Genomic DNA, 54,567 nt, shown 5'->3' on the forward strand with positions numbered 1-54,567 from the left:
TCGGGTCGTGCTTCGACAACGCCGTCGCCGAGGCCACCTTCTCCACCATCAAGGTCGAGTACGTACACCGCCGCCACTTCCGCACCCGCACAGAAGCCCGGATCAAGATCGCCACCTGGATCACCGACTTCTACAACCAGCGCCGCCGGCACTCCGTCTGCGACTGGCGCTCACCCGCCGACTACGAACGACCAGAGACCCGCGCCCTGGAGGCCCAGGCCGCATAACGGAGCCCTCCACGATTCCAGGGGATTGACACCATGAGGTTGGCGGTGGCCAAACGGGCACCGAGCGCCGTCAACTTCATGATCGACGCCCTCGAGGGCGGGGCGGATCGCGGGCCGGGGGTCGGGTGCTGCGGGGGCCAATCGGCGATCTTGCAGTTTGAGCCCTTTTGGGTGCCCCATTCGCACGCTATGCGGGGTACCGAAGTGCAAGATCGCGGGTGATCCGGGGGTGGTAGCGGGTTCGGCGCGGGGCCGTCTCCGGCGGCCGGGCGACGGTGACGATCCCGGCCAACGACGCGGCGAGGATCCGCTGCGGTCTGGGGTGAGTTCGTCGATCTTGGAGTTGTGGCATCTCGCGAAACCGCACCAAAAGGGCAATTCGGGGTGCCACAACTCCAAGATCGACGGCAGTGGGCGGGGCGCGAGGACTCGCGGCGGTGGGGCGCGGTCGGGAGCGGGGCAGGGTGGGCGACACGGGGGACGGCGGTGGGCGAGCGACGGGGGGAGCCGGGTTCTGCCGTTGGCAGATCCGCTGACCGTGAACAGGGCACGTCATACCGGCCGCCCGGCGGCAGGCTGGGACGCATGCGACTCCTGATGCTCGGTGGTACGGGCTTTGTCGGTGGTGCGGTGGTGGCTGAGGCGGTGCGCCGCGACTGGCGGGTGACCGTGTTCAACCGTGGTGTGCACGGGCGGGTGCCGGACGGCGTACACCGGTTGCGGGGTGACCGGACCGCGCCGGACGGCCTGGCCGCGCTCACCGGCGGCGAGTGGGATCTGGTGGTGGACACCTGGGACGGCGCCCCACGGGCGGTGCGGGACGCGGCGCTGGCGCTCGTCGACGCGGTGCCGCACTACGTCTACGTGTCCAGCGGGTCGGTGTACGCGCCACCCGTCGCGCCGGGCAGCGGCGAGGAGGCACCCACTGTGGCGGCCGACCCGGACGCCGACGACGGGGACTACCCGGCGAACAAGGCCGGCGGGGAACTCGCCGCGACGCGGGTGTTCGGTGACCGGGCGCTGCTCGCGCGTGCCGGGCTGATCCTGGGGCCGGGGGAGGACATCGGGCGGCTGCCGTGGTGGCTGAATCGGATCGCCCGGGGCGGTGACGTGCTGGCACCGGGGCCGCGTGACCTGCCGATCCAGTACGTGGACGTCCGGGACCTGGCGACCTGGCTGCTGGACCGGGGCGCCGAGGGCGTCGGCGGGGCGTACAACGTGGTGGGCCGCACCGGGCACGCGACGATGGGTGACCTGCTCGACGCGGCCGTGGCGGTGACCGGGTCGGACGCGACGTTGCGGTGGACCGCGCCGGAGCCGATCCTGGCCGCGGGGGTCGAGCCGTGGAACGACCTGCCGGTATGGATCCCGCGCGGGCACGAGTACCGGTGGTTGCAGGAGCGGGACGTCGAGCGCGCGTACGCGGCGGGGCTGGTCTGCCGGCCGGTGACCGACACGGTCGCGGACACCTGGCGGTGGCTGCGCGAGGTGGGGCGGGTGCCGGCCCGCGCGGGGCGTCCGGCCCGCGCCCCGGTCGGCCTGGCACCGGAGCGGGAGGCCGCCCTGCTGGCCGCGTGGCCGGCCTGACCTGCGGAGGAGTACGGGTCAGGCCGACACGACAGGCAGGTCGAGCACCTCCTCGACCGGGCGGCGCGGGGTGGCGCGGCCGGGCTGGCCGTACCCGATCCGCATCACCATCTGCGGGGTGCCGAACCGGCCCAGCGACATCCGCAGCGCCTCGCGCGCGGCCGGGACCTCGATCGGCTGGGACAGCATCGACACGCTCAGCCCGGCGTCGGTGGCGGTGAGCAGCACCCGCTGCAGCGCCTGCCCGGCCAGGATCTGGTCGGCCGAGGTGTTGCCGGCCGAGCCGAGCACCGCGACCAGCGGCTCTGGCTCGAAGTCGCGGCCGGGGGCGCGGTTGCGGCCGCCGAAGCCGCGCTGGGGCAGCAGGTCCTGCGGCTCGCTCTGCGGTCCGCCGGCGACCGTCGGCACGCCGTCCGGGGCCGGCTCGGAGCGGATCCACTCGGCCCGTTCGGCCACGTACGCGGGGTCGCGTTCCAGCACGCGGTGGGCGCTGCGGGCGACCTCGGCGACGGCGTTGACGGCGCTGGTGCCGATCACCAGCTCCAGCCAGCCCTGCTCGGCGCGGGCCGCCTCGCCGAGCCGCCAGCGGGCCTCGGCGGGCACCGGGTCGGGCCAGAACGGCGCGCGGTTGCTGAACCGGTGCGGAATCGCCCCGTACAGGCTCTGCTCGACCGGGGTGGGACGGCGCGGCACGTCCGGCACGAGCCGGGCCACGACGTCCGGATCGGCCGGGTACGGGCGCAGCCGGACAGTGGCCGGGGTGCCCGCGACGGCGAGCGCCAGCCGCAGGTTGAACACTGCCGCTCCGGCGGCGATCCGGGCGCCCCAGCCGGTCGGGTCGGTGGCGGGCAGGCCGCGCAGCGGGTCGACGGACACCTCGATGCCGCCGTCGACCAGCCGGAACCGCCACGGCTGGGTGTTGTGCAGCGACGGCGCCCGGACCGCGTCGGCGACCGCGGCCCGCAGCTGCTCGCCGGTGTATTCGGTCGTCATGGTGGTGCTCCCTCTCGTGCGGCGCCGGCTCCCCCGGCCGGGTACACCACTACGGTGCGTCAGCGCGCGGCGCGGTGAGCAGGGCCGGAGGTCCCCACCTGGGCCCGGCCGTCGGTCCCGGGCGGTGCGGGCAGGACGGGACTTTCGACCCGTGCTACGAGGGCGGGAAAGCGGGTAGAAAGGACTGATGATCCGGGTGTTCCTGCTCGACGACCACGAGGTCGTCCGTCGTGGCCTTGCCGATCTGCTGGAGAGCAGCGGCGACATCGAGGTGGTCGGCGAGTCCGGCCTGGCCCAGGAGGCGGCCCGCCGCATCCCGGCGCTGCGCCCCGACGTGGCGATCCTCGACGCCCGGCTGCCCGACGGCAACGGCATCGACGTGTGCCGCGACGTCCGCGCCGTGGACTCCTCGATCAAGGGCTTGATCCTCACCTCGTACGAGGACGACGAGGCGCTGTTCGCGGCGATCATGGCGGGCGCCGCCGGGTACGTGCTCAAGCAGATCCGCGGCACCGACCTGGTGGACGCGGTCCGCCGGGTGGCAGCCGGGCAGTCGCTGCTCGACCCGGCGATCACCACGCGCGTGCTGGAGCGCATCCGCAGCGGCGTGGAGCAGCCCCGGGAGCTGAAGTCGCTCACCGAGCAGGAGCGGCGGATCCTGGAGTACGTGGCGGAGGGGCTCACCAACCGGGAGATCGCCGGGAAGATGTTCCTGGCCGAGAAGACGGTGAAGAACTACGTCTCCAGCGTGCTGGCCAAGCTCGGCCTGGAGCGGCGTACCCAGGCGGCGGTGCTGGCCACCCGGCTGCTCGGCAAGAACACCTGACCGGCGGTCAGTCGAGCGGGACGCTCCAGCGCACCTCGGTGCCGCGCGGCTCGGCCCGGCGCAGCGAGAACTCGCCGCCGAGCCGCTCGGCCCGCTCCCGCAGGTTGACCAGGCCGCTGCGGGCCGCCTCCGGGTCGCAGCCGACGCCGTCGTCGGTGACGGTGATCTCGACCCGGCCGGAGTCGACGCGCACCCGCACCGACACCCGGTCGGCCCGCGCGTGGCGTACCGCGTTCGACAGCGCCTCGCGCAGCACGGCGGTGAGTTCGGGGCGCAGGTCGTCCGGGACGGCGCTGTCGATCGGGCCGATCAGTTCCAGCTCGGGGCGGTAGCCGAGCGACTCGGCGGCCACCTCGATGGCCTCGCGGATCTCGGTGCGCAGCGCCGCGCTCATCGGGGTACGCAGCTCGAAGATGGTGCGGCGGATGTCGCGGATGGTGGCGTCCAGGTCGTCGACGGCCTGGTTGATCCGCTTGGCCGCCTCGGGGCGGGCGTTCATCGCGCCGCTCTGCAGTTGCAGGCCGGTGGCGAACAGCCGCTGGATCACCACGTCGTGCAGGTCACGGGCGATGCGTTCGCGGTCCTCCAGGACCACAAGCAGTTCCCGTTCCTCCTGCCCGCGGGCCCGCTCCATGGCCAGCGCGGCCTGCCCGGCGAAGCTGGCCAGCAGGGCGAGGTCGTCGTCGGCGGCGGGACCGTGGTCGGACCGGTAGCCGATCACCAGGACGCCGTGCAGCGTGTCGGCGGCGGCGAGCGGGGAGACCACCGCCGGCCCGGCGACCACGGGCCGGGGCCAGGGCGCCGCGGCGGCGAGGTTGTCGACCTGGTCGTGCCGGCCCGACGTGGCGGACGCGGCGAAGCTGGTCTCGGCGGCGGGCAGCACCGCGCCGACCAGTTCCCGGGTGACCGGGTCGGCGCCGTCGACCACCTCGACGGTGAACTGCGCCTCGTCCTCGTCGTAGAGCAGCACCAGGGCCAGCTCGGCCTCGGCGACCTCGCGGGCGCGGCGGGCCACCAGGGTCAGCGCGTCGGTACGGCGCACCTCACCGAGCAGCACCGAGGTGATCTCGGCGGCGGCGGCGAGCCAGCGTTCGCGCCGGTGCGCCAGCGCGTAGAGGCGGGCGTTCTCGATCGCCGCGCCGGCCGCGGCGGCCAGCGCCACCACGATCTCCTCGTCGTCCTCGGTGAACTCGGTCGCGCCCTGCTTCTCGGCCAGGTAGAGGTTGCCCCAGACGTGGTCGCGGATGCGTACCGGCACGCCGAGGAAGCTGTGCATCGGCGGGTGGTTCGGCGGGAAGCCGTACGAGTTGGGGTGCTTGGTGATGTCCGGCATGCGTACCGGCTTCGGCTGGTCGATGAGCAGGCCGAGCACGCCGCGGCCGTGCGGCAGCTCGCCGATCTTCGCGTGCTGCTCGGGGCTGATGCCGTGGACGATGAAGTCGTGGAGCATGCGGTCCGGGCCGATCACGCCGAGCGCGCCGTAGCGGGCGCCGGCCAGCTCGCACGCCGACTGCACGATCCGTTCCAGCGTGCTGCGCAGATCCAGGTCGGAACCGATGCCGACGACGGCGTCGAGCAGTGCCCGTAGCCGCTCGCGGCTGGTCATCACCTCGCCGACGCGGTCGAGCATCTCCTGGAGCAGTTCGTCCAGGCGGACGCGGGACAGCGGGGTCAGCCCGAGCGACGGTGCGACGTGCTCGTGCGAGGGCTGGGGTGCGGCGGCCACCGGGCGATGGTATCGCCCGGCGGCCGCCCTGATCGAGACCGGTCAGGTGAGGCGCTCGCGGACCGCCGAGGTGTCGACTGTCTGGGTGACGTCCAGCCGGGGGGTGTGCGGCGGTCCGGCGTGCGTCGGGTCGGCCACGCCGAGCCGCATGCTGAGGTACGGGAACCCGAGGCCGGAGAGAATCTGCCGCAGCACCTCACGGGTGCCCTCGACCTCCACCACGCCGGACAGTGGCACCAGCGACACGCCGTGCCGGGTGGCGGTGAGCCAGGCGGCGGAGAGCGCCTCCCCGGCGCGCAGCCAGCTCATCGTCTCGTCGTCGGAGCCCCAGAGGATCCCGTAGACGGCGGTCTTGTCGTGGCCGGGCCCGACCGGCAGCGACCCGGCGCGGCCGAAGTCACGGGCCGGAACGGTCGTCTGGGGCGCCTGCTCGGGCAGCACCTCCGGCGGCAGCCCGGTGCCGGTGCCGGCCCGGTTGGTCCAGTACGCCAGCTCCTCGCGCAGCTCCGGGCTGTCCGCCTCGACGGCGGCGGCCTGCTGGGCGGCGGCGGCGAGCTGGATCTTCTGGGTGTCGTCGAGCAGTTGCAGGTTCACCCCCTCCAGCGTGGCGGCCCGGTCGATGTCGTTCAGCGCGGCGGTCGGGATCTGCTCGTCGCTGACCGGCCGCCGGTCGGTGTGCCGCACCTGCATGCACTGCACGACGCGCATGGCGTCGGGGTCGGCGCCGGTGTGCTTCAGGCTGGTGATCCGGGCCAGCAGGTCGGGTTCCTTGGGGTCGGGCAGCCGTTCCACCACCGGGGTCCAGCCTTCGGCGGCCAGCGCCACCCGGGCGTGGTGCAGCGCGGCGCCGCAGCTCACCACCAGCAGGTGACCCTCCGGGTCCATGGCGCTGAGGTGCCGTTCGCGGACCACCCGCAGCTCCAGCGCGTCGGGCAGGACCGTCCAGTGCCACGGCTGCGTGTTGTGCACCGAGGGGGCGTGGCCGGCCATTCCGGCGGCCTCCGCGAGCGCGGTGGTCAACGGGCGATCGCCGGCCGGCGTCTCGTGGCTCATCGTCACGACCTTTCCTGTTTTCCCCATCGTGCCCCACGCCCGGGAAGCCCGGGTGGGGATGCGGCTCCATCCTCGGCCATGCCAGGGCGCCCCGCAGGGGTCCTTCGCCCTGCGGATTACCCGGGTCGCCCTGCCCGGCGCGCGTCCGGGCTGAGACGATCCCCACGTGGGAACCGAACCGGGCGAGTGCGTACCCGAGCAGCCGGCCCGCGCCCGGCGATGGGCCTGGACCGAGTGGGCACCGTTGGTGCTGCTCACAGTGGCCGTGCTGGCCGGCGCGGCGCTGTGGCTCGCCGGCGCGCACGACGCCGCCCGGCTGGTCTGGGCGGCGGTCACACTGGTCGCGCTGATCCCGGCCGCCTGGACGACGTTGCGTCAGCTCTGGCTGCGGCAGTTCGGCGTGGACGTCATCGCGGTGCTGGCGCTGCTCGGCGCGCTGCTGGTGCGGGAGTACCTGGCCGGCGCCGTCATCGCGGTGATGGTCGCCACCGGGCGGGCGCTGGAGGAGTACGCCCAGCGCCGCGCCACCCGTGACCTGCGGGCGCTGCTCGAACGCGCGCCCCGGCAGGCGCGGCGGCGCACCCCGGACGGCGGCATCGAGGTGGTGCCGCTGGACCGCGTCGAGGTGGGGGACCGCCTCGTGGTGGGGCCGGGCGACGTGGTGCCCGTGGACGGCGTGGCCGAGGAGGCGGCGACGCTCGACGAGTCGGTGGTCACCGGCGAGTCGCAGCTGGTGACCCGCGCGGCCGGGGAGCAGGTCGCCAGCGGCGTCGTGAACGCGGGCGCCGGCTTCGGGCTGCGGGCCAGCCGCAACGCGGCGGAGAGCACCTACGCGGGCATCGTCCGCCTGGCCGGCGAGGCCACCGCCCGCAAGGCGCCGATGGTACGGCTGGCCGACCGTTACGCCGCCGCGTTCGTGCCGTTCACGCTGGTGCTGGCCGGGCTGGCGTGGCTGCTGTCCGGCGACTTCACCCGGGCGGTGGCGGTGCTCGTGGTGGCCACCCCGTGCCCGCTGCTGCTGGCCACCCCGATCGCCGTGGTCTCCGGCCTGTCCCGGGTGGCCCGGCGCGGTGTGCTGGTCCGCGACGGCGGGTCGCTGGAACAGCTCGGCCGCGCCCGTACCCTGCTGCTGGACAAGACCGGCACGCTCACCGCGGGCCGGCCCCGGGCGGCCGAGGTGGTGGTGGCGCCGGGCGGTGACCGGGACGAGGTGCTGCGGCTGGCCGCGTCGGTCGAGCAGCTCTCCCCGCATGTGCTGGCCGCCGCGCTGGTCCGGCAGGCCCGCGAGCGAGGGCTGCCGCTGGCCGAGCCGACGCAGGTCACCGAGGAGCCGGGGCACGGGGTGAGCGGACGCGTCGACGGGCGGATGGTGCACGTCGGGCAGCTCGGCGGCGAGCCGCCGGAGTGGGCGGGCCGCCTCGGTGAGCGTGCCGAACGGGCCGGGCGCTCCGCGGTGTGGGTCAGCGACGACAGCGGGCCGCTGGGCGCGATCCTGCTGGAGGACCCGGTCCGCCCGGACGCCCGGCGCACGGTGCGCCGGCTGCGTGAGGCGGGCCTCACCCGGCTGGTCATGGTCACCGGCGACCGACCGGGCACGGCCCGGCAGGTGGCGCAGATCGTGGGCGTCGACGACGTGATCGCGCGCTGCTCGCCGCAGGAGAAGGCCGAGCGGGTACGCGAGGAGTCGGCGCACGCGGTGACGGTGATGGTCGGCGACGGTGTGAACGACGCGCCCGCGCTGGCCGAGGCGCACGTCGGCGTCGCGATGGGCGCGACCGGGGCGACCGCCTCGGCGGACGTGGCCGACGCGGTGCTCACTGTGGACCGGCTGGACCGGCTCGCCGACGCGGTCGAGATCGCCCGGTACGCCCGCCGCATCGCGGTGCAGAGCGCCACCGTCGGGATGGGCCTGGCGGTGCTGGCGATGCTGGTGGCCGCCGCGGGCCGGCTGCCCCCGGTGGCCGGCGCGTTCCTCCAGGAGGGCATCGACGTCCTGGTGATCCTCAACGCGCTGCGCGCGCTCGGCGGCGGCCTGCGGCGGCGCGACCTGCCCGCGCACACGGTGGAGCTGATCGACAGGTACGCCGGCGAGCACGGCGGCGTCCGCGACGTGCTGGCCCGGCTGCGCGACACCGCCGACATGGTGGCGACGCGCCCGGACGACCCGGCGTGCCTGCCGGCGCTGCGTGAGGTGCACCGGCGCCTGGTCGACGAGGTGCTGCCGCACGAGGCGGCCGAGGACCGGCAGCTCTACCCGGCGCTGGCCGGCCCGCTGGGCAGCGACGAGGCGACCTCCACGATGAGCCGCGCGCACGTGGAGATCGTGCGGCTGGTGGAGCGGATCGGCGGGCACCTCACGGCGCAGCCGGACGGCCGGCTGCGCCGTGACGAGATTCCCGATCTGCTCGCCGCGCTCTACGGCCTGGACGCGGTGCTGCGCCTGCACCTGGCCCAGGAGGAGGAGGACTACTTCTCGCTGAACCCGGAGGAGGGCTCCACCACGCCCGGCCGCTGAGTCAGCGCTCGCGTACCACGGCGACCGGGCAGTGCGAGTGCTGGATGAGCTGCTGGCTGACCGAGCCGAGCAGCATGCCGCGCAGCCCGCCCCGGCCCCGGCTGCCGACCACCACCAGCTGTGCCGACCGGCTGGCCTCCACCAGCAGCGCCGACGCGCTGCCGGGCACCGCGTCGATCTCGACCGGCACGTCGGGGAAGCTCTCCCGCCAGGTGGCCAGCTCCGCCTCGGCGGCGGCCCGCTCGCTCGCGGCGACCCGCTCCGGGTCGAAGTCCGGCGGCACCCACCTGTCGCCCGGCGGCTCCCAGGCCCGCAGCACCCGCAGCGGCACGTCCCGCTGCGCGGCCCGCTCGACGGCGAAGCCGAGCGCCCGCAGCGCCGACTCCGAGCCGTCCGAGCCGACCACCACCGGCCCGGACGTGGCGGCCTGGCCGTCGCGGACCACCACCACCGGGCAGTGGGCGTGCGCGGTGACCGAGACCGCTGTGGAGCCGGCGAGCAGCCCGCCGAAGCCGCCGTGGCCCCGGCTGCCGAGCACCAGCATCCCCGCCTCGGCGGACCGTTCCTGGAGCACGAGCGCGGGCGGTCCGTCGAACACCTCACCGCGCACGGTCAGGCCCGGCCGCTCGGCGGCGGCGTCCGCAGCCGCCTTGCGTACCAGCTCCTCGACCTGCTGCCGGGCGGCTTCGTCCGGCCACACCCCCGGCGCCACGGCGGGTCCGACCCAGCCGGTCACCGTCAACCACTCGAAGACGTACGCCAGGCGTACCGGCCGCCCCGAGCGGCCCGCCTCGTCCAGCGCCCAGTTCAGGGCGACCGCCGCGTCGGCGGAGCCGTCGTAGCCGACCAGGATCTCGTCGTCGCTCATTCGCCACTCCTCACGGCCGGGTCGTTCTCGCGGATCCAGCGCCACTCGGCGACCCGGGGATCGTCCTCACCATAGCGGCGGGTGTGGTCGCGGCAGGACTGGCGGGCGTCCACCATGTCCTGGCGCAGGTGCGCGGCGCGCGAGCGCAGCCCCGGCACCCGGTCGATCACGTCGATGACGAGGTGGAAGCGGTCCAGGTCGTTGAGCATCACCATGTCGAACGGTGTCGTGGTGGTGCCCTCCTCCTTGTAGCCGCGTACGTGCAGGTTCTCGTGGTTGGTACGGCGATAGGTGAGCCGGTGGATCAGCCACGGGTAGCCGTGGTAGGCGAAGATCACCGGCTTGTCGCGGGTGAAGATGGTGTCGAACTCGTTGTCCGGCAGGCCGTGCGGGTGCTCCGACGGCGGTTGCAGGCGCATCAGGTCGACCACGTTCACCAGCCGCACCCTCAGGGCCGGCAGGTGCCGGCGCAGCAGGTCGACGGCGGCCAGCGTCTCCAGCGTCGGCACGTCACCGGCGCAGGCGAGCACCACGTCCGGCTCGGTGCCCTCGTCGCTGCTGGCCCAGTCCCAGATGCCCAGGCCGCGGCGGCAGTGCTGGATCGCCTCGTCCATGGTCAGCCAGTTCGGCGCGGGCTGCTTGCCGGCCACCACCACGTTTATGTACTGCCGGCTGCGCAGGCAGTGGTCCATTGTGGAGAGCAGCGTGTTGCCGTCCGGCGGCAGGTAGACGCGGACCACCTCGGCCTTCTTGTTCATCACGTGGTCGATGAAGCCCGGGTCCTGGTGGGAGAAGCCGTTGTGGTCCTGGCGCCACACGTGGCTGGACAGCAGGTAGTTGAGCGACGCCACCGGCTCCCGCCAGGGGATGCCCCGGGTCACCTTCAGCCACTTGGCGTGCTGGTTGACCATCGAGTCGACGATGTGGATGAACGCCTCGTAGCTGGTGAAGAGGCCGTGCCGGCCGGTCAGCAGGTAGCCCTCCAGCCAGCCCTGGCACAGGTGCTCGGAGAGCACCTCCATCACCCGGCCGCCGGGGGAGAGGTGGTCGTCGCCGGGCGTCTCCGTGCCGACGAAGGCGCGGTCGGTGACCTCGAACGCCGCGCCGAGCCGGTTCGAGGCGACCTCGTCCGGGCCGAACAGGCGGAACGTCCGCGGGTTGCGGGCGATCACGTCGCGGATCCAGGGGCCGAGCACACCCGTCGCGCCGGCCATCGGCTCACCGGGCGTCGGTACGTCTACCGCGTAGTCGCGGAAGTCCGGCAGCTCCAGGTCGCGCAGCAGCCTGCCGCCGTTGGCGACCGGGTTGGCGCTCATCCGGCGGTCACCGGTGGGCGGCAGCTCGGTCACCTCGGCGACCGGACCGCCGGTGGCGTCGAACAGCTCCTCCGGCCGGTAGCTACGCAGCCAGCGCTCCAGCTCGGCCAGGTGCTCCGGGTTGTCCCGGACACCGGAGATCGGCACCTGGTGGGCGCGGAACGTGCCCTCGACCTGCTTGCCGTCGACCCGGGCGGGCCCGGTCCAGCCCTTCGGCGTCCGCAGGACGATCATCGGCCAGCGGGGGCGCTCGACGCGCCCGCCGGAGCGGGCCCGGCGCTGGATCGCGGTGATCTCGTCGACCGCCCGGTCGAGCGTGCCGGCCAGCAACCGGTGCACGGCCGCCGGGTCGTCGCCCTCGACCACGTACGGCTCGTAGCCGAAGCCGCGCATCATGTCCCGCAGGTCCTCGCGGGGGATCCGGTCCAGCACGGTCGGGTTGGCGATCTTGTAGCCGTTGAGGTGCAGGATCGGCAGCACCGCGCCGTCGCGGGCCGGGTTGAGGAACACGTTCGACAGCCAACTCCCGGCCAGCGGGCCGGTCTCCGCCTCGCCGTCGCCGATCACGCAGGCCACCAGCAGGTCCGGGTTGTCGAACGCGGCGCCGTACGCGTGGCTCAGCGCGTACCCCAGTTCGCCGCCCTCGTGGATCGAACCCGGCACCTCCGGCGCCACGTGGCTCGGGATGCCGCCCGGGAAGGAGAACTGGCGGAACAGGCGCCGCATGCCGGTCCCGTCCCGGGGGATGTGGTGGTGAAGTTCGCTGTAGGTGCCCTCCAGCCAGGTGTTCGCCACCAGCGCGGGGCCGCCGTGGCCGGGTCCGGTGACGAAGATGGCGGACAGGTCCCGTTCGACGATGACCCGGTTCAGGTGCGTGTAGAGCAGGTTGAGCCCGGGGCTGGTGCCCCAGTGGCCCAGCAGGCGCGGCTTGACGTGCTCGGGCTTGAGCGGTTCCCGCAGCAGCGGGTTGTCGAGCAGGTAGATCTGGCCGACGGTGAGGTAGTTCGCCGCGCGCCAGTACGCGTCCAGCCGGCGCACCTCGTCTTCGGTCAGGACCATGTCTTCCTCCTCGGCACGTCCGCCCCGCGCGGGCGTCACGACCCGTCCCCGGCGTCCGCGGGGAGTCCCCGTACGACGATCAGCGGGGCGGGCGAGTGGTAGAGCAGCGACTGGCTGACCGCGCCCAGAGTGGACCCGACCGGCCCGTCGCCCCGGGCGGCCACCACCGCGAGCTGCGCCGCGTGGGACCGGTCGAGCAGGACGGGTCCCGGCTCACCGTGGACGGTCTCGCAGTCGGCGGTGACCCGCGGGTGCCGCCGGGCCTCCCGTGTGACCGCCTCCTCCAGCCGCCCGTCGTCGCGGTCGCCGGAGTCCGGCTCGATCACCCGGACGGCGAGCAGGCGCGCGCCGCGGTGTTGCGCGCAGTCGAAGGCGTATCCGAGGGCGGCCCGCGAGCTGGCCGAGCCGTCGAAGCCGACGAGCAGCGGCCCGGGCGGGGCCGGCTCGGTGCGGCCGACCAGCACCGGGCAGGTGGCCCGGGCGGCCACGTCCACGGCCGGGGTGTCGGCCGGTACGCGGTTCGGGTGGGCCGACATGCCTCCGTCACCGAGAGCGATCAGGAAGGCGGTGTCGGCGACCCGCAGCAGCGCCTCGACCGGGGAGCCCTCGACGATGCGGCCGCTGACCGGCACCTGCGGCGCGCATTCGGCGGCCACCCGCCGGGCGTTCTCCAGCACGTTCTCCGCGTCGGTGCGGGTGCCGCCGGCCGGGGCGGGGCCGGGCGTCGCCGCCCAGTTGAACGCGTGCAGCAGGTGCAGCGGACGGTCGTGGGCGGCGGCCTCGGCGGCGGCCGTGCGGACCACGGTCAGGTCGGCCTCGGAGCGGCTGACGCCGACCACCACCGCGCCGTGGCTGGGTGCGGCCACCCGGCTCACCTCCCGACCCCTGCTTTTCACCCACCGTAGTCGTGGGACCGGGTGCGCCGGAGCGGGTCGGCGGAAACCGGCGGTCAGCGCGGGGCGGGCAACGCCGGGTGTACGCGCAGCACGACGGCTGTGGCGTTGTCCTCGCCGCCCTCGTCGAGGCTGGCGGCGAGCAGGGCCTCGGTGGTCCGCGCCGGCTCGCGCCGGGTGGCGAGCAGGTCGCGCAGCCGGTGGTAGCCGAGCTGGTCGCTGATGCCGTCGGTGCACAGCAGCCAGGTGTCGCCCCGGCGCAGCGGCACGGCGAGCAGGTCCGGCTCGGGCCGGTCCGGGTGGCCGACGTAGCGCAGCAGCTGGTAGCGCGCCCGCGCCGCCTCCGGCGAGTCCGCCGGCCACCAGCCGTGCAGCAGGCCGAGCCAGGCCATGGTGTGGTCGACGGTGACCAGTTCCAGCAGACCGTCGCGCAGCCGGTACGCCCGCGAGTCGCCGAGCTGGACCAGCCAGCCCTGTTCGCCGTCGGGCTGGACCACGAGCGCGGTGAGCGTGCACCCGGCCAGGCCGGACAGCGTCGCGCCGGCCTGGCGTACCCGCCGTTGGGTCTCGGCCACGGCGGCCCGCAGCCCGGCGGGGCCGACGGCGGGCCAGTCGGCGCGGACCCGCGCCACGAACGTCTCGGCCGCGGTCGTGCCGGCGATCCGGCTGCCCTCGCCGTCGCCCATGCCGTCGCAGACCACCGCCATCGGCAGCTCCGGGTCGACGTGCAGCACGTCGTAGTTCTCCGGGTAGCGGTGCCCGACCACGCTGCCCCCGGTGATCTCCAGGGTGAGGCGGCCGGCGGTGAGCCGGCGCGCGGGCTCGACCGGCCGGTCCAGCGGACGGCGGCGGAACACCAGCGGACCGTAACACCGGGACGGGCCGGGGTGTGGAATCTTCAGGGTGACTTTCTGGCAGTGGAGGTGGCCTGGCTGTCCCCGTGAGCGGTCTGCGGGTCAGGGCCGGCGCAGTGGCGCGAGCGCGTCGGCCCAGGCGGCCACCTCGGCGAAGAGCTGGCGGAGCATAGCGTCGTGGCGGTCGCCGGGAGTGAACGTGGTGAATGCCGCGAAGTCGGTGGCGAGTGACAGGCTGACCTGGGTGCGTACGCCTGCCAGCTGAAGACCTGCCGTGATGAGGCGTAGGTGCTCTACCGCACGTGCGCCGCCGACACTGCTGCCGTAGGAGACGAATCCGGCCGCTTTGTTGTTCCACTCGCCGTAGAGGTAGTCAATGGCGTTTTTCAGCGCGGAGGGGATCGATCGGTTGTATTCCGGGGTGACGAAGACGTATCCGTCGAACTCGGCGATCTTCTTGCTCCAGCGCCACGTGTGGGGGTGGGTGTAGGCGCCGAGTAGCGGTGACTGTGGCTCGTCGAAGACCGGCAGGTCATAGTCCTTGATGTCCACCACCTCGACGTCGATGCCGTCGTGCTGGCTGCCGTGCTTCGCTACCCACTCGGCCACCTGGTGGCCGACCCGGCCGGGGCGGGTGCTGCCGAGGATGATCCCGATGTTCGTCATGAGTGATCCGTTCTGGTCGATTCGAAGGTTGCCGACGGTCCGAAACGCGGTGTCACGCGGATTGCTGAGGCGAGGATCCGGATTGCAGAGCGGCGTCCAGTCCGTTCAGCCGCAGCACGCTGGCGCCGCGCAGGTGCGCGAGGTCGGAACTGCCGTCCCCCGCGTATCTGAGGAAGGTCACCTGTTCGGTCCATTCCAGGCAGGTTCCGTCGGGCTCGGTGTCGAGCCGGACGGTGACCAGCGAGGTCCATCGCAGTTCGTCGTCGACGACGGCCTCGTAGCCGTAGACGATCCGGTGTGCGTCCGCGATGTCGATGTACCGCGACCGGTATTCCAGCCGCTCGGGTGCCGTGTCCAGCGTGGTGAAGGTGCTGCGTGCCGTCTCACCACCGCCCACCCGGAAGTCGTGCTCGTACACCGCTCCGCTGCCGGGAAGCCAGAACCATCGGCGCCTGATCGTGGTGTCGGCGAACGCGGTGAAGACCTCGCCCGGCGGCCCGTCGAGGTGCCGCGTGATCGTGAATGTGTCGTGCCGGACCATGCTGTCCTCCCGCTGTGACGGTCACGAATGGGTGACCGCATGTCAGTTACGATTAGTAAGAAACGTGCGTCCAACGGATTTAGTCCGGCTGCCCGATACGCACTTTGAAGTCAGCTACTGACGCGCGAGGAACGGAAGAGCATGACGAGCCTCCTTGGTGCCGAACTGGCGCAGCGCGGGGTCGCGCCGGACTGCATCCAGACGATCGAGCTCGTCCGGGAGGTGCTGGCGCGGGTGGGCGACAAGTGGACGCTGCTGACCATCACGGCCCTGACGTCCGGCCCGCTGCGCTTCACCGCGTTGCACGAGCAGGTCGCTGGCGTCTCCCAACGGATGCTCGGCCAGACGCTGCGCGCCCTTCACCGCGACGGGCTGGTGACCAGGACCGCGTACCCGGAGGTGCCCCCGAGGGTCGTGTATGCCTTGACACCGCTCGGCCGCTCACTGAGTGAGGCCGTGGGTGGACTCGTGCACTGGGTTCGTGATCACCAGAGCGATCTCGTCCGTAACCGCGACGAGTTCGACCGGACGTCCACCGCGAACAACGCCACTCCGCGCCGTGCATAGTCGCGCTCCGGGGCGGCAGACCGGGGTGCGCGTCAACCAGAGTTGACACAGTGCGCGTGTCAACCTACATTGACAGCATGAGTCAGGCGACGGAACTCGCGGCGGCGGCCGGCAGCACCGACCCCAAGATCGGCCTGCGTGCCGTGCTCGCCCTGCGCCGGCTGCTGGAGCGGCTCGAGGTGATCCAGGTCGACAACGCCCGGCGGCAGGGCTGGTCGTGGCAGGAGATCGCCGACGCCCTCGAGGTCAGCCGGCAGGCGGTCCACAAGAAGCACGCCGGACGACCGGCGGTGCGCGAGAGCTGGGAGGCGTGATGTTCGAACGATTCACCGACAGGGCCCGTGCCGTGGTGCACCACGCGCTCGACGAGGCCCGCGCCGAGGGACGGCGGCCGGTCGGCACCGAGCACCTGCTGCTGGGGGTGCTCGCCGACCCCGACGGCCTGGCCGTACGGCTGCTCGCGGCCGGCGGCGTCGACGCCGACGCGCTGCGCGCCGCGGTGGCCCGCCACGCCGAGCGGGGCGTGGACGGGCTCGGCGCGGCGGACGCGGCGGCGCTGCGCGAGATCGGCATCGACCTCGCCGCGATAGTGGCCCGAATCGAGGAGTCCTTCGGCCCGGACGCGCTGCGCGAGGCGACCCCGCGCCCGCGCCGGTGGTGGCGTCGCGGGCCGCACCACGGCACGTTCTCGCCCCGCGCCAGGAAGGTGCTGGAGCTGTCGCTGCGCGAGGCGCTGCGGCTGCGCCACCGGCACATCGGCACCGAACACATCCTGCTCGGCCTGCTGCGCGAGGGCGACGGCCTGGCCGCCGTGGTGCTCACCGAGGCCGGGGTGGACCTCGACGACCTGCGGCGGCGCGTCGACGCGGCGCTGCGCGAGGCGGCCTGACCCGCACCCGGGTTTCAAACCTGTTTGCGGTCCTCGCTACGTCCCGCTGCGCCGGGTCGCCGTCACGCCCTGTGTCCTGCACACTGACGCCGTGGACGGTGCAGACGACAAGCGCCCGGTGAACGCGGAGAACCGCACCCCGCGCTCGGCAGTGGTGGTCAACCCGGTGAAGGTGGCCGACCTGGACGAGTTCCGCCGCATCGTGGACGGCGCGCTCGACGCCGCCGGGTGGCCGGCCCCGACCTGGTACGAGACGACAGTCGAGGACCCGGGCCGAGGGCAGGCGGAACAGGCCGTCAAGGCGGGCGCCGAGGTCGTCTTCGCCTGCGGCGGCGACGGCACGGTGATGGCCTGCGTGACCGCGCTGGCCGGCACCGACGTGGCGCTGGCGGTGCTGCCCCAGGGCACCGGCAACCTGCTGGCCGCCAACCTCGGCCTGTCGAACGACCTGGCCGCCGGGCTCCAGGTCGCCGTCGAACGCGGAATGCGCCGCCTCGACGTCGGCGTGGTCGGCGACAAGTGCTTCGCGGTGATGGCCGGGATGGGCTTCGACGCCCAGATGCTCGACTCCACCTCGGAGACCACGAAGAAGCGGATCGGCTGGCCGGCGTACGTGATGGGCGCCGCCCGCCACCTGCGCGACCGGCCCATGCGGGTCTCGGTGCGCATCGACGGCAAGCCGCCGCTGCGCCGCCGGGCCCGCTCGGTCCTGGTGGCGAACGTCGGGCGCCTGCAGGGCGGGGTACGCCTGCTCACCGAGGCCGAACCGGACGACGGCTGGCTCGACGTGGCGGTGCTGACGCCGCGCAGGCTGCGCCACTGGCTCGCGATGGGCTGGGCGGTGCTGCGCCGCCGCGACAGCGTGCCCCGGATGGAGGTGTTCCGGGCCCGCTCGGTCGAGATCACCAGCACCCGGGCGCAGCCCCGGCAGCTCGACGGCGACCTGATCGAGCCGGGCCGGTCGCTGAAGGCGACCATCCGGCCCGAGTCGCTCTGGCTCTGCGTACCGCGCCCGGAGGAGGACCCCGACCTGGCGGTGGACGCCGACGCGGTCGGCGAGCGCGGTGAGCACCTGGTCGAGGAGGCCCGCCGTGAGTAGCACCAAGCTGGTCCCGGAGACCCGGTTGATGGCGGAGGAGCAGCTCTCCGCCGACGACGCCTGGCACACGCTGCGCCGGCACGGTGGATGGTGCCTGCTGCGGGATGCCTTCGTCCGGTTCCGCTACGGCGACGGCTTCAGCCACTCCCGGGCGCTGGGCTTCCAGCTCTGCCTGGCGGTGGTGCCGTTCCTGATCGCGCTCACCGGCCTGATCACCGACCTGGGCGCGGACGAGGGCGGCAAGGTCGTCGCCGACACGGTGCTGGCCATCACCCCCGGTCAGAGCGAAGCCGTGGTGCAGGACCTGCTGACCGACAGCGAGCGCACCGAGGACGCCGGTGAGCTGGCGCTGACGCTCGGTCTGCTCACCGGGCTGGTCGCGCTGACCACCACGATGGCGCAGATCGAGCGGGGCGCCAACCGGATCTACGGCGTCGAGCGGGACCGCCCGGCGCTGGCGAAGTACCTGCGCGCCTCCATCCTCGCCGTGCTCGCCGGCGTACCCGCGCTGGCCGGCTTCCTGATCCTGGTCGGCGGCCGGGCGGTGGGCGAGTCGGTACGGCGGCACTACGAGTGGGGCGACGTCGCCATGGCGGGATGGAACGTCATCCGCTGGCCGCTGAGTCTCGGCCTGACCGTGCTCGCCGTCGCGATGCTGTTCCGGCACGCCCCGCGACGCCGCCAGCCCGGCCTGTCCTGGCTGTTCTTCGGCGCGTCCATCGCCATCGCGCTGTGGTGGCTGGCCAGCCTCCTGCTCGCCGCCTACGTGAAGTACAGCGGCGGATTCGGCCAGACCTACGGCGCGCTGACCGGCATGATGGCCCTGTTGCTCTGGGCCAACCTGACCGGGATCGCGCTGTTCGGCGGGCTGGCCTTCGCCGCGCAGCTCGAAGCGATGCGCATCGGCGTGGAGCAGCCCGCCCAGCCGGATCTCTGGCAGCCGGAGGCGCAACGCGAGGACCTGTTCGACACCGGTGAGATGACCTCGCTCTGACGCCACGCCGGTCCAGCGTGTACGGGACACGCCGATCGGGTACAGCGCGCCTCGCAGAGGAACGAGGGAGGTGCGGTGTGACCGCGGTCAAGGAAGCCGGGAGCCGGCCGCTCGGCCATTTCGCCGAGCGGAGCCTCGCGGGCCTGCTCGCCGTGGCCGGCGCGGGAGTCGGGTTCGGCGTGCTGCTCATGCTGGTCCGGTTCCGGTGGAGCCCGCTGGGCGACGCCGACCACGCGGTGGCCGAGTGGTTCAACGGCCTGGTGGCCCCGCACGGCCCGCTGGTAACGGTGCTCCAGGCGATCACCGACCTGGGCGGGCGGCCGGTGCTGATCTGGCTGGTCACCATCGCGGTGGTGGGCCTGCTGATCCGCCGCCAGTCCCGGCTGGCGGTCTACCTGATCGTCACCGGTGCCGGCGGCCTGATCCTCGACCCGTCGCTCAAGGCGCTGGTCGGGCGGCTGCGGCCGGTGGTGGACGTGCCGATCGCCAGCGCGCCCGGCAACAGCTTCCCCAGTGGTCACGCGCTCGGCTCGTTCGTCGCGTACGGCGCGCTGCTGCTGGTGTTCCTGCCGGCCATGGCGCCGCGCTGGCGCAAGCCCGCCATCGCCATCGCCGGTGTGCTGATCTTCCTGGTCGGGCTGACCCGGATCGCGCTGGGCGTGCACTACGTGTCGGACGTGATCGGCGGCTGGCTGCTCGGCGCGGCCTGGCTGGGCGTCACCGCGTACGCCTTCCGGCTGTGGCGGCGCGAGCGCGGGCGGCCGGTGCCGCCGCTGCGCGAGGGCCTGGAGCCGGAGGCGGGCGAGGAGCTGGCGCTCGCGCCGGACGAGGAGAAGATCCTGGAGCACCCGCGCTCGGCGGTGGCCGAGCTGCTGGTCGGCTGGGTGCTCGTCTTCGGGGTGCTCTACGCGTTCGGCATGTTCGTCAGCTACCACGCCAAGGGCACGTTCTTCGACACGCTCGACACCGAGGTGCCGCGCTGGTTCGCCGAGCGGCACACCGACGCGCTGACCGACCTGAGCTGGTGGTGGAGCAAGTTCGGCGACACCCACGCGATCCTGCTGGTGTCGCTGGTGTTCTGCCCGATCGTGCTCGCCGTGTGGCGGCGCTGGCGGCCGGTGCTGTACGTGGTGCTGGCGATGTTCGGCGAGCTGAGCCTCTTCCTGGCCAGCGCCCGGGTGGTGGACCGGCCCCGGCCGCCGGTGGAGAACCTGGACGGGCAGATGCCCACCTCGTCGTTCCCGTCCGGGCACATCGCGGCGACCATCTGCCTCTGGGCGGCCATGGCGATCATCGTGTTCCCGCGTACCGACAGGTGGTGGCGGTGGCTGTTCGTGGGCATGGCCGTGCTGATGCCGGTCGGCGTGGCCACGTCCCGGATGTACCGGGGCATGCACCACCCGACCGACTTCATGGGCGCGATCCTGCTCGGCGCGCTCTGGTTGTCGCTGCTGTACTTCGTGATCCGGCCGAACGCCGACGTGGCCGAGGGCAACCAGCCGGCTATCGAGTCCGAACAGGTGGACGAGCTGGACGACGAGCTGGCCAAGGCCGCACGGCCGGACTGAGCCGATGCTGCGGGTGATGACCTGGAACATCCGGACCGGCGGGCGGGACGGCGGCGGTGCCGACCGCCGGGACCGGATCGTCTCGGTCGTCACCGCGCAGCGCCCGGACGTGCTGGCGGTCCAGGAACTGCGCGGCATGGACGCCACGCTGGACGGCCTGGCCGATCGGCTCGGGATGGCGGCGTACCTGGCCCGGTCCTGCTTCGGGCAGCCGGTGGCGGTCCTGGTCCGCCCGCCGCTGCGGGTGCTGCGCGCCGGCCGGGTCCGCCGCCCGTTCCACCACGCCGCCGCCCGGGTGCGGGTGGCCACCGCCGCCGGACCGCTCACCGTGGTCAGCACCCACCTTTACCCGTACTCCGGCGGGCGGCGGCGGATGGAGGCGGACTGGCTGGCCGCGGCGATGCGCCGCACCGGGGGAGAGCTGGCCCTGCTGGCCGGGGACCTGAACACGCTGGAACCCACAGTCGAGCACACCGCCCGGCTGGCCGGGCTGGCCACCCCGTACCGGCGGCGGCACCTGCGCCGCGACGGCCGTACCGTGGACACCCGCGCGGTGGCCCGGCTGCTCGACGCCGGGCTGGTCGACCTGTGGCCGCACTCCGGCGGCGACGAACCCGGCGGTCTGACCGTGCCGACCCGGCACGGCGGCGCCGAGTTCGCCGGGATGCGGCTGGACTACCTGCTCGCCACCCCGGCGCTGGCCGATCGGGTACGCGCGGTGCGGGTGGTCCGCGACGGCGACGCGGACACGGCGTCGGACCACTATCCGGTGCTGGCCGAGGTGGACCTCACGGCCGGCTGAACGACCCTGCCAGGTCGGCCACCACGAAGGCCGCGAAGATCAGGATGACGGTCTCGCTGACCAGCCAGGAGTGCCTGCCGGTCCAGGCACGGAACGCGGGCAGCAGCCGCTCGGCGCGCTCGCCGGACAGCAGCAGCGTGAGCAGCGGCAGGGCCAGCAGCGCCACGGTGAGCGCCGTGAACGGCAGCAGATGCCACCACGGGCGGCCGTGCCCGGCCATGCTGCCGGCGACCGACGCCATGACCAGCTCGTCGCTCGGCACGGCGACGGCGAGCACCAGCCCCAGACCGAACGCGTACGCGGGCCGGGGGTCCTGCAACCGGCGCAGCCACCCGGGCGGCCGGTCGCGTCGCCGCCTGCGGAACGTGACCACCATGAGCACCGCGAGCAGGGCCAGCACGATGCAGTCGATGAGCCGGCGGCTGCCGCCCACCCCGATGCCGTGCACGGCGGTGTGCCGCACCAGCCGGAACAGCGCGTACCAGATCGTCAGCGGCCCGAGCACGCCCAGCGCCACGCCGCCCAGGAAGGCCACCGAGCTGCGGCGCGGGTGACGGCCGGAGGCGAGGACGACGGCGCCGACGAGCTTCGACCCGGCGACCATCTCCAGCGCCAGCGGCAGCGCGGTCAGCAGGGGCATGACCCATTCTGGTGTCGCCGCCCCGCACTCCGGGCCGGGTTCTACAGGACCAGGTTGAGCAGCACGGTGAGCACCACCGAGGCGACGATCGAGAAGAGGATCATCAGTAGGCAGCCGAGCCCGCCCCCGGCGGGCCGGATCTCGGTGTTCCCGATACGCATGGCGTCAACTCCTCAGCGGGGTGGTGAGCAGGGCGTGGACGGCGTCCGCGACCTGGGCCGGTGCGGTGGTGACCACGTTGTGCGCCGCGCCCGGGACGGCCACCGTGCGGGCGTCCGGCACCAACCGGGCGACCTGCTCCCGCCAGGCGGCCGGGGCGACCGGGTCGCGGGCGCCGGTGAGCACCAGCGTGGGCGCGGTGATCCGGACCAGGTCCTCCTCGACCGCGTTGCGGACCGAGTGGGACAGCGTCGCGAACACGCGCCACGGCCGGGCGTCCGCCACGTCGCGCAGCAGGACCGGCGCCTGCCACGTCGCCTCCCGCAGCGTGTCCACCAGCCACCGGCCGATCAGCCCGCGCCGGGACCGGGCGGCGGGGTCGCAGGTCGGACCGGCCAGCACCAGCGCGCTGACCAGGCCGGGGTGACGGGCGGCCAGCGCGGCGGCCACCTCCGCGCCGAAGGAATGGCCGAGCAGGCAGACCGGACCCAGCCGGTACGCGGCGAGCCAGTCGACCAGGAACGCCATGTGCCCGTCCACGTCGTACGCGGTGCCGGGGCGTTCGGTCAGCCCGAAGCCGGGCAGGTCCGGCACGTACACCTGCCGGCGCGGCGCCAGCGCGACGGCCAGCGGGGTGAGGTAGCGGTGCGACACGGCCAAGCCGTGCACCAGCACCACGGGCGGCCCGTCCCCGCCCGGGCCGGCGGAGCGGCGGGTGTGTGCCCGCAGCCCGGCGACCTGCCGGAACTCGCTCGTCAACCCGGCGGCCGGCCGGGGCGCGGCGAGCGCCAGGCGCAGGCCGGCCGGGCCGAAGCGCCCCGGCGGGGACGGTGCGAGCGTCACAGCTCGCGCAGCCGGGGAAGCAGCTCCTCCTGGGCCCAGTCGAGGAACATCGGCTGGGTGTCGCCGCCCACCTGGACCAGCGCGACGTGGGTGAAGCCCGCGTCGACGAACTTCTTGAACGCCTCGACGTGCCGGTCGGTGTCCGGGCCGCAGGAGATGCCCTCGGCCACGTCCTCCTCCCGGACGAACTGGGTGGCCGCGTCGAACGACTCCGGGCCGGGCAGGTCGGCGTTGACCTTCCAGCCCAGGCCGAACCAGCGGAACTGGTCGTGCACGATCTTGCGGCACTCGTCCTCGTCCGGCCCGTAGCAGATGGCCACCTGCCCGTAGCGGGGGCGGCCCGCGCCGCCGGCCTCCTCGTACATGTCGATCAGGTGGGACAGCGGGTCGGTGGCGATCATGGCGTCGGCGTACTCGGCGGCGAGCGTCGCCGACTGCCGCCCGGACGCGGCCACGGCCATCGGCACCGGCCGCTCCGGCCGGTCCCAGACGTACGCGTCCGGCACGTCGAAGTGGTTGCCGGAGAAGGTCAGCGTCTCGCCGTTGAGCAGCGGCCGGATGATCTGCAGCGCCTCCTCGAACATCTCGTGCCGCTGCTGCACGTGCGGCCACCCGCCCACCACGTGCTCGTTGAGGTTCTCCCCGGCGCCGAGGCCCAGCGTGAACCGCCCGTCCGAGAGCACCCCGACGGTGCTGGCCTTCTGCGCCACCACCGCCGGGTGGTACCGCCGGATCGGGCAGGTCACGAACGACATCAGCTCGGCCCGGCTGGTCGCGTGGGCGACCGCGCCGAGCACCGACCAGGCGTACGGGGAGTGGCCCTGGGACTCCAGCCACGGGTAGTAGTGGTCGGACATGACCAGATGGTCGAAGCCGGCGGCCTCGGCGCGTACGGCGTGGTCGACCAGTTGCTTCGGGCCGGCCTGCTCGCACATCAGGGTGTAACCGACGTTGACCATGGCGTCTCCTTCCCGGGCGGATCGTCCCGGGATACCCCGCCCGGCGCGGGTCAACCCTGCTGTCCGCTTCGCCGCCTCGCGTCGCCGCCTGTTCTTAACCGGTTCAGCACGCTGATCTGCCGCACACCGCTCTCCTCGTCGGTCACCCCGCTTAACCGGTTGCCTTCGGCCGTCCATCGTCCTACGCTGATGCCTGCGTCCGCCGGGAACCGGCGGCGGCTGCCGGGCTCAGCCGCCTCCCTCGTCGTCACCGTCACCGCACCCCCGCTCGGGCACGGGGGAGACCTTCCCCTGAGGACAGCCATGAAGAAACTGCTCTCCGTCGCGGGCGCCGCCCTGCTGACGGCCCTCGCCGCCGTCTTCGCCCTCGGGCAACCGGCCCAAGCCGCCACCGGGTTCTCCGTCTCCAACGGGCGGCTCTACGACGCAGGCGGCGTCGAGTTCGTGATGCGCGGGGTCAACCACGCGCACACCTGGTACCCGCAGCAGACCAGCTCGTTCGCGAACATCAAGGCGCTCGGCGCGAACACCGTCCGGGTGGTGCTGGCCAGCGGCGACCGCTGGACGAAGAACAGCGCCGCCGACGTGGCGAACGTGATCTCGCTGTGCAAGGCCAACCGGCTGATCTGCGTGCTGGAGGTGCACGACACCACCGGGTACGGCGAGGACGGCGCCGCCACCACGCTGGCCAAGGCCACCGACTACTGGCTGAGCATCGCCGACGTGCTCAAGGGCCAGGAGAAGTACGTGATCGTCAACATCGGCAACGAGCCGTTCGGCAACCAGGGCTACAGCGCCTGGACCACCGACACCTCGAACGCGATCAAGCGGCTGCGCGCCGCCGGCCTGACCCACACGATCATGGTGGACGCGCCGAACTGGGGCCAGGACTGGTCGTTCACCATGCGCGACAACGCCGGCACCGTGTTCGCCGCCGACCCGCAGCGCAACACCGTCTTCTCCATCCACATGTACGGCGTCTTCGACACCGCCGCCGAGATCAGCGACTACCTGGGCCGGTTCCGGGCGGCCGGACTGCCCATCGTGGTCGGCGAGTTCGGCTTCAACCACTCCGACGGCAACCCGGACGAGGACGCCATCATGGCGTACAGCCAGGCCAACGGCATCGGCTACCTCGGCTGGTCCTGGAGCGGCAACGGCGGCGGCGTGGAGTACCTGGACATGACCACCGCGTTCAACCCGGCCCAGCTCACCAGCTGGGGGCAGCGGATCTTCAACGGTGCCAACGGCATCGCCGCCACCTCCCGCGAGGCGTCCGTGTACGCCGGCAGCACCCCGACCGTCAGCCCGACGGTCAGCCCCACCGTCAGCCCGACGGTGAGCCCGACGGTCAGCCCCACCCCGCCGCCGGCCACCACGCCCCCGCCGTCCGGCGGCTGCACCGCCACCTACACCGTGGCGAACTCGTGGCAGGGCGGCTTCCAGGGCGACGTCAAGGTGACCGCCGGAACGGCCGCGATCAACGGCTGGACGGTGCGCTGGACATACGCCAACGGCCAGTCCGTCACCCAGGCGTGGAACGCGACCGTCAGCAACAGCGGGTCGGCGTACACCGCCCGCAACGTCGACTACAACGGCCGCCTCGGCGCGGGCGCGAGCACCAGCTTCGGCTTCATCGGCAGCTGGCAGGGCACGAACTCCACCCCCACGGTGACCTGCACCCCCGCCTGACCCCCTAACCGGTGATCAAGGAGTTCGTGTCCCGAGCGGATCGCGACGGTGACACGAACTCCTTGATCACCGCAGATGGACGTGCGGCGAACAGGGCCGCGCCGGAACCCACCCCGAAGTCGGTGACTCAGGGTGTTGCGCTCCCCGCTTAGCGTGAGGGGGGTGGTACTCCTTGAAGGGCGGGGACATGTGGGAAACGATTCTGGGGTTCGTCAGCCTGATGCTGGTCGCGGTGTCATTGTGCTTCTCCGCCGTGCAGACGCGGGAGGTGGCGAAACAGAGCCGCATCAACAACGGCATCGGCTCGGCCACCGCGCTGATGGAAGTGAACAATCTGTCTCGCGCCTAGCATGACCGCCTGTTGGAGAATCCGCCGCTCCGCGCGTACTTCTTCGACCGGAAGCCCTCCGCGCCGACCGACGCCGACCGGTCCGTCGTGATCACCCTCGCGGAGCTACTCGCGGACGTGCTGGAGTGCGAGCTGCAGGTGGCCGGGCTGCTGCCCGACTTCCGATTCGCCCACTCCTGGCACCGGTGGCCCGCGCACATGCTGGAGCAGAGTCCCGTCCTGGTCGAGGTGGTGGAGAGCCACCCCGACTGGTGGCCCACGCTCCACGAGCTGTGGCGCTCGACCGGCGAGTCCGGCCCGGCCGCCGTGACCCATCCATTGACCGGTGCGGCTGCGGCCACCTCGACCCGCGTCCCGCGGCGGCGCCGGTGACCCACGACGTCCGGGGCACGTAGCCTCCCGCGGTTGAACGGGCCGGTCACCGTTGTCGGCGTCGCTCAGCCGACGACGGTGACCTCCAGCAGCAGGGCCTGCTCGGGGTGCAGGGCGGGTAGTTGCAGGCCCACCGAACCCAGCACCGAACCGGTCACCGTGATGCCGTCGCCCGGCCAGGCCAGCCAGCCCGGCGGAATCATCTCCAGCAGGGCCGGTTCCGGCACCCCGGCGGGCGGGCGGACCCGGTAGCGCCGCCGTGGGTCCAGCCCCGGCAGCCGTACCGCGCCCGGCACCTGCGCCGCCGAGGTGGCCACCCGGCTGACCGCGTACACCGCGTGCGAGCTGTCGTGGGCGACCACGCCGTGGGCCTGCACGGCCGGGTCCGGGTGGTCGACCCGGACCACCCGCCCGGTGTGCAGCAGCGGGCGCAGCCGCTTGTGCAGCGCGACCCAGGCGGCGAGCTCGGCCCGCTCGGTGCCGTCGATCGCGCTGATGTCCCACTCGATGCCGTGGTGGCCGAACAGCGCGGTGACCGCGCGGAAGCCCAGGTCGTGTACGCGGCGCGTGGTGTGCGAGCGTTCCGGGCCGATGTGCGTGCCGATCAGCTCCGGCGGCAGCAGCAGACCGGTCCAGCGCTGGATGGACAGCCGTTCCAGCGCGTCGTTGCAGTCGCTGGCCCACACCCGGTCGGTGCGGCGCAGGATCTCCAGGTCGACCCGCGCGCCACCGGAGGAGCAGCTCTCGATCTCGACGCCCGGGTGCCGGGCGCGCAACTCGTCCAGCAGCCGGTAGACGGCGAGGGTCTGCGCGTGCACGCCGGGCCGCCCGGCGTGCCCGGCCTCGGTGAGGTCGCGGTTGTGGTCCCACTTCAGGTACGCGAGCCCGTCGTGCTCACCCAGCACCGCGTCGAGCCGTTCGAGCAGGTACGCGTAGGCGTCCGGATGGGCCAGGTCGAGAACCTGCTGGTGCCGCCACGGCGGCGGCAGTCGGCCCGGTGCCTGGAGCACCCAGTCGGGATGGGCGCGGAACAGGTCGGAGTCCGGGTTGACCATCTCCGGCTCGACCCAGAGCCCGAACTGCATGCCGTGCCCGCGTACGTGGTCGATCAGCGGCTGCAACCCGTCCGGCCAGACCTCGCCGTCGACCCACCAGTCGCCGAGCCCGGCCTGGTCGTGCCGCCGTCCCCGGAACCAGCCGTCGTCGAGCACGAAGCGTTCCACACCGACCTCGGCGGCTCGGTCGGCGAGCGTCCGCAGCCGGTCCAGGTCGTGGTCGAAGTAGACCGCCTCCCACACGTTCAGCGTCACCGGCCGTGGCGTGCGCGGGTGCGACGGGCGGGACCGCAGGTGCGTGTGCAGCGCGTCGCTGAGCCCGTCCAGCCCGTCGGCTGAGTGCGCCGCGTAGAGCAGGGGAGTGGCGTACTCCTCGCCCGGCCCCAGCATCACCTCGCCGGGCGCCAGCAGCTCACCGCCGCCCAGCGTGGACTCCCCGGTGGGGCGGCGCTCGGCGGCCGTGACGTGGTCGCCGCTCCACGCGGTGTGCACCGCCCACACCTCGCCGTGCCGGAACCCGAATCCGGCGGTGCCCGCGACCAGCAGCAACGTGGCGTCATGGCCGGTGCGGCCGTGCCGTCCCTCGCGTACCCAGGCGCCCATCGGCCACTGGTGCCGCTGCGGCGCGCGTTCCCGGCACCACCTGCCGGTCAGGTCGAGCAGTTCGGTGGCGACCGCCGGCACCGGCAGCACCGGCGTCAGCTCGCGCAGCTCGTAGCGGCCGTCGCCGTCGTTGCGCAGCCGGTGCCGCAGTGTGAGCACGCCCGCCGGGTCCAGCGTGATCTCGACGGTCAGGCTCAGCCCCGCGCCCGGGTCCGCCGCCCGCACCACCACCCGCCCTGGGGTAAGGAAGGGCCCCTTGTTAACGCCTGGTGCATGTGAAGGGTCCCCTCCTAACAGGTCGGGCGGTGCCGCGAGGGCGTCGTGCACGTCGAGGTCGGTGAGGCGGAACGCCGTCGACCAGTCCCGGCCGTCGCGGTGACCGGCGAGACCGGGCCGCCCGCTCCACCCGGCGCTCGCCTCGGGCAGCAGCGACAGCACAGTGGGCGCGTCGAAGCTGCTCGGCACCACAGGCGGCACCGTCGCGTCGGCGAGCGCGGGCAGGTCGCCGTCGGGCAGCGGGCCGAGGTCGGCGCCCCAGTGCACGACCCGGGGCAGTCCCGGGCCGCGTGCGTCGAGCACCAGGCTGGTCCGCGCACGGCGCAGGTGGACGATCGTCATCCCTTGGAGGCTCCCAGCGTCAGGCCCCGGACGAACTGCTTCTGGAGCAGGAAGAAGATCACCAGGGTGGGGATCGCGACCAGCACCGAACCGGCCGAGACGAGGTTGTTGTCGGTGAAGAACTCGCCGCGCAGGTTGTTCAGCGAGCTGGTGACCGGGAACTTGTCGCCGGTACGCATGAGCACCGTGGCCCAGAAGAACTCGTTGTAGATCCAGGTGACCTCCAGCGTGGCGAGCGCGGCCAGCGCCGGACGGCACAGCGGCAGCGTCACCTGCCAGTACTGCCGCCACACGTTCGCCCCGTCGACCATCGCGGCCTCGTACAGCTCGTGCGGCAGCGCCTTCATGTAGTTGCTGAGCACGAACACGCAGAAGCCGCACTGGAACGCGACGTTGACCAGGATCAGCCCCCAGTAGCTGTCGTAGAGCAGCTCCGAGTCGCTCATCCAGGCCGGCAGCGGGATCTCGGTGAACATCCGGAACAGCGGGATGAGCAGCGCCTGCTGCGGCAGCAGGTTCGCGGCGGTGAACAGGCCGAGCAGCGCGATGTTGAGCTTCCAGCTGAACCGGGCGATCACGAACGCCACGCAGGAGGCGAGGAACAACGTGAGCAGCACCGCCGGGATGGTGATGTACGCCGAGTTGAGGAAGTGCTTGCCGAACTCGGCGGTACGCCAGGCGGTGACGTAGTTGTCGATCGTCCAGCCGCCCAGCGACACGTAGCCGTTGGCGGCTGTGTACTCGTAGGAGCGGAACGAGGTGAGCACCGCCCAGAGGATGGGGAACAGCCAGCCCACGGCGACCGTACCCAGGAACAGGTGCAGGGCGACCCGGGCGGGCCGCAGGGGGCGGCGGCGGCCGGCGGAGACGGCGGTCATCGCTTGTCCTCCCGCATCACGGTCCAGAGGTAGATGGTGATGAAGACCAGCGAGACGGCCAGCATGATGGTCGCCAGCGCGGAGCCGAAGCCGATCCGGCTGGCCTCGCCCACCACGTTCTGGGTGACCAGCGCGGAGATCAGCTCCAGCCCGTTGCGGCCCTTGTTGATGACCCAGACCAGGTCGAACGCGCGCAGCGACTCGATCACCGTCACCACCAGCACGATGATGTTGATCGGGCGCATCACGGGGAAGACGACCCGGAAGAACGTGCTGGTCTCCGACGAGCCGTCCACCGCCGCCGCCTCCCGCAGCGACGGGTCGACGCCCTTCAGGCCGGCCAGGTAGAGCAGCATGATGTAGCCGACGTGCCGCCAGCCGGCCGCCACCAGCACGGCCCAGATGTTGACGTTCGGGTCGCCGTACCAGTCGGTGTCACCGCCGAACACGCCGTTGAGCAGGCCCTGGTCGCGGCTGTAGATGAGCTGCCAGATGAAGCCGATGAGGGCCAGCGACAGCACCACCGGCAGGTAGAGCGCGGTCTGGTAGAAGCGGCTGCCGCGCATCTCCTTGTCCAGCAGCACGGCGAGGAACATGCCGACCGGGGTGGCCACCACGAACAGCGCGGCCAGCCAGAGCAGGTTGTTCTGCACCGCGGGGACGAACGGCGGGTAGATGTTCACCACGTCGTCGTAGTTCCTCGCCCCGACCCATTCGATCTCGCTGATCGGGCCGATGCCGTCCCAGTTGGTGCCGGAGAGCAGCACGGTCGCCACCGCGGGCAGCCAGACCAGGCCGGTGACGAGCAGCAGGGGTACCAGCACCATCAGCGTGATCACCACGCGGTCGGTGCGGGACAGGAGCCGTAGCCGGCGACCGCGACCACCGTTCGTGGTGGTCGCGGCCGGCGGCGGCACGGCGCGATCCGCTTGGATCAGGGGCAGGTCGGACATGATGTCCTTCCCCCTTCCGCCGTCAGCTTGTGAAGATCGACTTCTTCTGGTTCTCGATGCTGGTGAGCAGCCCGCTGATGTCCTTCGGGTCCTTGATGAACTGCTGCAACGCCGGGATCATCACGGTGGAGGCGAAGTCCGGCCGGGTGTCCCGGTCGAGGAACTGGGCGATCTCGGTGGCGGAGCCGACCAGCTCGGCGGCCTTGCGCTGCAGCGCGGTGTAGGCGCCGGTGTCCGCGCCGCTGTTGGCGACCAGCGTGCTCGGGTCGTTCTTCACCGTGATGTCCGCCGCCTCCTTGGAGCCCAGGTACGTCAGCAGCTTCTGCGCCGCGTCCTTGGACTTCGGCTTGCGGGCCATCATGTAGCCGTCGATCGGGGCGTCCAGCGCCTTCGCGCCGATCGTGGAGTCGACCTCGGGGAACGTGAAGAAGTCCAGGTCCTCCAGGTCGGCGCCGCTGAACTGCTGGCCGACGAACAGGCCGAGCAGGTACATGCCGCTCTTCTTCTGCTGCAACGACTGGGCGGCCTCCTGCCAGGTGCGGCCGAGCGAGTCCGGCTGGTGCAGGGGGAGCAGCCCGGCCCAGGTGTCGAAGACCTTCTTCACCTTGTCGGAGGTCCACGCCTCCTTGCCGGCCATCAGGTCGATGTGGAACTGGTAGCCGTTGATCCGCAGGTTGAGGATGTCGAACGTGCCCATCGCCGGCCAGCCGTCCTTGTCGGCGAACGCGATCGGGTTCAGGCCGTCCTTCTTCATCCGCGCGCCGAGCGCGTTCAGGTCGTCGAGCGTCTTCGGCACCTCGTAGCCGCGCTGCTGCCACACCGACTTGCGGTAGAAGACCGCCCACGGGTAGTACGACGCGGGCACGAAGTACTGCTTGCCGTCGTCGCCTGTGGACGCCTTCTTGAACGCGTCGGAGTAGCCGTCGAGCTTGCCCCACACGTCGCTGAGGTCGCCGGCCAGGCCCTTGGCGGCGAAGAACCGCATCCGGTACCCGGCGAACCAGGTGAACAGGTCGTCCGGCTTGCCCTGCAGGTAGTTGTTGATGTTCTCCTGGAAGGTGTTGTGGTCGACCGTGTTGATGTTGACGGTCACCCCGGAGGACGTCTTGAAGCCGTCCATCACCTTCGCGACGACGTCCTTGGGCTTCGGGTCGGACTGGTTGGAGCCGAGCGAGACGCTCTTGGCGTCACCGCCCGATCCGGAGTCGGAGTCGCCGCAGCCGGCGAGCAGCCCGGTGCCGAGCAGCGCCCCCGTGCCGGCCGCGCCGGCGAGCAGCGAGCGCCGGTTCAGGCCGGCGACGGACGGGGGTACGAGCCGGGCGAGGTATTCGGCTTGTGAGCGGGGACGGGACATGGTGCCTCCTGCGTGGAAGAGGTGCGCTGCGCTCATGGACCGTGATCGTTGGCGGTGAGCGGTGTTCGTGTTGGCCGGGGCAGATCCACCGAGAATCCACACGTCCGAACACAAACAGCCGGTGGCGCTTGAAGCTACCCCTTGGTGCGGCGCTGTCAAGAGGGCAAAAAGACGACGCTGTCGGCGGTAAGGCAGGGCAAAGAGCCGGTAAACGTTGGAACTTCAGTCGATGTTGGAAAGTGTTGACTTGGGTGCTGTTCGGGGGCACCCTCTGCTGTCATGCGGAACTGGCACGGCGACGGCATCTGGTACGGCGCGGACTACAACCCGGAGCAGTGGCCCGAGCAGACGTGGGCCGAGGACGTCGAACTCATGCGACGAGCAGGGGTCAACCTGGTCTCGGTCGGCATCTTCTCCTGGGCACTGCTGGAGCCCGCCCCCGGCCGGTACGTCTTCGACTGGCTGGACCGGGCGATCGACCTGCTGCACGACGGCGGCATCAGCGTCGACCTGGCCACCGCCACCGCCAGCCCGCCACCGTGGCTGGCGCACCGGCACCCGGAGACGCTGCCCCGCCGCGCCGACGGCACGGTGCTCTGGCCCGGTGGCCGGCAGGCGTACTGCCCCAGCTCGCCGGTGTTCCGGGACCACTCGCTCGCCCTGGTCGAGGCCGTCGCCCGCCGGTACGCGCGGCACCCCGCCGTGGTGCTCTGGCACGTCTCCAACGAACTCGGCTGCCACAACGTGCACTGCTACTGCGACGTCAGCGCCGACGCGTTCCGCGGCTGGCTGCGCGAGCGCTACGGCGACCTGGACTCGCTCAACGCCGCCTGGGGCACCGCGTTCTGGAGCCAGCGCTACCACGACTGGGCCGAGATCAACCCGCCGCTTACCGCGCCGACGTTCGCCAACCCGACCCAGCAGCTGGACTTCCTGCGGTTCTCCTCCGACGAGCACCGCGCCCAGCTGCGCGCCGAGCGGGAACTGCTGAACCGGCTCGTCCCGCAGCCGGTCACCACGAACTTCATGATCGGCACCGGCATCAAGTACCTGGACTACCACTCCTGGGCATCCGACGTGGACGTGGTCGCCAACGACCACTACCTCACCGCCGCCGACCCGCAGCCGCAGGTCAACCTGGCGCTGGCCGCCGACCACACCCGGGGCATCGCGGGCGGCGCGCCGTGGCTGCTGATGGAGCACTCCACCAGCGCTGTCAACTGGCAGCCCCGCAACGTGGCCAAGACACCGGGCCAGATGCGCCGCAACAGCCTCGCCCACGTCGCGCGCGGCGCCGACGGGGTGCTGTTCTTCCAGTGGCGGGCCTCCCGGGCCGGCGCGGAGAAGTTCCACTCCGCGCTGGTCCCGCACGCCGGACCGGACACCAAGGTGTTCCGCGAGGTCTGCCGGCTCGGCGCCGACCTGCGCGCCCTCGCGGAGGTACGCGGCAGCCGCGTGGACGCCGACGTGGCGATCCTGTTCGACTACGAGGCCTGGTGGGGCGCCGAACTCGACTCCCACCCGAGCGTCGACGTCACCTACACCGACCGGCTGTCCGCGCTGCACGCCGCGCTCTGGCGGGCCGGGATCACCGCCGACGTGGTGCACCCGTCGGCCGACCTGTCCCGCTACCGGCTCGTCCTGGCACCCACGCTCTACCTCGTCCGTGACGCCGACGCCGACGCGCTGCGCCGGTTCGTGGAGGCCGGCGGCACCGCGCTCGTCACCTACTTCAGCGGCATCGTCGACGAGTACGACCACATCCGGCTCGGCGGTTACCCCGGCGCGTTCCGCGACCTGCTCGGCGTACGCGTCGAGGAGTTCTTCCCGCTGCGGGACGGCGAGACGGTACGCCTCGACGACGGCGCCCGCGCCGACGTGTGGACCGAGTGGCTGCACGCCGAGGGCGCCGAGGTGCTGGCCGCGTACACCGACGGGCCCCTGCCCGGCGTGCCGGCGCTGACCCGGCACGCGGTCGGCGCGGGCGCCGCCTGGTACGCCGGCACCCGGCTCGACGACGAGGCCATCGACCGGCTGGTGGCGCGGCTGCTCGCCGAGGCCGGGGTACGTCCGCCGGTGGGCGCGCCGGCCGGGGTGGAGGTGGTCCGCCGCCGCTCGGCGGACCGGAGCTGGCTGTTCGTGGTCAACCACACCACCGAGCCGGCCCGGCTGGCGGTCACCGGCACCGAACTGCTCGGCGGCGTCAGGTGCGACGGCGAGCTGGAGGTGCCGGCGGGTGAGGTGGCGGTGGTCCGCGAGGAGCCCGCGCCGGTGCCCGCGAACGCCTGACCGCTACGTGGCCGTTCGCGCCGAGGAGGTTCCCATGCTCGCCCAGCAACGGCAGAGCGCCATCCTGGAGTTGATCCGCCAGAGCGGCGGCGTCCGGGTCAGTCACCTGGTCAGCCGTTTCGGGGTGTCCGACATGACGATCCGCCGCGACCTGGAGGTGCTCGCCGAGCGCGGCCTGATCGACAAGGTGCACGGCGGCGCGACACTCGCCGGGCCCGGTTCCACCGAGGAGCCCGGGTTCGCCGCCAAGTCGGTCCGGCAGCAGGCCGAGAAACGCGCCATCGTGGAGCGCGCCGCAGGGCTGGTCGAGCCGGGCATGGCGGTGGCGCTGTCCGCCGGCACCACCACCGCCGCGCTGGCGGCGCGGCTGGCCGAGGTACGCGGGCTCACAGTGGTCACCAACTCGATCCCGGTGGCCGACGCGCTCTACCAGAACCCGCGCGCCGACCAGACGGTGGTGCTGACCGGCGGCATCCGTACCCCGTCGGACGCGCTGACCGGCCCGGTCGCCGAGGCGGCCATCGCCGCGCTCAACGTCGACCTGCTCTTCCTCGGCGTGCACGGGATGAGCCCGCGTACCGGGTTCACCACGCCGAATCTGCTGGAGGCGGCGGTGAACCGGCGGCTGATCGGGTCCGCGCGGCGGCTGGTGGTGCTCGCCGACCACACCAAGTGGGAGACCATCGGCATCGCCACCATCGCCCCGCTGGAGGAGGCCGACATGCTGATCACCGACGGCGGCCTGCCGCCGGACGCCCGCCGGCAGCTCGGTGAACAGGTCGGCGAGCTGGTGGTGGTCCGCGCGGACTGAGACCACCGCGTGCCTCACAGCCACTTCTCAGCCCTGCCGTCTAGGGTGCCCTGACCAGCGCCCGACGGTCCATGTCGGAGCGCAGTCGCACGGGAGTGACCGATGGTCTTCAAGAAGATGTTGAGCGCGTTCGGCGTGGGCGGCCCGAGCGTCGACACGGTGCTCAGCAACCCGAACACCCGCCCGGGCCTGGCCCTGGACGGGCGCGTGAACCTCGTCGGCGGCGACGCGCCGGCCCGCATCGAGCAGATCGCCATCGGTCTGGTGACCCGGGTCGAGATCGAGAGCGGCGACCACGAGTACGCGGGCGTGATGGAGTTCCACCGGATGCCGGTCAGCGGCGCCTTCGAGCTGGCCCCGAAGCAGCAGCTCTCCATCCCGTTCCAGATGCCGGTGCCGTGGGAGACCCCGATCACCGACGTGTACGGCCAGCGCCTGCACGGCATGACCATGGGCCTGCGCACCGAGCTGGCGGTGGCCCGCGCGGTCGACAAGTCCGACCTGGACCAGGTGTCGGTGCACCCGCTGCCGATCCACGAGCGGATCCTCGACGCGTTCCAGGCGCTCGGCTTCCGGTTCAAGCACGCCGACCTGGAGCGCGGCCACATCTACGGCGTGCCGCAGACGCTGCCGTTCTACCAGGAGATCGAGTTCTTCGCCGCGCCGCAGTACGCGCAGACGGTCAACGAGGTCGAGCTGACGTTCGTGACCAGCCAGCAGGGCGTCGAGGTGATCCTGGAGTGCGACAAGCGCGGCGGCTTCCTCCGCCCCGGGCACGACGTGATCGGCCGTTACTCGGTTCCGCACAGCGACGCCGCCCGTACCGACTGGGTGCAGGTCGTCGACGGGTGGGTGCGGGAGCTCACGGGCCGCTACGGCAACCTGCGGGCCCAGGGCTTCGGTATGCCGCCCGGCGGCCACGGCTACCCGGGTCACCACGGCTACGCCGGGCACGGGCGGCGCGGCCCGGGCATGGGCGGCGTGGTCGCGGGCGCCGCGCTCGGTGTCGCCGGCGGCCTGGTCGCCGGTGAGCTGATCGAAGAGGCGTTCGACGGCGGCGACGAGGACTTCGGGGACTTCGGCGAGGAGTGAGCACACGCGGCGACGCCCCCGGGACGGATCCCGGGGGCGTCGCCGTTGGCGCGGCGTGCGATCAACGTCCGCGGCGCTCCCGGCCGGAGCGGCGCGCGCTGCCCGCCTTCGACAGGCCACGGCTGACCAGGTACGCGCCGGTCAGCGCGGTCAGGTACCACCACGCCTGGTTCGGGTTGTTGATGTTCAGCCCGTTGGCGGTGGTGCCCTTCCAGAACGCGGCGATCGCCACGAGCGCGACCGCTGCGGCGTACACCCAGAACTCGGTGGTCAGGAACGCCTGCTTCGTCTCCGTACCGGGGGACGGCATCTGCTCCCGGTGACCGTCGTGCATCGACGGCATGTGCCGGGTCGACGTGTCCTGCATGTTCGACCGGTTCTGAACGTCGGACATCGGCCGGTTCATCGGCCTGGTGGATGCAGCCTGCGTGCTCATCTGGTCCTCCTCAAGGATTTGATGAGTCGTTACCTGCACACCCTCGCCCCGCTACCGCAGGTCGGCCACGGCACGGTTCGCGCTCTGTGGCGGGGGCAACCTGGGTCTACCCGGGGCCGGAGACAAGGTAACCGCCGGTCGGCGTGGGTTTCCGAAACCGGACTTACGGGCACGTACCGGACCTTCTGTCGCCGGTTCCGGTTTCAGCCACCCAGCCTCGGGCACGCCACACCGATACCCCGACACAGCTGCGAGGTGGTTGACGTGCGTGAGGACGACATGCGGCAGGACGCCGCCCGGCGGGCCGAGCAGCGGGTCGCCGGAGGCGTGTACGGCGAGGGCGCGCTCGACGAGGTCACGGTGCCGCAGACCGACGTCGAGCGGATGCGTCAGGAAGTCGACCCGGACGACCCGGCGGACGTACCCGTCGACCCGACGGTGCTGCGCGACGGCGGACCGACCCGGGGTCAGGGCGCGGTGACCACGACCGGCGGTACGGCCGGCCCGGCCAGCGTGCGCCGGGTGGCCCGGCAGCCGGAGAAGCACCCGGGCAAGGTGGCGCCGACGACCACAGGTGACGCGAGCACAGGTGGCCTGAGCACCCCGGCCGGCGGCTCCACGAGTGACAACTCGGCCACCGGCGCCCAGGTGGGCAACTTCACCAACAACCGCCCCAACCCGGGCTGACCGAACAGCGGAACGGCGGGAGGCGGCCTCGGGCCGCCTCCCGCCGCCGTGTCCGCGCTTCCCCCGTGGACGCCTGACTGTCCCGTCACGCACTCGCCGATCTTGCACTTTCGGCCCGCCGAATGCCCGCTTCGCGAAGCATGCCCGGGCCACAACTCCATGATCGACGGACCCGGGGAGGCGGAACCCGATGGGGTGGGTTAGGGGGTGCGGAGGATGCCCAGGCGCTGGGTCGCTCTTGTCAGGGCCACGTAGAGGTCGCTGTGGCCCCTCGGCGACTCGGAGACGATGCGGGCCGGGTCCACCACCAGCACCGAGTCGAACTCCAGGCCCTTCGCCTGCTCGGTGGTCAGCACCACGATCCGGTTCGCCAGCTCGGGCTGCTCGCCCACTGTCGCCTCCGGCAGCGCCGCCACCACCGCGCCGCCCAGCTCGGTCACCCGGCCGGTGGGCACCAGCACGCCGAGGCGCCCGTCGCCGAGCGACGCGGCCTCCCCGGCGGTCGCCTCGACCAGCTCCGTCACGAGCCGGTCCGCCGGTACGGTCCGGTCCCACGGCGGTACGCCGGTGGCGCGTACCGAACGGGGTGGCCGCAGCGCCGGGTCGATCTCGGCCAGCACGTCGGCGGCGACCGCCATGATCTCGGCCGGGGTGCGGTAGCTGACAGTCAGCTCCTCCAGCCGCCACCGGTCCGCCACGTACGGCGCCAGGGCCTCGCCCCACGACGGCGTGCCGGCGAGCGCGCCGGTCTGCGCCACGTCGCCGACTATCGTCATCGACCGGCTGGGGCAGCGGCGCATCAGCAGCCGCCACGCCATGGGCGACAGCTCCTGCGCCTCGTCGACGATCACATGCCCGAACGCCCACGTCCGGTCGGCGGCGGCGCGCTGGGCGGTGGTGAGCCGGTCGGACTCCTCCTGCCGCTCGGAGAGCCGGTCGGCGTCGATCAGGTCGGTCACGCCGAGGATCTCACCGCCGTCTGCCTCGTCCTCCACGTCGATGGAGCGGGAGCCGCGCCAGATCTCCAGCACGCCCTCGGCGTACTCGCGTTCCAGCGCCCGGATCCGCTCCCGGCGGGCCACCGCCGCGCGCTCGTCCTCGCCGAGCAGCTCGGCCGCCTCGTCCAGCAGCGGCACGTCGGCGGGCGTCCAGCCGCCCGGCTCGCGGTGCAGCGCGGCCCGCTCGGCGTCGGTGAGCATCGGCGCGGCGGTGGCGATCCGCTCCGGTGAGGCGTACAGGTCGGCGAGCAGGCGTTGCGGGGTCAGCACCGGCCACAGCTCGTCCAGCGCGGCCCGGATCTCCGGTTCCTCGCGCAGCTCGCGGCGGATCTCCGCGCGGTCGGCCTCGGAGAGCAGGTTCTCCCCGCCCAGCGGGTCGGCGCCGATCCGCTCGGCCACCTGGTCGGCGAGCGCGTGCACGATCTCCACGTCGAACAGGGCGCGGGCCAGGTTGTGCGGCCGGCCGGTGCGGCGTACCCGGTCGCGGGCCTGCCGCACGGTCTCCGGGTCGAGCGTCAGCACCTCCCGCTGCGGCAGCTCGATGGTGACCGGCTCGTCCGGCACCCACTGCCGGTCGCGTACCGCCGCGGCGAGCACGTCGGCCAGCACCGCGCGGCCCTTCAGCGCGGCGGTGGTGGCCGGCTCCGTGCGCCGGGCGTGCACGCCGGGGAAAAGGTCGGCCTGGGTACGCAGCAGCACGCCGGTCTCGGCGAGCGTGGGCAGCACCTGGGAGATGTAGCGCAGGAACGTGGCGTTCGGGCCGACCAGCAGCACGCCCCGGGTGGAGAGCTGCTGTCGGTGGGTGTAGAGCAGATACGCGGCCCGGTGCAGCGCCACGGCCGTCTTGCCGGTGCCCGGCCCGCCCTGCACCACCATGACGCCGGGCAGGTCGGCGCGGATGATCCGGTCCTGCTCGGCCTGGATGGTCTCGACGATGTCGCGCATCCGGCCGGTGCGCCCGGCGTTGAGCGCGGCGAGCAGCGACGCCTCGCCGGTCAGCTCCTCGTGGGCGGTGGGGGAGGCGGCGGTGATGTCCAGCACCTCGTCGTTGAGCCCGGTCACCTTGCGGTCGCGGGTGCGCAGGTGGCGACGGCGGCGTACGCCCTGCGGGTTGGCGGCGGTGGCCAGATAGAACGGGCGGGCGGCCGGGGCACGCCAGTCCATCAGCAGCGGGTCGTAGTCGCCGGAGGAGTCGAAGATCCCGATTCGGCCGATGTAGCGGACCGTGTCGTCGTCGCCGTCGAGGCGGCCGAAGCACAGGCCGCTCTCCACCGCGGAGAACTGCTCGACCTGGTCGGCGTACATCGCGACCGTCGAGTCGCGCTGCGATCGAGCCTGCTGGGTTCCGCCGGTGTGGCGCAACTCCTCGTCGAGCCGCCGGGCGGCCTGTTCCCGCATGCCGTCCAGCCGGTCGTACAGCATCGAGACGTATTCCTGTTCCCGGCCGATCTCGTCGTCCTGGCGCAGGTCAGCCGACACGTCGGAGTGCGTTGACAATCCGGCTCCTCATTGACTAAAATTGCCGCAGGAATGGCATTCAGAAGCCATTCCTTTTTTGTGCCTGAACTGGTAAAGATAGCGCGTCGACCGCCACCCGACCAAGCCCGGACACGACTCGGGGCCCGGCCGACGCGCGTCGACCGAGCCCCGGGCACGGCATGTCTCAGCCCTTTGCCGCCTCGTAGAGCCGCTCCGGCGTGACCAGCCCGGCGATCACCCGGCCGTCGTCAGTCAGCAGGACGCTGAACAGCTTGCCGCTGAGCAGCCGCCCGCTGCCCCAGTCGCCGCTGACCTTCGGCAGGTCGCCGAGCACCTTCGACAGCATCTCCGCGTCCGGCGCGTCCGCGCCGCCGTCCTTCGCCGCCCCGTCGATCTTGGCGACCACCACGGTGGTCCAGCCGGTGCCGACGGTACGCACGTCAGGCTTCTCGGCGTCCTTCCGGTCGAACCGCTTACCCGCCGGTCCGGGCCGCTCGCCCTCGGTCGCCTCGGTGACCTTCACGCCGGGCGGCGGGTTGAACCGGAACTGGTCGGCCGACGGCGTGCGGAAGTCGACCTGGGTGAACGCCACCTGGAACGCCGGCTCGTCCTGCCCGTCGGCGAGCACCTGGAGGCGCAGCGGCACGTGCTCCTTCGCGTCCAGCGCGATCCGTACCTGGTGGACCAGGGAGGCCTTGTCGCGCGGGGTGAGCACCAACTCGTACGCGCTGCGTCCGGCTACTGTCGCGGTGCGGCCGACGGTGACCGCAGTGGTCGGGTCGATCGCCTCCAGCGCCCGGTCGGCGGCGTCGGCCGGGGTGGCCGGCACGACGGTCCGGTCCGGCGCGTCGGCCGGCAGCACCCGGTGCGTGGCGGTGTTCGCCCGGCTGTTCCACGTCCAGACGTCGCGCCCGTTGCGCAGGATGTCCTGCTCGCCGAGCGTGTCGACGAGCGCGAGCCGCTGCCGGTCCTCGCCGCCGTACCAGACGCGCAGCGTGTGCGTACCGGACACCAGGCCGGCCAGGTCGTTGCCGGCGGCCTGCCCGGCGAGCGCGGCGATCGGCGGCAGGCCGAGGTCGGCGCGCTGCACCACTGTGCCGGAGAGCCCGTCCAGGCGGGACGTGCGCAGGTCTTCCAGGAGCTGGGCGGCGCTGCGCGGCGGCAGCGCCGGGTCGGCGCCGGCGGCGAACGTGCCGACGGCGGCGCCACCGCCGATCACGGCGACCCCCGCGGTCACCGGGACCAGCCAGCGCAGCACGGCGCGGTTCTTCATCACTGACATAGTGTGCACCTCCTGCGCACCATGCTGCGCGGTCGTCGCTGTGACCACGCTGAGGAGATCCCCTACGGGTGAGCCCGTGGTGGCACCCTGGACCGGTGCGCTTGCTGGTGGTGGAGGACGAGACGCGGCTCGCGGCGGCGTTGCGCCGGGGCCTGTCGGCGGAGGGCTTCGCGGTCGACGTGGCGGCCAACGGCCCGGACGGGCTGGACGCGGCCCGGCACGGCGAGTACGACGCGATGATCCTCGACGTGATGCTGCCCGGTCTCTCCGGCTACGAGGTGGTGCGCCGGTTGCGTGCCGAGCAGCGCTGGCTGCCGGTGCTGATGCTGTCGGCCAAGGACGGCGAGTACGACCAGGCCGACGGCCTGGACTGCGGCGCCGACGACTACCTGACCAAACCCTTCTCGTACGTGGTGCTGCTGGCCCGGCTGCGGGCGTTGCTGCGCCGCGGCGCGCCCCGGCGGCCGGCCGTGCTCACCGTCGGCGACCTGCGCCTGGACCCGGCCCGCCGCCGGGTCACCCGGGCCGACGCCGAGGTGGTGCTGACCAGCCGCGAGTACGCGCTGCTGGACTACCTGATGCGCCGCCCCGGCGAGGTGGTGTCGAAGACCGAGCTGCTGGACCACGTCTGGGACGCCTCGGTCGACACCGCGCCGAACGCGGTGGAGGTCTACGTCGGCTACCTGCGCCGCAAGATCGGCCGGGAGCGGCTGGAGACGGTGCGCGGCGCGGGCTACCGGCTGGCCACATGAGCCGGTGGGTACGCGGCCCGCTGCCGCGCCTCGGCCTGCGGGCCCGGCTGCTCGCGCTCGGTGTGCTGGGGCTGGTGGCCGGGTTCGCGTTCGGCTCGGCGCTGCTGCTCGGCGCGCTGGGCTGGACGTTGCAGCGCTCGGTCGACGAGGAGGCGCTGCGTACCGCCGACGCGGTGGCGCGGCTGGCCGCCGAGGACGCGCTGCCGGATCCGCTGCCGGTCGCGGGTGGGCAGTTGCGGGTGCAGGTGGTCGACGCGCAGGGCCGCATCCGGGCCGCCTCGATCGACGCGGACCGCCTGGTGCCGATGCTCGGCCCGGACGAGCTGCGTCCCGGGCAGCGGCAGCGGCTGGTGGTGGACGGGCGGCGTGCCGGCATGCCCGGCCCGGTCCGGGTGGTCACGGTGCCGGCCGGCACGGCGCAGGAGCCGCGTACGGTGCTGGTGGCCAAGTCGCTCACCGACGTGCGGCACAGCCTGCACGTGGTCCGCAACCTGCTGCTCGTCGGCTTCCCGGTGCTGGTCGCCGGGCTCGGGGTGGTGGCCTGGCGGGTGGTGGGCGCGACGCTGCGGCCGGTCGAGCAGTTGCGCAGCGGCGCCGCCGAGATCACCGGGCGGGCCGGGGCGGAGCGGCTCCCGGTGCCGGCCGGGCAGGACGAGATCCACCGGCTCGCTGTCACGCTCAACGACATGCTCGACCGGCTGGCCGCGTCCCGGGACCGGCAGCGGGCGTTCGTCGCGGACGCCGCGCACGAGCTGCGCAGCCCGCTGACGAACATGCGCACCGAGCTGGAGGTGGCCCGGCGGCTCGGCGACGACACCGACTGGCCGGCGGTCGCCGACGACCTGCTCGCCGACACCGAACGGCTCAGCCGCCTGGTCGACGACCTGCTGCTGCTGGCCCGCCTCGACGAGCAGGACGTGCGGCCGTCGCCGGTCGGCCCGGTGGAGCTGGGGGAGCTGCTGCGGACGGTGGCGGCCCGCTACCCGTCCCCGCCGGTGCGGCTGACGCCACCCGACGGGCCGCTGTGGGTCGAGGGAGACGCGGGGGAGCTGCGCCGGGTGCTGGTGAACCTGGTGGACAACGCGCTGCGGCACGCGTACTCCGGTGTGGAACTGGCAGTGGGCGGGCCGGACGGCGCGTACCACCTGATCACGGTGACCGACGACGGGCCGGGCATCCCGGCGGCGGACCGGGAGCGGGTGTTCGCCCGGTTCACCCGGCTCGACGACGCGCGGGCCCGCGACGCGGGCGGCGCGGGCCTGGGCCTGGCCATCGTGCGCGAGCTGGTGCGCCGGGCCGGCGGCACGGTGGAGCTGGGCGACGCGACGCCCGGCGCCGCCGCGCCGGGGCTGCGCGCGACGGTACGGCTGCCCGCGCTGGCCGAGCCGGACGGGGAGTGAGCGGTCAGCGGCGTTTGGTGCAGACCGGCCCGGTGCGGGCGACCGTGTCGGTGGACCAGACGAGCGCCACCGTGAAGCAGTAGTCGGTGGTGCGGTCGAGCCCGTAGGCGATGTAGTCGACCGAGCCGGCGGGCAGCGTGGCGAACGTGCCCTGCGGCTGCCCGGCGCGGCCCCCGGCGACCACCACCGGCCCTTCGGCGCCGGCCGGGTACGTCCAGCTCAGCACGATGCTGTCGCGCCGGTCGGTGAGGGTGAACCGCCCGGGCGGCGTGCCGGGCGCGGCGGCGGCCGGCGTGGTCGGCGCGGGTCCGGCGGAGGTCGGCGGCGGCGCGCTGGAGGGCGGTGCGCCGGAGGCCGGAGGCGGCGTGCCGCGGCCGTCGTCGACCCGGGACACCCCGGCGATCACCGCGATGGTGCCGAGCAGCAGCGCCACCGCCACGCCCAGCACCACCAGCGGCAGCTGGGGCCGGGTGCGACGTTCGGCGGCCGGTGGCCGGGGCACGTGCACCGGCAGGTACCTCGACGGCGGCTCGGGCGGCGGTGGCGGCACCCGGCGTACGCCGGCCGGCTCGTCGTCGGCGAGCCCGACCACTGTGGGCGGCAACGGGTCGGCGTCCGGGCGCCACGGCTGCTCGGCCGGCCCGTCGGGCGGCCACGGATAGTCGTCGAACGCGTCGCCGTCCGCCTCCGGCGCGGCTCGCGGTGTCGGCACGTGCGCGGCCTCGGCGGCGCGGCCGGGCGGGTGGTAGAGCGGCGTCTCGACCGGGTCGTCGAGCGCGGGCGGGGAGTAGGGCGGCAGGTCGTGCGGCCCCTCGGTGGCCGGTGGGACCCGGGCGGCGGGCACCACCGGCGCGGTCCGGGCGGGCGGCGCCTCGGGGGCGGGCGCGGGGCAGACGTGGTCCGGGTCGGCGGCGGCGCGGGCCAGCCCGGCCACCTGGGCGGCGAGCGGGTCGTCGGGATCCAGGTGGTGGCGGCACAGTTCCTCGGCGAGCGTCAGGTGCTCGTGCGAGTCGGCGTACCGGCCGCAGTCACGTTCCATCGCGCCGAGCTTGGCCAGCATCTTGATGCCGCTGGGATGGCCGTCGCCGTAGACCTCCCGGTGCAGCTCCCAGGCGTCCTGCAACCGGTCGCGGGCCACCTCGCACTGGCCGCGCGCGTACTCCACGGTGGCCAGGTCGGCGTGCGCGGCGAGCACCCGCTGCGACTCCGGGCCGTCGCGGGCGGTCAGCTCGATGATCACGTCGGAGTAGAGCCGGGCGGCCCGGGCGTCGCTGCCGACCCGGTGCAGCACCGCGGCGAGCGTCGCGGCGGCGGTGACGGTGCGCTCGTCGGAGCGGCCGAACAGCCGGGTGGACGCCGCATACGCGAACGCGGCCCAGCCGCGCGCGGAGTGCGGCTCGCCGAGTGCGACGAGCAGCCGGGCCTGGAGCCCGGCCGCCTCGGCCAGCTCGGGGGAGGCGTTGCCGGGACGGGGATCGGCGTCGCTGAGCGCGTCGGCGAGCAGCCGTTGCGCGCCGTCGAGGTCGCCTTCGGACACCAGTTGGTGCGCCTGGACGGTCAGGTCAGCGAAGCCGGAGGACACGCCCCATCGTGCTCGTCCGGCGACGGTATGTACAAGCCCCGGAGTGGATCAGTTTGGTCCCGAATCCGTCAGGTGGTCGGCGAGCGTCTCGCTGATCCGCCGGAGCTGGTCGACCTGGGCCGGGCTGAGCGCGTCGAACAGGTGCCGGCGTACCCCCTCGACGTGGCCGGGAGCGGCGCCGGCCAGGGTGGCGAAGCCCTCGCCGGTGAGCACGGCGACCTGCCCGCGCCGGTCGGTGGGGCAGTCCTCCCGGCGGATCCATCCGGACGCCTCCAGCCGGGCGGCGGCGTGTGACAGCCGGCTGCGCGACGAGCCGGTCAGCTCGGCCAGCTCGCTCATCCGCAGTCGCCGGCCGGGGGCCTCGGAGAGGCGGACCAGGATCTCGTAGTACGCGTGCGGCATGCCCGCGTCGCGTTGCAGCTCGCGGTCGAGCGTGTCCATCAGCGCCCGGGAGGCGGTCAGGAAGGCCCGCCAGGTCCGCTGCTCGTCGGGATCCAGCCACCGGGTCATGACGACCATCATACCGGCAATAGTTGAACGTTCAACAAAGCCGGGGTACGGTCGTTGACATGGGCATCCACCGACTCAACCACGCCGTCCTCTACGTCAGTGACCTGGAACGCAGCGTCGCCTTCTACCGCGACGTGCTGGGCTTCCGCCGGGTCCCGATGACGCCCGAGGGCTTCCGGGGCGCCGCCTTCCTCCAGGCGCCCGACTCCACAAACGACCACGACCTCGGCCTGTTCTCCATCGGCGCGGCGGCCGGGGGGTCCCAGGCCGGCCGGGCCACCGTCGGCCTCTACCACCTGGCCTGGGAGCTGGACACGCTCGACGAGCTGGGCGCCACCGCCGAGCGGCTGTCCGCCGCCGGTGCGCTGGTCGGCGCGTCCGACCACGGCACCACAAAGAGCCTCTACGGCCGCGACCCGGACGGGTTGGAGTTCGAGATCGTCTGGATCGTCCCGGCCGATCTGCTCGACGACGCCGCGCTCGCCGCGCGTACCCGCATCGGGCGGCTCGACCTCGACCGCGAGCGGCAGCGCTACGGCGGGCAGACCCGCGGCGGCGTGGGCATCTCCGTCCCGGTCTGAGCGGGGTTCCCGGCCGCGCCCGCCGCGCGGTGCGGTAGAAACGGCACCATGTCCACCGACGCCCTCCTGCGCGAGCTGCTCGTCCGCCGGCTCGACCACTGGCTCCCCGCCGCGCTGCACCGGGCGCGGCGGGCCACCCTCGCGCTCGCGTACGCCGGAGACGACGCCTCCGGCGCGGAGGAGGCGCTGCGGGTGGTGGCCGAGTTCGCCGACCGGCTGCGCGGGCGGCGGCTGACCGTGCTGGTGGTGGCCGACGACGGCACCGACCTGCCGGTACGCCTCGGCGCGGCCGAGGCCGCGCTGCCGCCCGACGTCGCCGTGCACCTGGTGCCCGGCGGCCCGGACCGGCTGCCGGTGGCGCTCAAGGCCGCCGGAGCGGCCGGCGCTCCGCTGCTCGTCGTCGCCGACGGCGCCGACCCGGACCCGGCCCTGCTGGCCGCCGCCGCGTCCGGGCGTCCGGCCGAGCTGCTGCTCGTCACCGCGCCCGGCCGGCCGCTGCGCCAGGTGCTCACCGACGCGGGGTTCCCGCTCGTCACCGAGGTCGAGCTGGTGCCGGACGGGGACGGTCCGGCCCGGCTGCTCGGCTACGGCACCGGCTCCGACCGAGGGCTGGAGGCGGTCAAGGACGCGCTCTGGGCGGTCGACGAGTACGCCGGCGTGCGCTACCGCGACCCGGCCGACCCGCAGGGCCGGCTGCTCGACATCTCGCTCGACCCCGAGCCCGGCCCGCTGCGCCGGGAACTGCTTGCCGAGCTGGCCCGCTCCGGCCCGCGTACGGTCACCGAGCTGCGCCGCTTCGCCACCACCTCGACCGTCTACCGGGCCGCCGACGCCAACCGGGCGCTGGCCTCGCTGCTCGCCTCCGGCGCGGTGACCCGCGACCCGGAGCACGGCCGGCTCGGCGGGGACGTGCTGATCAGCGCCGTCCCGAACGCTGCGTCATCTGCTTGACCACTATCGACGCCCCGGTGGCGACCACGCCGATGCTGAACACCATCTGCGCGCACACCGCCACCCGGGCGATCTGGCCCTGGGCGTGCACGTCGCCGTAGCCGACGGTGGTGAGCGTCGCCAGCGCGAAGTAGAGCGCGTCGACCCGGGTCCGCAGCCCGGCGAACTCGCCCGGCCGGGTGTTCGCCACCACGTAGTCGCCGAGCGCGAAGACGAGCAGCCCGGCGATCAGCGCGACCGCGAGCCGGGTCAGCGCCCGGTCCTCGTCCCGGCCGGTCGGCTGGTCCCGGACGAGCTGGCGGCGGACCTGGCCGGTGACCAGGAACGCGATCACCGCCACCAGCATCAGCGTGCCGGCCGAGCGCAGGGCCAGCCGCAGGCCGTTCGGGTCGGCCTCGACCGGCACGAGGAAGTAGCCGGCGAGCATGAGCAGGCAGGCCGTCACGGCCCGCCGTCTGATCCGCCGCAGGGACAGGTCCACCATGCCGCGATTCTCCGGTCACCGGTGCGCCGCGGTCGGCGGAACCGCGAACCCCGCCGGTACGACGATCGGGGCGCCGGCCAGTAGCCGGCGCCCCGATCCACGTCCGGGTGTCAGGCCCGGGTCTTGTCCTGCTTCCACGACAGCGGCCCCGGAAGGTCCACGCGGTGGGCGCGGGTGTTCGAGTTCCAGGACCAGCGGCCGATCTTGATGCTCCACGACGAGAAGCCGTTCTGGGTGAAGTGGAGGATCAGCGGTCCGTACTTCTTGCGCTTGCGGAACTGGACGCCCATCGGGGGTGCCTCCTTCGTCTCCCTGCCTCTGCAGTCGTCTCCATGCCTTCGCGGCAACGAACATGCCCGGATCGACGATTCGCGAAACCATGCCCGGTCCGCTCTGGACGGTGGGACTCGCGCCCGGCAAAATCTCTATCCAACGGGTAGGTCTTAAGGAGTCGTAAATGCTGGTGAAGACGGTTGGTAACAATGCCAGCGACGAAGGTCTCACTCTTTGGAAGGGCGTTGACCGGCGCCGAGAGCGGTCGGCAGCATGAGAGCCGGTCGCCCCGCATCGCTTCCCTCATCCGGGGGTACCGGGAGAGAACACAGCGCCGCCGCTGCTACCCCTGTACTGGAGGCTCTCGTGGACCACGTGACATCCCCGCCGCGCCGTGAGCCGGTGCCGTCGTGACCACCGTGGACCGGCCCGGCGCCGGGACCGTCGAGCTGCGCCCCGTCGACGTCGACTCCTTCCGCGACCTGCTGCGCCGCCAGGCGTCCACGGTCACCGTGGTCACCACGCCCGGCCTGCGCGGCAACCGGATGCGGCCGGACCTGCCGCCGGCCGGCTTCACCGCCACCTCGTTCACCTCGGTGTCGCTCGACCCGCCGCTGGTCTCGGTCTGCCTCGGCCGCGCGTCGTCGAGCTGGCCCACCGTCGAGCAGGCCGAGCACGTCGCCGTGCACCTGCTCGCCTCCGGGCAGCAGGAGATCGCGCAGATCTTCGCCACCAGCGGCATCGACCGGTTCAGCGCCCACCCGGGCTGGACCACCGGGCCGTTCGGCGTGCCGCTGATCGGCGACGCGCTGGCCGTGCTGCTGTGCCGGGTGGTGCGCCGGATCGAGGCGGGCGACCACACCATCCTGCTCGGCGAACCGCTCGCGCTCGGCGCGGGGGAGGACGGCGACCCGCTGCTGCACCACGGCGGCCGCTACACCACCACGCTCGGCGACTGGCCCGAGGCGTGGTGACCGCCGCCGTCGACGAGCTGATCGCACTCGACCGGGCCGCCCAGGACCTGCTGTTCCGGGCGGCCCGCACCGCCAACGCGTTCACCGACGAGCCGGTCGGCGACGAACAGGTCCGCGCCGTCCACGACCTGATCCGGTACGGCCCGACAGCGATGAACGCCCAGCCGCTGCGGGTGCTGCTGCTGCGTTCCCCGGCGGCCCGGGCCCGGCTGCTGCCGTACGTCAGCGCCGGCAACCGCGACAAGACGGCCACCGCGCCGCTGACCGCTGTGCTCGCCGCCGACGTGGACTGGCACGACCGGCTGCCCGAACTGTTCCCGCACCGCCCCGGCGCCCGCGACTGGTTCACCGGCGACCCGGCCGGCCGGGAGGCGCAGGCCCGGTTCAACGCCGCGCTCCAGATCGGCTACCTGCTGGTCGGCGTACGCGCCGCCGGGCTGGCCGCCGGACCGATGGCCGGCTTCGACGCCGCAGCGGTGGAACGGGAGTTCTTCCCCGGCGGGCGGCACCGGGTGCTGCTGCTGATGAACATCGGCCGCCCGGCGCCGGACGCCTGGCGGGAACGGCTGCCGCGCCTGCCCTACGAGGACGTGGTCGGCACCCTGTGAGTCAGCGCGGCTCCCACGCGTCCGGCTGGGCGGTCAGCTTGCGCACGTGCGCCGGCAACCGGCCGCTGACCAGCTCGTCCAGGCTCACCTCGTCGACCACCCGGCGCACCGAGGCGCGCACCGCCACCCAGAGCCGGGGCAGGTTCTCCGCCGCGCCCTCGTACCGGGTCTCCTCGGGGCGCAGCCCGCGTACCCCGGCCAGCGGACCGTCGACGGCGCGCAACACGTGCCCGATGGTGATCTCACGCGGCGGCCGGGCCAGCGTGTAGCCGCCCTCGGCGCCGCGCTGGGCCCGGACGACCCCGGCCCGGCGCAGGTCGGCCAGGACCGCCTCGAGGAACTTGCGCGGCATGTCCTGCTCCGCCGCGATGGCCTGGGTGGACAGCAGGGTCGGGTACGCGGTGGCCAGGCTCAGGGCTGCCCGGACCGCGTAGTCGCCGCGCGCGGAGATCTGCACAGTGCCATCATGCCTGGCCGCCCGGCACGGGGGAGTCGGCGGGCGGCCGGGGTCGCACCAGACGGACGGGCAGCGGGCGCTCGCGCTCGGCCCGGAACGTCCCCGGGCTCACCCCCACCTCGCGGGTGAAGAAGCGGCCGAAATTGGTCGGCTCGGGAAAACCCAGCTCCCGGCCGACCGCGGCGATCGACTCGTCGGTGGCGGCGAGCAGCCGGCACGCCTGCAACGCGACCCGCTCGTCGATCACCTGCTTGGCGCTGCGGCCGGTCACCGCCAGGCAGGCCCGGGTCAGGGTACGCACCGAACAGCCGAGATCGGCGGCGTAGTCCTCGACCCGGCGGGTGTGCCGGTAGCCGCGTTCCACCTCCCGGCACAGCCGCCGGAACGTCTCCGTCTCGGCCCGCGGCGTCGCGCCGTCGCCCGGGCGCGGCAGCAGGCTCAGCCGCAGCAGCAGGACGGCGAGCTGGTGGCGCAGCAGCGCCGCGGCGGCCGGCACCAGCGCGTGCCGGTCGGCGTCCACGGCGAGCTGGCTCACCTCGCTGATCACCGCGTCCTCGTCCTCACCGGCGAGCTGGCGGTGGGCGGGCACCGCGTCCGGGTCGACGTCGAGGCCGCGCAGCGCGTCCGGCCGCCAGCTCACCACCGTCGCGTCGAGCTGCGCGCCGACGAACCGCAGCGCCTGCCCGGGATGCGCGCGCAGCAGCGTGCCCGGACGGCAGGGGACCGGCCGGAAGTCCAGCTCGGCGGTGCCGTGGCCGTGGGTGACCAGGATCAGCAGATCACGGTCGAGCAGGACCGGGCGGGGCCAGCCGGGTTCGGCGGCGAGGTCGCCGAGCACACCGGTGACGATCTCGTCGGTGCCGGAGCGGAGCCGCGGCGGGCCGGTGCGGGTGGCCGGGGAGGGCTGACCGGTAGTGACCATCATCCCGACGGTAACCGGAGCGCCCGCACGTTGCATCTCGACGGTTTCGCCCGCTCTTGTCGGCAGCCGAGCCCGGCGGTTAGGTTACCGATCGGTAAGACCCCGGGCCGGGGTGCGCTGCATACCCGGCCACGCGGCCCCGGCCGACCGGCCCGCGGCCCGGCGACGGCGATGGGACGAACATGACGGATCTGTTCTCGGTCGACGGCAAGACGGTCCTGGTGACCGGCGGCTCACGCGGGATCGGGCTGATGATCGCCCGGGGCTTCGTCCGGGCCGGCGCCAAGGTGATCATCTCCTCGCGCAAGGCGGACGTGTGCGAGTCGGTCGCCAAGGAACTCTCCGCCGAGGGCCACTGCGAGGCGATCCCCGCCGACCTGGGCAGCGACGCGGGCGCGCTGGCGCTCGCCGAGGCCGTCCGGGAGCGCCACGACCGGCTGCACGTGCTGGTGAACAACGCGGGCGCCACCTGGGGCGCACCGCTGGAGGAATACCCGGAGGGCGCCTTCGACAAGCTCTGGGCGGTCAACGTCAAGGCCGTCTTCCGGCTCACCACCGCGCTGCTGCCGCAACTGCGCGCCGCCGCCGGCGCCGACGACCCGGCCCGCGTGATCAACATCGGGTCGATCGACGGCATCCGGGTGCCCTGGATGGAGGTCTACGCGTACTCGGCCACCAAGGCGGCCGTGCACATGCTCACCCGCGGCCTCGCCCACCAGCTCGCCGGCGAGCAGATCACCGTCAACGCGATCGCGCCCGGACCGTTCGAGAGCAAGATGATGGCCTTCGCGCTGGACGACCCGGAGTCGCGCGCGGCCATCGAGCAGCAGGTGCCGCTGGGCCGGATCGGCCGGCCCGAGGACATGGCGGGCACGGCGATCTACCTGGCGTCGCGGGCCGGCGCGTACCTGACCGGAGCGGTCATCCCGGTCGACGGCGGGATCACCACGCGCGGCTGACGCGTACCCCCGGTCGGAGACGGCCCGGGGCCGCGCGGACTCGGCAGATCCGCGCGGCCCCGGGTGTCGCCGTGTCAGCGACCGGCCAGCAGCCGGTTCACCGCGGTGTCGACGTCCAGGTGCTCGGCCTCGCGGCCGCGCGGGACGACGACGTAGGTCCGGCGCAGGAAGCGCACCAGCACGCTGCGCGGGACCTCGAACAGGGCGTTGCCGTCCGGGGACGACAGCGCGAGCGCGACGAAGTCGCCGCGCGGGGTGGCCCACGGCCAGACCCGCACATCACCGATGCCGGCCGGCTCGTCGAGCCCGGTGACCAGCAGTTCGCGAGCGAACGACCAGCTCACCGCCTCGCCGCCGGCGGACTCGGCGTGGAACAGGACATGGACCGCATACGGGTCAGCAGGGTCGTAACGCAGACTGGCACGCACCGGCAAGGCGGTGGCGTCAGGCGCGACGAGCCTTAGCGACGTCTCGACCTCTACGGTCGTCGGTCGGATGACACTCATGGACGTTCTCCCCCCGGCACCGCTGCGGAACGCGCGTGTCCCGCTTTTCCCATACTCAGGTGCTGCTCCTGGCTACGCTCCGCCATACGCTGACTTCACCCAGTGGTGGGAAGGGGTTCCGAAAGCCCCCGGGACCGCCCGGCCCCGCGTAGACTTTCCGGTTCCGCCCACTCCGTCGTCCCGCCCGGCAACGGGTGGTTCAGTCGTCGACTTACTCCGGTAACGTCCAGTCGTCAGCAGGGGTGACGGTCGCGGGCGACACTGGGGGTGGAAATGGTCACGAGGGGCTCCTCGGTGACGTCGCGGACCACGGCCGAATCGCCGAAAGGTGCGGCCCGAGCAGCCGAAAGTCGGGGGTACGAGGTGCCGGTGGAAGGGCGGTCGCAAGGCACTCTCACGGAGCAGCCGCGGCGGCGACAGGGCTGGCGGGGACGCCTGCACACCACGCTCGACCTCATTCGCGCCAACCCCACCGGCCGCGTCGCCCTGAAGATCTTCATCGGCATCCTCGGCGCCATCGTGGTCACCGTCGGTATCGCGCTGATCCCGCTGCCCGGGCCCGGCTGGCTGCTGGTCATCGCCGGCCTCGGCGTCTGGGCGGTCGAGTTCCACTGGGCGCGGCGGCTGCTCGCGTTCACCCGCCGCCACGTCAACTCCTGGACCCGCTGGGTCACCCGGCAGTCGATGCCGGTGCGCTTCGTGCTGGGCGCGGTCGGGCTCGTGTTCGTGTCGGTGGTGGTGTGGCTGTCGCTCAAGTACAGCTTCGGCATCGACGTGGTGGCGGAGGCGCTGCACTACCTCGCGACGCACTGAGGCCCGGTTTTTGGTCCGGGCGGGTGATCGGGTAGAGTCATGCGCGCTGAGGGCGATTAGCTCAGCGGGAGAGCGCTTCGTTCACACCGAAGAGGTCACTGGTTCGATCCCAGTATCGCCCACCATGAATAAGGCAAGCTCAAGGCCCCTCAGTCGAGGGGCCTTGACTCGTATCTGAGGGGTTACTTGTTGCCCGGAGGCAGCGAGAAGGCAGCAAAGGACTTCAACACCCGCCGGTCCCGCTCAGCCGTCGAGTGGGTGTAGCGATTCAGCGTCGTAGACGTCTGCTCATGACCCATCACCTTCGCCACGTCGTTGATCGGCACACCGTCGGACACCAGCCATGTTGCGTAGGAGTGCCGGAGGTCGTGAAAGCGCAGTGCCATCGGTAGGCCGGCTCGTTGCAGGGACGGCTTCCAGACGCGACTTCGGAAGGTGCCCCGCCGGATTGCCTCGCCCGTGCCTGTGGTGAAGACGAGCAGCTGCCCATGGGTTCGGTAGGCGCGCTCGTGCTCGGTGAGCGAATCGACGGCGAAGGGTGGGATCGGCACCGATCGCCGGCCCGCCTTGGACTTCGGGTACGGCTTGATGGTGACGTGACCCGACACCTCCTCGGCGACGCGAACGACGCGGACGACGCCCAGGCCGAGGTCGAGGGCATCCCATTGGAGGCCGGCGCATTCTCCCCACCTGAGCCCTGTGCCGGCGGCGAGGGCGACGAGTGCGCGGTACTGGGCTGGCACGGCCGTGAGGAGCCGGGGCAACTCCTCACGGGTGATGGTCAGGTCATCGGTATCGGTTCGCCGCCGGGGCGGCAGGCGGACACCCTCGCACGGGTTGAAACCGATGATCCTGTCACGGACGGCTGACCGAAGCACCGCCGACATCAACCGGTAGCACTCCGCGATGGAGGCTGGCGAGAGCCGCTCGCCGAGGCTGGTCACCCATGCTTGCACCGCCGAGTGCTCGATGCTGGACAGTGGTTGCGAGCCCCACCGAGGGATTACGTGATTGCGCATCACGGAGGCGTCCCGCGCGGCGGTGGTCTTCTCGCTGTTACGAGCGGCAAGCCAACGATCGGCGTAATCACCGAAACGAGCTCGGCCAGCGTCCGGGGCGACATATAGGCCGCGGTTCAATGCCGACTCGACTTCGGCGAGGAAGGCGTTGGCCTCCCGCTTGGTGCGGAACGTCTTCGATCGCTGTTTCCCAGCGGGGTCACGCCAGCAGGCACGGTGTCGACCAGCCGGAGTCTTTCTGACGAAGCCCATCAACGCCCCCGTCCACGGTCGGTGCCGGTGGCGGTCGGCTGTTCCGTGACGCCGTCGAGCCAGGCATGAAATCGCGTGCGAGGGATCAGCCAACGGCCGCCGAGGCGGGTGGCGGGAATAGTGCCGTCGCGGACGAGGGTGTACGTGCTGCCAAGCGAGATACCGAGCAGCTTGGCGACCTCCCGGACGGTGTAGGTGACCGGTTCGACGGCCGATCCGCCGGAGCGCGGGAGCAGCCGGACGACGGAGCCTGTGCGGGCAGTGGCGCTCATGAAGGGTGACCTCCTCAGGTCTGTTGGGTCAGGCGGCGGCCGGGACGGTGCCGGCCGGGTTGTTGGTGAGTTCGTGGGCGAGTTCTTCGCGGCCGATGGTTCGTCGCTCTCTGGCCATGGCTGCGGCGGTGTTGGCAAGGAGAGCGTCTCCGGTGGTGTGCCAGCCGACGCCGGCGAAGGTGAGGGTGCCGACGATCACGGTGGTGGTGTCGCCGAGGTGGTCGGCGGTGCGTGAGATGCCGGGCTGTTCGTCGACTTGGTGCTCGTGGTCGTGGCGACGGAAGGCAACGCGGGTGTTCCGCAGAAGTTGGAAGGTCACCGAGTAACGGCGGGCTTTGGTGAGGAAGTGGCCGCCGTAGCCGAGCATGTGAGCCCACCGCCGTAGGCGGGTGTACGGGTTGCCGCTGGCCGGTTTCGGCGGTTCGGCGTCAAGGGCGGCTTGACGGTCGGCGATGCAGACGGGGCAGGCGGCGTATCGGGTGTGGGTGCCGCAGTCGGGGCATTCCCAACGCGGGACGAAGCCGGGGCGTGGCCGGGGTTCGCGGGGCCGTTCGGACAGCGGGACGGGGGTGCCGGTGGGTCGGCCGATGCGCCAGCAGGCGTCGATGAGGCGGGCGGTGTGGTCGCCGTCGGGGTCGGCGTAGTCCCCGATGCTGTCGG

Annotated in this window: 55 protein-coding genes and 1 tRNA gene (1 of these 56 only partly in view); 27 read left to right on the plus strand and 29 right to left on the minus strand. The window is 72.9% G+C overall.

What is annotated here, in order from left to right:
- Both AB0B20_RS16720 and AB0B20_RS16725 read left to right on the plus strand, forming a co-directional pair.
- Positions 1–227, plus strand: a 227-nt coding sequence (locus AB0B20_RS16720; RefSeq protein WP_357471570.1) for an integrase core domain-containing protein, incomplete at its 5' end; no start/stop codon positions are given.
- Positions 228–812: 585 nt separating this feature from the next.
- Positions 813–1,814, plus strand: coding sequence for an NAD-dependent epimerase/dehydratase family protein (locus AB0B20_RS16725; protein WP_357471573.1), 1,002 nt, complete (start codon positions 813–815; stop codon positions 1,812–1,814).
- An 18-nt stretch (positions 1,815–1,832) separates the two neighbouring features.
- Here the strand turns inward: AB0B20_RS16725 and AB0B20_RS16730 are convergent, their stop codons facing one another.
- Positions 1,833–2,807, minus strand: coding sequence for a nitroreductase (locus AB0B20_RS16730; RefSeq protein WP_357385602.1), 975 nt, complete (start codon positions 2,805–2,807; stop codon positions 1,833–1,835).
- A gap of 187 nt (positions 2,808–2,994) precedes the next feature.
- Here AB0B20_RS16730 and AB0B20_RS16735 point away from each other — a divergent pair, with 187 nt between their 5' ends.
- Positions 2,995–3,633: a response regulator transcription factor gene (locus AB0B20_RS16735; RefSeq protein WP_357385604.1), complete on the plus strand. Its 639-nt coding sequence runs from the start codon at positions 2,995–2,997 to the stop codon at positions 3,631–3,633.
- A 7-nt stretch (positions 3,634–3,640) separates the two neighbouring features.
- Here the strand turns inward: AB0B20_RS16735 and AB0B20_RS16740 are convergent, their stop codons facing one another.
- On the minus strand, positions 3,641–5,263 hold the full coding sequence (locus tag AB0B20_RS16740; protein WP_357471739.1) for a GAF domain-containing sensor histidine kinase: 1,623 nt from the start codon (positions 5,261–5,263) through the stop codon (positions 3,641–3,643).
- A 138-nt stretch (positions 5,264–5,401) separates the two neighbouring features.
- A complete protein-coding gene (locus tag AB0B20_RS16745; RefSeq protein ID WP_357385606.1) occupies positions 5,402–6,412 on the minus strand; it encodes a nitroreductase in 1,011 nt (336 codons plus the stop codon).
- A 166-nt stretch (positions 6,413–6,578) separates the two neighbouring features.
- Between AB0B20_RS16745 and AB0B20_RS16750 the strand changes: the two genes are divergently transcribed.
- Entirely contained in the window at positions 6,579–8,927 is a 2,349-nt protein-coding gene (locus tag AB0B20_RS16750; RefSeq protein WP_357385608.1) for a heavy metal translocating P-type ATPase, read from the plus strand.
- Between the two features lies 1 nt (position 8,928).
- Here AB0B20_RS16750 and AB0B20_RS16755 read toward each other — a convergent pair whose 3' ends face one another.
- The 6 genes from AB0B20_RS16755 to AB0B20_RS16780 all read right to left on the minus strand — a co-directional run bounded on the left by AB0B20_RS16755 (position 8,929) and on the right by AB0B20_RS16780 (position 15,124).
- The gene (locus AB0B20_RS16755; RefSeq protein WP_357385610.1) at positions 8,929–9,795 is read right to left on the minus strand and encodes a universal stress protein; all 867 of its coding nucleotides are present in this window, start codon (positions 9,793–9,795) and stop codon (positions 8,929–8,931) included.
- The gene (locus AB0B20_RS16760; RefSeq protein ID WP_357471577.1) at positions 9,792–12,170 is read right to left on the minus strand and encodes a phosphoketolase family protein; all 2,379 of its coding nucleotides are present in this window, start codon (positions 12,168–12,170) and stop codon (positions 9,792–9,794) included. Before AB0B20_RS16760 ends, AB0B20_RS16755 begins: the two co-directional genes overlap by 4 nt.
- A gap of 35 nt (positions 12,171–12,205) precedes the next feature.
- Positions 12,206–13,036: a universal stress protein gene (locus AB0B20_RS16765; protein WP_357385614.1), complete on the minus strand. Its 831-nt coding sequence runs from the start codon at positions 13,034–13,036 to the stop codon at positions 12,206–12,208.
- 83 nt (positions 13,037–13,119) lie between these two features.
- Positions 13,120–13,920: a PP2C family serine/threonine-protein phosphatase gene (locus tag AB0B20_RS16770; protein ID WP_357385616.1), complete on the minus strand. Its 801-nt coding sequence runs from the start codon at positions 13,918–13,920 to the stop codon at positions 13,120–13,122.
- A 99-nt stretch (positions 13,921–14,019) separates the two neighbouring features.
- Positions 14,020–14,583, minus strand: coding sequence for an NADPH-dependent FMN reductase (locus AB0B20_RS16775; protein ID WP_357385618.1), 564 nt, complete (start codon positions 14,581–14,583; stop codon positions 14,020–14,022).
- Between the two features lie 52 nt (positions 14,584–14,635).
- Complete coding sequence (locus AB0B20_RS16780; RefSeq protein WP_357385620.1) at positions 14,636–15,124, minus strand: SRPBCC domain-containing protein; 489 nt, start codon at positions 15,122–15,124, stop codon at positions 14,636–14,638.
- A gap of 141 nt (positions 15,125–15,265) precedes the next feature.
- Between AB0B20_RS16780 and AB0B20_RS16785 the strand changes: the two genes are divergently transcribed.
- The 7 genes from AB0B20_RS16785 to AB0B20_RS16815 all read left to right on the plus strand — a co-directional run bounded on the left by AB0B20_RS16785 (position 15,266) and on the right by AB0B20_RS16815 (position 21,043).
- Complete coding sequence (locus tag AB0B20_RS16785; protein WP_357471580.1) at positions 15,266–15,691, plus strand: helix-turn-helix domain-containing protein; 426 nt, start codon at positions 15,266–15,268, stop codon at positions 15,689–15,691.
- Positions 15,692–15,768: 77 nt separating this feature from the next.
- Complete coding sequence (locus AB0B20_RS16790) at positions 15,769–16,005, plus strand: HTH domain-containing protein (protein WP_357385624.1); 237 nt, start codon at positions 15,769–15,771, stop codon at positions 16,003–16,005.
- Entirely contained in the window at positions 16,005–16,580 is a 576-nt protein-coding gene (locus AB0B20_RS16795) for a Clp protease N-terminal domain-containing protein (RefSeq protein WP_357471742.1), read from the plus strand. The genes AB0B20_RS16790 and AB0B20_RS16795 overlap by 1 nt, the downstream gene beginning before the upstream one ends.
- Before the next feature lie 91 nt (positions 16,581–16,671).
- Positions 16,672–17,679 (plus strand): diacylglycerol kinase family protein, encoded by a 1,008-nt coding sequence (locus AB0B20_RS16800; RefSeq protein ID WP_357385626.1) that lies wholly within the window; start codon positions 16,672–16,674, stop codon positions 17,677–17,679.
- Positions 17,672–18,673, plus strand: coding sequence for a YihY/virulence factor BrkB family protein (locus AB0B20_RS16805; RefSeq protein ID WP_357385628.1), 1,002 nt, complete (start codon positions 17,672–17,674; stop codon positions 18,671–18,673). Before AB0B20_RS16800 ends, AB0B20_RS16805 begins: the two co-directional genes overlap by 8 nt.
- Positions 18,674–18,750: 77 nt before the next feature.
- A complete protein-coding gene (locus AB0B20_RS16810) occupies positions 18,751–20,241 on the plus strand; it encodes a phosphatase PAP2 family protein (protein ID WP_357385630.1) in 1,491 nt (496 codons plus the stop codon).
- Positions 20,242–20,245: 4 nt separating this feature from the next.
- On the plus strand, positions 20,246–21,043 hold the full coding sequence (locus tag AB0B20_RS16815) for an endonuclease/exonuclease/phosphatase family protein (RefSeq protein WP_357385632.1): 798 nt from the start codon (positions 20,246–20,248) through the stop codon (positions 21,041–21,043).
- Here the strand turns inward: AB0B20_RS16815 and AB0B20_RS16820 are convergent.
- The 3 genes from AB0B20_RS16820 to AB0B20_RS16830 form a co-directional block, all read right to left on the minus strand.
- On the minus strand, positions 21,030–21,683 hold the full coding sequence (locus tag AB0B20_RS16820) for a GAP family protein (protein ID WP_357385634.1): 654 nt from the start codon (positions 21,681–21,683) through the stop codon (positions 21,030–21,032). The two genes, AB0B20_RS16815 and AB0B20_RS16820, sit on opposite strands and share 14 nt — an antisense overlap.
- A gap of 165 nt (positions 21,684–21,848) precedes the next feature.
- Positions 21,849–22,685 (minus strand): alpha/beta hydrolase, encoded by an 837-nt coding sequence (locus AB0B20_RS16825; RefSeq protein WP_357385636.1) that lies wholly within the window; start codon positions 22,683–22,685, stop codon positions 21,849–21,851.
- Complete coding sequence (locus AB0B20_RS16830) at positions 22,682–23,644, minus strand: TIGR03557 family F420-dependent LLM class oxidoreductase (protein ID WP_357385638.1); 963 nt, start codon at positions 23,642–23,644, stop codon at positions 22,682–22,684. The genes AB0B20_RS16825 and AB0B20_RS16830 overlap by 4 nt, the downstream gene beginning before the upstream one ends.
- A 303-nt stretch (positions 23,645–23,947) precedes the next feature.
- Here AB0B20_RS16830 and AB0B20_RS16835 point away from each other — a divergent pair, with 303 nt between their 5' ends.
- The 3 genes from AB0B20_RS16835 (at position 23,948) to AB0B20_RS16845 (ending at position 26,057) form a co-directional block, all read left to right on the plus strand.
- Positions 23,948–25,336 carry a cellulase family glycosylhydrolase gene (locus tag AB0B20_RS16835; protein ID WP_357385640.1) on the plus strand — a complete coding sequence of 463 codons (1,389 nt, stop codon included), beginning with the start codon at positions 23,948–23,950 and terminating at the stop codon, positions 25,334–25,336.
- Positions 25,337–25,523: 187 nt separating this feature from the next.
- Positions 25,524–25,685: a hypothetical protein gene (locus AB0B20_RS16840; RefSeq protein ID WP_357385642.1), complete on the plus strand. Its 162-nt coding sequence runs from the start codon at positions 25,524–25,526 to the stop codon at positions 25,683–25,685.
- A gap of 12 nt (positions 25,686–25,697) precedes the next feature.
- A complete protein-coding gene (locus AB0B20_RS16845) occupies positions 25,698–26,057 on the plus strand; it encodes a hypothetical protein (protein WP_357385644.1) in 360 nt (119 codons plus the stop codon).
- Positions 26,058–26,122: 65 nt separating this feature from the next.
- On the opposite strand, the gene AB0B20_RS16850 is transcribed toward AB0B20_RS16845, so the two are convergent.
- Genes AB0B20_RS16850 through AB0B20_RS16865 form a run of 4 tightly spaced genes read right to left on the minus strand, consistent with a single transcriptional unit; the run spans position 26,123 to position 31,518 of the window.
- Positions 26,123–28,333, minus strand: a complete 2,211-nt coding sequence (locus tag AB0B20_RS16850) for an alpha-galactosidase (RefSeq protein WP_357471584.1) — start codon at positions 28,331–28,333, stop codon at positions 26,123–26,125.
- Positions 28,330–29,211 carry a carbohydrate ABC transporter permease gene (locus AB0B20_RS16855; protein WP_357471587.1) on the minus strand — a complete coding sequence of 294 codons (882 nt, stop codon included), beginning with the start codon at positions 29,209–29,211 and terminating at the stop codon, positions 28,330–28,332. The genes AB0B20_RS16850 and AB0B20_RS16855 overlap by 4 nt, the downstream gene beginning before the upstream one ends.
- Entirely contained in the window at positions 29,208–30,164 is a 957-nt protein-coding gene (locus AB0B20_RS16860; protein ID WP_357385650.1) for a sugar ABC transporter permease, read from the minus strand. Before AB0B20_RS16860 ends, AB0B20_RS16855 begins: the two co-directional genes overlap by 4 nt.
- A 22-nt stretch (positions 30,165–30,186) precedes the next feature.
- Positions 30,187–31,518, minus strand: coding sequence for an ABC transporter substrate-binding protein (locus tag AB0B20_RS16865; RefSeq protein WP_357471590.1), 1,332 nt, complete (start codon positions 31,516–31,518; stop codon positions 30,187–30,189).
- A gap of 279 nt (positions 31,519–31,797) precedes the next feature.
- Here AB0B20_RS16865 and AB0B20_RS16870 point away from each other — a divergent pair, with 279 nt between their 5' ends.
- The 3 genes from AB0B20_RS16870 to AB0B20_RS16880 all read left to right on the plus strand — a co-directional run bounded on the left by AB0B20_RS16870 (position 31,798) and on the right by AB0B20_RS16880 (position 35,710).
- Positions 31,798–33,807, plus strand: coding sequence for a beta-galactosidase (locus tag AB0B20_RS16870; RefSeq protein WP_357471593.1), 2,010 nt, complete (start codon positions 31,798–31,800; stop codon positions 33,805–33,807).
- A gap of 34 nt (positions 33,808–33,841) precedes the next feature.
- Positions 33,842–34,618, plus strand: a complete 777-nt coding sequence (locus AB0B20_RS16875) for a DeoR/GlpR family DNA-binding transcription regulator (protein WP_357385656.1) — start codon at positions 33,842–33,844, stop codon at positions 34,616–34,618.
- Between the two features lie 102 nt (positions 34,619–34,720).
- The gene (locus AB0B20_RS16880) at positions 34,721–35,710 is read left to right on the plus strand and encodes a sporulation protein (RefSeq protein WP_357385658.1); all 990 of its coding nucleotides are present in this window, start codon (positions 34,721–34,723) and stop codon (positions 35,708–35,710) included.
- Between the two features lie 61 nt (positions 35,711–35,771).
- On the opposite strand, the gene AB0B20_RS16885 is transcribed toward AB0B20_RS16880, so the two are convergent.
- Positions 35,772–36,104 carry a hypothetical protein gene (locus AB0B20_RS16885; protein WP_357385660.1) on the minus strand — a complete coding sequence of 111 codons (333 nt, stop codon included), beginning with the start codon at positions 36,102–36,104 and terminating at the stop codon, positions 35,772–35,774.
- A 306-nt stretch (positions 36,105–36,410) separates the two neighbouring features.
- Between AB0B20_RS16885 and AB0B20_RS16890 the strand changes: the two genes are divergently transcribed.
- Complete coding sequence (locus AB0B20_RS16890) at positions 36,411–36,833, plus strand: hypothetical protein (protein ID WP_357471596.1); 423 nt, start codon at positions 36,411–36,413, stop codon at positions 36,831–36,833.
- Between the two features lie 200 nt (positions 36,834–37,033).
- Here the strand turns inward: AB0B20_RS16890 and AB0B20_RS16895 are convergent, their stop codons facing one another.
- Both AB0B20_RS16895 and AB0B20_RS16900 read right to left on the minus strand, forming a co-directional pair.
- Positions 37,034–39,253 carry an AAA family ATPase gene (locus tag AB0B20_RS16895; RefSeq protein ID WP_357471745.1) on the minus strand — a complete coding sequence of 740 codons (2,220 nt, stop codon included), beginning with the start codon at positions 39,251–39,253 and terminating at the stop codon, positions 37,034–37,036.
- Positions 39,254–39,494: 241 nt separating this feature from the next.
- Entirely contained in the window at positions 39,495–40,592 is a 1,098-nt protein-coding gene (locus AB0B20_RS16900) for a sigma-E factor regulatory protein RseB domain-containing protein (protein ID WP_357471599.1), read from the minus strand.
- Between the two features lie 95 nt (positions 40,593–40,687).
- Between AB0B20_RS16900 and AB0B20_RS16905 the strand changes: the two genes are divergently transcribed.
- Entirely contained in the window at positions 40,688–41,344 is a 657-nt protein-coding gene (locus tag AB0B20_RS16905; RefSeq protein ID WP_357385664.1) for a response regulator transcription factor, read from the plus strand.
- Positions 41,341–42,744: a HAMP domain-containing sensor histidine kinase gene (locus tag AB0B20_RS16910; protein WP_357471602.1), complete on the plus strand. Its 1,404-nt coding sequence runs from the start codon at positions 41,341–41,343 to the stop codon at positions 42,742–42,744. Before AB0B20_RS16905 ends, AB0B20_RS16910 begins: the two co-directional genes overlap by 4 nt.
- A 4-nt stretch (positions 42,745–42,748) precedes the next feature.
- Here the strand turns inward: AB0B20_RS16910 and AB0B20_RS16915 are convergent, their stop codons facing one another.
- Both AB0B20_RS16915 and AB0B20_RS16920 read right to left on the minus strand, forming a co-directional pair.
- Positions 42,749–44,326 carry a tetratricopeptide repeat protein gene (locus tag AB0B20_RS16915; RefSeq protein ID WP_357471605.1) on the minus strand — a complete coding sequence of 526 codons (1,578 nt, stop codon included), beginning with the start codon at positions 44,324–44,326 and terminating at the stop codon, positions 42,749–42,751.
- Positions 44,327–44,374: 48 nt separating this feature from the next.
- Positions 44,375–44,845: a MarR family transcriptional regulator gene (locus tag AB0B20_RS16920; protein WP_357471748.1), complete on the minus strand. Its 471-nt coding sequence runs from the start codon at positions 44,843–44,845 to the stop codon at positions 44,375–44,377.
- 50 nt (positions 44,846–44,895) lie between these two features.
- On the opposite strand from AB0B20_RS16920, the gene AB0B20_RS16925 reads away from it, so the two are divergent.
- Together AB0B20_RS16925 and AB0B20_RS16930 are read left to right on the plus strand one after the other, a co-directional pair.
- Entirely contained in the window at positions 44,896–45,417 is a 522-nt protein-coding gene (locus AB0B20_RS16925) for a VOC family protein (RefSeq protein WP_357471608.1), read from the plus strand.
- Between the two features lie 48 nt (positions 45,418–45,465).
- Positions 45,466–46,368: a hypothetical protein gene (locus AB0B20_RS16930; RefSeq protein WP_357385672.1), complete on the plus strand. Its 903-nt coding sequence runs from the start codon at positions 45,466–45,468 to the stop codon at positions 46,366–46,368.
- Here AB0B20_RS16930 and AB0B20_RS16935 read toward each other — a convergent pair.
- Positions 46,334–46,852 carry a potassium channel family protein gene (locus AB0B20_RS16935; RefSeq protein ID WP_357471611.1) on the minus strand — a complete coding sequence of 173 codons (519 nt, stop codon included), beginning with the start codon at positions 46,850–46,852 and terminating at the stop codon, positions 46,334–46,336. The genes AB0B20_RS16930 and AB0B20_RS16935 overlap by 35 nt on opposite strands.
- A gap of 110 nt (positions 46,853–46,962) precedes the next feature.
- Positions 46,963–47,142 carry a DUF4236 domain-containing protein gene (locus tag AB0B20_RS16940; protein ID WP_013284922.1) on the minus strand — a complete coding sequence of 60 codons (180 nt, stop codon included), beginning with the start codon at positions 47,140–47,142 and terminating at the stop codon, positions 46,963–46,965.
- Positions 47,143–47,535: 393 nt separating this feature from the next.
- On the opposite strand from AB0B20_RS16940, the gene AB0B20_RS16945 reads away from it, so the two are divergent.
- Positions 47,536–48,099, plus strand: a complete 564-nt coding sequence (locus AB0B20_RS16945) for a flavin reductase family protein (RefSeq protein ID WP_357385676.1) — start codon at positions 47,536–47,538, stop codon at positions 48,097–48,099.
- A complete protein-coding gene (locus tag AB0B20_RS16950) occupies positions 48,096–48,707 on the plus strand; it encodes a malonic semialdehyde reductase (protein ID WP_357471614.1) in 612 nt (203 codons plus the stop codon). Before AB0B20_RS16945 ends, AB0B20_RS16950 begins: the two co-directional genes overlap by 4 nt.
- Before the next feature lies 1 nt (position 48,708).
- Here the strand turns inward: AB0B20_RS16950 and AB0B20_RS16955 are convergent, their stop codons facing one another.
- Both AB0B20_RS16955 and AB0B20_RS16960 read right to left on the minus strand, forming a co-directional pair.
- Positions 48,709–49,164, minus strand: coding sequence for an Rrf2 family transcriptional regulator (locus tag AB0B20_RS16955; protein ID WP_013284925.1), 456 nt, complete (start codon positions 49,162–49,164; stop codon positions 48,709–48,711).
- A 7-nt stretch (positions 49,165–49,171) separates the two neighbouring features.
- Positions 49,172–50,089, minus strand: coding sequence for an AraC family transcriptional regulator (locus AB0B20_RS16960; protein WP_357385681.1), 918 nt, complete (start codon positions 50,087–50,089; stop codon positions 49,172–49,174).
- Between the two features lie 179 nt (positions 50,090–50,268).
- Here AB0B20_RS16960 and AB0B20_RS16965 point away from each other — a divergent pair, with 179 nt between their 5' ends.
- Positions 50,269–51,045: a glucose 1-dehydrogenase gene (locus tag AB0B20_RS16965; protein WP_091427952.1), complete on the plus strand. Its 777-nt coding sequence runs from the start codon at positions 50,269–50,271 to the stop codon at positions 51,043–51,045.
- A 74-nt stretch (positions 51,046–51,119) separates the two neighbouring features.
- Here AB0B20_RS16965 and AB0B20_RS16970 read toward each other — a convergent pair whose 3' ends face one another.
- Positions 51,120–51,551, minus strand: coding sequence for an SsgA family sporulation/cell division regulator (locus AB0B20_RS16970; RefSeq protein WP_007457244.1), 432 nt, complete (start codon positions 51,549–51,551; stop codon positions 51,120–51,122).
- 273 nt (positions 51,552–51,824) lie between these two features.
- On the opposite strand from AB0B20_RS16970, the gene AB0B20_RS16975 reads away from it, so the two are divergent.
- Together AB0B20_RS16975 and AB0B20_RS16980 are read left to right on the plus strand one after the other, a co-directional pair.
- Positions 51,825–52,364 carry a TIGR02611 family protein gene (locus tag AB0B20_RS16975; RefSeq protein WP_357385683.1) on the plus strand — a complete coding sequence of 180 codons (540 nt, stop codon included), beginning with the start codon at positions 51,825–51,827 and terminating at the stop codon, positions 52,362–52,364.
- A gap of 50 nt (positions 52,365–52,414) precedes the next feature.
- A tRNA-Val gene (locus AB0B20_RS16980) sits at positions 52,415–52,489 on the plus strand.
- Between the two features lie 57 nt (positions 52,490–52,546).
- Here AB0B20_RS16980 and AB0B20_RS16985 read toward each other — a convergent pair.
- The 3 genes in view from AB0B20_RS16985 to AB0B20_RS16995 are tightly spaced (at most 28 nt apart) and all read right to left on the minus strand, a layout consistent with a single transcriptional unit that may run on beyond the window.
- Positions 52,547–53,635 carry a tyrosine-type recombinase/integrase gene (locus tag AB0B20_RS16985; RefSeq protein ID WP_357471617.1) on the minus strand — a complete coding sequence of 363 codons (1,089 nt, stop codon included), beginning with the start codon at positions 53,633–53,635 and terminating at the stop codon, positions 52,547–52,549.
- Positions 53,635–53,907, minus strand: coding sequence for a helix-turn-helix domain-containing protein (locus AB0B20_RS16990; protein ID WP_357471620.1), 273 nt, complete (start codon positions 53,905–53,907; stop codon positions 53,635–53,637). Before AB0B20_RS16990 ends, AB0B20_RS16985 begins: the two co-directional genes overlap by 1 nt.
- A gap of 28 nt (positions 53,908–53,935) precedes the next feature.
- A protein-coding gene (locus AB0B20_RS16995) for a replication initiator (RefSeq protein WP_357471623.1) crosses the window boundary here: on the minus strand, positions 53,936–54,567 show its end. It continues 1,156 nt past the right edge of the window; 632 of the gene's 1,788 nt are visible here — the last part of the coding sequence; the start codon falls outside the window, past its right edge; the stop codon is at positions 53,936–53,938.

The sequence above is a fragment of the Micromonospora sp. NPDC049151 genome (assembly GCF_040648395.1).
Taxonomy (GTDB): Bacteria; Actinomycetota; Actinomycetes; order Mycobacteriales; family Micromonosporaceae; genus Micromonospora.

Excerpts from the sequence above, each read along its gene's own strand:
- AB0B20_RS16760 (WP_357471577.1), bottom strand. The coding sequence starts at position 12,170 with ATGGTCCTGACCGAAGACGAGGTGCGCCGGCTGGACGCGTACTGGCGC.
- AB0B20_RS16785 (WP_357471580.1), top strand. The coding sequence starts at position 15,266 with ATGACGAGCCTCCTTGGTGCCGAACTGGCGCAGCGCGGGGTCGCGCCG.
- AB0B20_RS16865 (WP_357471590.1), bottom strand. The coding sequence starts at position 31,518 with ATGTCCCGTCCCCGCTCACAAGCCGAATACCTCGCCCGGCTCGTACCC.
- AB0B20_RS16790 (WP_357385624.1), top strand. The coding sequence starts at position 15,769 with ATGAGTCAGGCGACGGAACTCGCGGCGGCGGCCGGCAGCACCGACCCC.
- AB0B20_RS16930 (WP_357385672.1), top strand. The coding sequence starts at position 45,466 with ATGTCCACCGACGCCCTCCTGCGCGAGCTGCTCGTCCGCCGGCTCGAC.
- AB0B20_RS16860 (WP_357385650.1), bottom strand. The coding sequence starts at position 30,164 with ATGTCCGACCTGCCCCTGATCCAAGCGGATCGCGCCGTGCCGCCGCCG.
- AB0B20_RS16815 (WP_357385632.1), top strand. The coding sequence starts at position 20,246 with ATGCTGCGGGTGATGACCTGGAACATCCGGACCGGCGGGCGGGACGGC.
- AB0B20_RS16925 (WP_357471608.1), top strand. The coding sequence starts at position 44,896 with ATGGGCATCCACCGACTCAACCACGCCGTCCTCTACGTCAGTGACCTG.
- AB0B20_RS16900 (WP_357471599.1), bottom strand. The coding sequence starts at position 40,592 with ATGTCAGTGATGAAGAACCGCGCCGTGCTGCGCTGGCTGGTCCCGGTG.
- AB0B20_RS16940 (WP_013284922.1), bottom strand. The coding sequence starts at position 47,142 with ATGGGCGTCCAGTTCCGCAAGCGCAAGAAGTACGGACCGCTGATCCTC.
- AB0B20_RS16830 (WP_357385638.1), bottom strand. The coding sequence starts at position 23,644 with ATGGTCAACGTCGGTTACACCCTGATGTGCGAGCAGGCCGGCCCGAAG.
- AB0B20_RS16870 (WP_357471593.1), top strand. The coding sequence starts at position 31,798 with ATGCGGAACTGGCACGGCGACGGCATCTGGTACGGCGCGGACTACAAC.
- AB0B20_RS16755 (WP_357385610.1), bottom strand. The coding sequence starts at position 9,795 with ATGAGCGACGACGAGATCCTGGTCGGCTACGACGGCTCCGCCGACGCG.
- AB0B20_RS16935 (WP_357471611.1), bottom strand. The coding sequence starts at position 46,852 with ATGGTGGACCTGTCCCTGCGGCGGATCAGACGGCGGGCCGTGACGGCC.
- AB0B20_RS16775 (WP_357385618.1), bottom strand. The coding sequence starts at position 14,583 with ATGACGAACATCGGGATCATCCTCGGCAGCACCCGCCCCGGCCGGGTC.
- AB0B20_RS16725 (WP_357471573.1), top strand. The coding sequence starts at position 813 with ATGCGACTCCTGATGCTCGGTGGTACGGGCTTTGTCGGTGGTGCGGTG.
- AB0B20_RS16730 (WP_357385602.1), bottom strand. The coding sequence starts at position 2,807 with ATGACGACCGAATACACCGGCGAGCAGCTGCGGGCCGCGGTCGCCGAC.
- AB0B20_RS16960 (WP_357385681.1), bottom strand. The coding sequence starts at position 50,089 with ATGATGGTCACTACCGGTCAGCCCTCCCCGGCCACCCGCACCGGCCCG.
- AB0B20_RS16840 (WP_357385642.1), top strand. The coding sequence starts at position 25,524 with ATGTGGGAAACGATTCTGGGGTTCGTCAGCCTGATGCTGGTCGCGGTG.
- AB0B20_RS16970 (WP_007457244.1), bottom strand. The coding sequence starts at position 51,551 with ATGAGTGTCATCCGACCGACGACCGTAGAGGTCGAGACGTCGCTAAGG.
- AB0B20_RS16990 (WP_357471620.1), bottom strand. The coding sequence starts at position 53,907 with ATGAGCGCCACTGCCCGCACAGGCTCCGTCGTCCGGCTGCTCCCGCGC.
- AB0B20_RS16910 (WP_357471602.1), top strand. The coding sequence starts at position 41,341 with ATGAGCCGGTGGGTACGCGGCCCGCTGCCGCGCCTCGGCCTGCGGGCC.
- AB0B20_RS16920 (WP_357471748.1), bottom strand. The coding sequence starts at position 44,845 with ATGGTCGTCATGACCCGGTGGCTGGATCCCGACGAGCAGCGGACCTGG.
- AB0B20_RS16820 (WP_357385634.1), bottom strand. The coding sequence starts at position 21,683 with ATGCCCCTGCTGACCGCGCTGCCGCTGGCGCTGGAGATGGTCGCCGGG.
- AB0B20_RS16975 (WP_357385683.1), top strand. The coding sequence starts at position 51,825 with ATGGTCACGAGGGGCTCCTCGGTGACGTCGCGGACCACGGCCGAATCG.
- AB0B20_RS16835 (WP_357385640.1), top strand. The coding sequence starts at position 23,948 with ATGAAGAAACTGCTCTCCGTCGCGGGCGCCGCCCTGCTGACGGCCCTC.
- AB0B20_RS16780 (WP_357385620.1), bottom strand. The coding sequence starts at position 15,124 with ATGGTCCGGCACGACACATTCACGATCACGCGGCACCTCGACGGGCCG.
- AB0B20_RS16885 (WP_357385660.1), bottom strand. The coding sequence starts at position 36,104 with ATGTCCGACGTTCAGAACCGGTCGAACATGCAGGACACGTCGACCCGG.
- AB0B20_RS16740 (WP_357471739.1), bottom strand. The coding sequence starts at position 5,263 with ATGCTCGACCGCGTCGGCGAGGTGATGACCAGCCGCGAGCGGCTACGG.
- AB0B20_RS16795 (WP_357471742.1), top strand. The coding sequence starts at position 16,005 with ATGTTCGAACGATTCACCGACAGGGCCCGTGCCGTGGTGCACCACGCG.
- AB0B20_RS16875 (WP_357385656.1), top strand. The coding sequence starts at position 33,842 with ATGCTCGCCCAGCAACGGCAGAGCGCCATCCTGGAGTTGATCCGCCAG.
- AB0B20_RS16745 (WP_357385606.1), bottom strand. The coding sequence starts at position 6,412 with ATGAGCCACGAGACGCCGGCCGGCGATCGCCCGTTGACCACCGCGCTC.
- AB0B20_RS16735 (WP_357385604.1), top strand. The coding sequence starts at position 2,995 with ATGATCCGGGTGTTCCTGCTCGACGACCACGAGGTCGTCCGTCGTGGC.
- AB0B20_RS16965 (WP_091427952.1), top strand. The coding sequence starts at position 50,269 with ATGACGGATCTGTTCTCGGTCGACGGCAAGACGGTCCTGGTGACCGGC.
- AB0B20_RS16895 (WP_357471745.1), bottom strand. The coding sequence starts at position 39,253 with ATGCTGTACGACCGGCTGGACGGCATGCGGGAACAGGCCGCCCGGCGG.
- AB0B20_RS16880 (WP_357385658.1), top strand. The coding sequence starts at position 34,721 with ATGGTCTTCAAGAAGATGTTGAGCGCGTTCGGCGTGGGCGGCCCGAGC.
- AB0B20_RS16850 (WP_357471584.1), bottom strand. The coding sequence starts at position 28,333 with ATGACGATCGTCCACCTGCGCCGTGCGCGGACCAGCCTGGTGCTCGAC.
- AB0B20_RS16985 (WP_357471617.1), bottom strand. The coding sequence starts at position 53,635 with ATGGGCTTCGTCAGAAAGACTCCGGCTGGTCGACACCGTGCCTGCTGG.
- AB0B20_RS16855 (WP_357471587.1), bottom strand. The coding sequence starts at position 29,211 with ATGACCGCCGTCTCCGCCGGCCGCCGCCGCCCCCTGCGGCCCGCCCGG.